We start from the raw sequence: 53,009 nt of genomic DNA on the forward strand, positions 1-53,009 counted from the left end.
ATGCGCTGGGCTCGATCCCGTTCGGCGTGCTGCTGACGCGGCTGGCAGGCGCGGGCGATCTCAGGACGATCGGCTCCGGCAATATCGGCGCGACCAATGTCCTTCGTACAGGCCGCAAGGGTTTGGCGGCGCTCACCCTGATCCTCGACGGGCTCAAGGGGACGGCCGCCGTGCTCATCGCGGCCGCGCTGTGGCCAGGCCACGAGCCGCTCGCCGCGGCCGGCGCGCTGTTCGGCCATCTTTATCCGGTCTGGCTGCGCTTCAGGGGCGGCAAGGGCGTCGCCACGATGTTCGGCGTGATGGCGGCTTTGCACTGGCCGTCCTCGCTCATCTACGCGGCAGTGTGGATCGGAACCCTGCTCATCGGCCGCTATTCGTCCGTCGCCGGCATCCTGGCCGCCCTGTCGGCGCCGGTCGCCGCGGCCCTGCTGGTGCGGTTCGACCTCGTTCTCATGTATCTGGCATTCGGGCTGCTGATCGCCTGGAAGCACCGCGCAAACATCGAGCGCCTGCTCGCCGGCACCGAGCCCAAGGTCGGCCGCGCCAAGGATGCTTGAGCTCTCGGCCAGCGAGGACCAGATCGCGCGGCTGCGCCTGATCCGTTCGGACAATATCGGGCCGGTCACCTATTTCCAGTTGCTCGCCCGCTTCGGCTCCGCCTCGGCGGCGCTCGCTGCGGTGCCGGATCTCGCCGCGCGCGGGGGAGGGCGGGCGCCCAGGCTCGCCTCCCGCGCCGCGATCGAGCGCGAGGTGGAGCAGGTCGCGAAGCTCGGCGCCCGCTACCTGTTCCTCGGCCAGGGGCTCTATCCACCACTGCTCGCCGAAATCGAGACGGCCCCGCCGGCGCTGATCGTGAAAGGCCACGTCTCGCTGCTCGACAAGCCGGTGATCGCGATGGTGGGCGCCCGCAACGCCTCCGCCGCCGCCTGCCGCTTCGCGCGGACGCTGGCGCAGGGGCTCGGCGCGGCCGGCACGGTCGTCGTCTCCGGCCTCGCCCGCGGCATCGACACGGCCGCGCATGACGGTGCGCTGGAGACCGGCACGATCGCAGTCATCGCCGGCGGCGTTGACATCTTCTACCCGCCCGAAAATGAGGAGCGGCAGCGTGCGATCGCCGAACGCGGCCTGCTGATCGCCGAGCAGCCGCCCGGCGTCGAGCCGCGGGCACGCCACTTCCCCTATCGCAACCGCATCATCGCCGGCCTCGCGCAGGGAACCGTCGTGGTGGAGGCGGCGCCCCGCTCCGGCTCGCTGATCACCGCCCGTTACGCAACCGAATTTGGCCGGGACGTGATGGCCGTGCCCGGCTCCCCGCTCGACCCGCGCGCCCAGGGCTGCAATTCCTTGATCCGGGAAGGCGCGATCCTGATCCAGAATGCTGACGACGTGCTGGAGACGATTCGCCCGTTCAGCCTCCGCCCGCTCGCCCAGAAGGGCCTCGACTACACCGCCCCGTCGGCCTCGCCGGACACGAGCGAGGCGGAGCGCCGCACCGTCTCCGACCTGCTCAGCCCCACCCCGGTCGGCGTGGACGAGATCATCCGCCAGTCCGGCCTCGCCCCGTCAGCGGTGCAGACGGTGTTGCTGGAGCTCGAATTGGCCGGGCGCTTGGAGCGGCACGCGGGCGGCAAGGTCAGCCTCGCCTGAGGCGCTACGGCGCACCCAGTCTTGCCCGCAGATAGTCGGCTTTCTGCAGCGCCAGGTAGATGCTGTCGCAAAGGCCGATATGCGTCGTCCAGGTACCGCTCGCCCGGCCGGTCTCGACGAAGCCGTGGCGCTTGATCAGGCGCAGCGACGCCTCGTTGCGCGGATCGATATCAACGGTAAGCCGCGGGATGTCTTCTCGGGTGAAAGCGTGGTCAAGGAACGCCGTCATTGCTTCTGAAGCGAGCCCGAGCCCCCAATGAGCCGGGGACAGGATGTAGCCGAAGTCGGGGAGGCGATAGGCGCCGATTTTGCCGATCGTCTCGCCGCGGAAGCTGATGATGAAATCCTCACTCTCCTCGGGCGTCGAGGTCATCATGCCGTGCAGCCATTCGCGCGTCTGCTCGATGTCGGCGTGCGGCGGGCTCGACCAATAGGTCATCGCCCGCTCGTCCGACAGCACCGCATGCAGGCCGGCCAGGTCGTCGGGCCGCGCGCGGCGGAGTAAAAGGCGAGGCGTTCTGAGCTCGGTCACGGCTTCGATCTAGGGAAAGCGCGCCACGCGGATCAACAGGCTTGACGGGCGGCGCAGCGGCTCACCACCCTACACGTGTACGCGTAAGGGAATTTTGAATGAAGCTTGTCGTCGTCGAATCGCCCGCCAAGGCGAAGACCATCGAAAAATATCTTGGCGGCGGCTACCGGGTGCTCGCCTCCTACGGACACGTCCGCGATCTGCCGCCCAAGGACGGCTCGGTCGATCCCGACGCCGGCTTCGCGATGGAGTGGGAGACCTATGCCGAAAAGGCGCGGCAGCTGAAGGCGATCACCGACGAGGCCAAGAAGGCGGATTCGCTGATTCTCGCCACCGACCCCGATCGCGAGGGGGAGGCGATCAGCTGGCATGTCCAGGAGGTGCTCCAGAAGCGGCGGGCGCTGCCCGCCCATGTCGAGCGGGTCACCTTCAACGCCATCACCAAGACCGCCGTCACCGAGGCGATGCAGCGCCCGCGCGAACTCGATCACGACCTGATCGACGCCTATCGCGCCCGCCGCGCACTCGACTATCTGGTCGGCTTCACGCTGTCGCCGGTGCTGTGGCGCAAGCTGCCGGGCGCCAAGTCGGCCGGGCGCGTGCAATCTGTGGCGTTGCGCCTGATCGTCGACCGCGAGCGCGAGATCGAGCTGTTCAAGGCCCAGGAATATTGGAGCGTCGCCGCCTTGATGGAGGCCGACGGCACCGAGTTCCTCGCCCGGCTCGTCCGCTTCAGGGGCGAGAAGATCGACCGCCTCTCCATCGGCGACAAGGGCACCGCCGATGCCGCCAAGGCCGCTGTCGAGGCGGGGCGCTTCACCGTCGCCTCCGTCGAGACCAAGCCCTTCACCCGCAACCCGCCGCCGCCTTTCACCACCTCGACGCTCCAGCAGGAGGCGGCGCGCAAGCTCGGCTTCTCGGCGAGTCACACCATGCGCGTCGCGCAGGGCCTCTATGAGGATGGCGCGATTACCTACATGCGGACCGACGGCGTCGACTTCGCGCCTGAGGCGATCTCCGCCGCCCGCAAGGCGATCGCGACGCGCTACGATGCCGGCTATGTCCCGGACAAGCCGCGCGTCTACACCTCGAAGCAGAAGAACGCCCAGGAAGCGCATGAGGCGATCCGCCCGACCGACTTCAGCCGCGATCGCATCGGCTCGGGCGATCATACCCGCCTCTACGACCTGATCTTCAAGCGCGCGCTGGCGAGCCAGATGGCCTCCGCTCGGCTCGAGCGCACCACCGCCGAGCTCGCCGACGGCACCGGCCAGACCGCGCTGCGAGCAACCGGCCAGGTCGTGCTCTTCCCCGGCTTCATGGCCCTCTACGAAGAAGGCCGCGACGATGAGGCCGACGAGGACAGCCGCCGCCTGCCGCGCCTTTCGGAAGGCGATGCGCCGGCCAAGAAGCGCGTCATCTCCGAGCAGCATTTCACCCAGCCGCCGCCGCGTTATTCCGAGGCGAGCCTGGTCAAGAAGATGGAGGAGCTCGGCATCGGGCGCCCCTCCACCTATGCGGCGACGCTCCAGACGCTGAAGGACCGCGACTATGTCCGGGTCGAGAAGAACCGCTTCTTCCCGGAGGAAAGCGGCCGCCTGCTGACCGCCTTCCTCGAGCGCTTCTTCGAACGCTACGTGTCGTTCGACTTCACCGCCCATCTCGAGGACGAGCTCGACGACATCTCCGGCGGCCGGGCCGAGTGGCAGAAGGTGCTCGAGGCATTCTGGCGCGACTTCAAGCCCAAGACCGCCGAGATCATGGAGCAGAAGCCGTCCGAGATCACGGTCGCGCTCGACGAGTTCCTCGCGCCCTACCTCTTCCCGGACAAGGGCAACGGCGCCGACGCGCGTCTCTGCCCGGCCTGCGGCGAGGGGCGGCTGGCGCTGCGCGGCGGCAAGTTCGGCGCCTTCGTCGCCTGCTCCAACTATCCGGAATGCAAGTTCACCCGCCGGTTCGGACAGGGCGGCGACGAAGCGGGCGAGGACAGCGGGCCGGAGATCCTGGGCAAGCATCCCGAGACCGGCCAGGACGTGCTGCGCAAGACGGGGCGCTTCGGCCCCTATGTCGAGATGGGCGACGGCAAGGAAGCGAAGCGCGCCTCCATCCCCAAGGATGCCGGGGAGCTCGACCTCGATCTCGCCGTGCGCCTGCTCTCCTTGCCGCGCACGATCGGAGCCCATCCGGAGACCGGTAACCCGATCACCGCCTCGATCGGTCGCTACGGCCCCTATCTCGCCCATGACGGCAAATATGCGAAGCTCGGCTCCACCGCCGACGTGTTCGAGACCGGCATGAACGCGGCGGTCGCCAAGCTTGCCGACGCGGCCAATGGCGGCGGCCGCGCCCGCGGATCGCGCGAGCCGCTGAAGGTGCTCGGCCCGCATCCGCGCACCGAGGCCGAGATTAAGCTGATGGAGGGGCGATTCGGTCCCTATGTGACCGACGGCACCACCAACGCCACCCTGCCGAAGAGCGTTACGCCGGACGCTTTGACGCTGGAGGAAGCGGCCCAGCTGATCGACGACCGCGCCGCCAAGGGCGCACCGACGAAGAAGGGCAGGGGTAGGAAGGCGCCCGCCAAGAAAGCTGCGGCCGAAAAGGCGCCGACGAGGAAGAAGGCGCCTGCGAAGAAGAAGGGCTGATGCTGCGCTGGTGGACGATCGGCAGGGCAACCGGCGTCGGCGTCACCGCCGGCCTCGCTGCCCTGATCCTGTGGCCGCTCTACGCCGCCTGGCAGGAGCGCGTCTTCTGGGTCTTCGTCGTCAGCCTCGGGGTGGCGGCGGCCTGCGGCCTGTCGCTCCTGCTCATCAGCTTGGCCGACGCCGTGCTGAAGCCGCGTGGCCGCAGTCTCCGGCCGATCCGCGCCTTCGATGTCGCTTTGGGGCTGCTCCTCGCCGTGCCAAGCTTGCTTCAGCTGGAAGCGATGTTCGCCTGAGAAAGGGAGCCGAAGGATGACCGCACGCACCGCCGCCTGCGCCTGCGGAGCGCTAACCGCGACCTGCCGGGGCGAACCGGCGCGCATCTCGGTATGCCACTGCCTCGACTGCCAGCGCCGGACCGGCAGCGCCTTCTCCTACAATGCGACCTATCCGGAGGGGCAGGTTGCCACCCAGGGCGAATATCGCAGCTTCAGGCGCAGCTCGGACGAGGGCTTCTGGGGCGAGCACAATTTCTGCCCGGAATGCGGCGGCACCGTTTTCTACCGGATCGAACGCCGGCCCGGCATGATCTCGATCCCGGTCGGCACCTTCGCGGACCCTAAATACCCGGAGCCGACCATCGAGGTCTATGCGGAGCGCCGCCACGCCTGGTGCGAGTTCCGCACCGCCCAGCCCATGGAGCGCTACTAACCGCTGCAGCCTTTGCAGGCAGGATCCTTCACGATCCGGATCGTCCGCAGCGCAGGTTTCAAGCCGTCGAAGACGTGGAGCTTGCCGGTCGGCTCCTCCCCGAACGGCACGATCTGGCGGATGGCCTCCAGCGCCGCCCAGCTCCCGGCGATGCCCACCATCGCGCCGAGCACGCCAAGCTCGGAGCAGCTGTCGCAATCCTCTGCGTCGAAGGCATCCCCGACGAAGCAGCGATAGCAAGGTCTGCCCGCCTCCCACCCGTGGAAGGTGCCTATCTGCGCCTGGAACTGGCCGATCGCTGCCGAAACCAGCGGGATGCGGGCCCGCGTGCAATAGTCCGAGACGATAAGCCGCGTCGCGAAATTGTCGCTCCCGTCCAGCACCACGTCGGCGCCCTCGAGCAAAGCCGCCACATTCCCCGCGCCGAGCCTGTTCTGCACGGGCTCGAAACGCACCTCCGGGTTCAGCCTCGTCACCGCTTCCTGTGCCACTTCAGCTTTCGGCCGCCCGACGTCGGCAGTCCCGAACAGGACCTGCCGTTGGAGATTGTCGAGCGTGACTTGGTCATCGTCGATGACTCGGAGCGTGCCGATGCCGGCCGCAGCGAGAAATTGGAGGGCGGGCGCGCCGATGCCGCCCGCGCCGATCAGCGCGACCCGGGCAGCGAGGAGCTTCCTTTGACCCTCGCCACCGATTTCCTTGAGGACGATCTGGCGCGCGTAACGGTCGAGCTGATCGTCCGAAAGCGTCACTGCAGGCTGAAGCTGAGCTCGCTCCGATACCAGCCGAGTTCGTTCTCGCCGGTTGGCCTATATTCGCCGGCGCGGGCGAGCTGCAGGATGACACCGCCCATGATGCTTTCCAGCTTGTCGCAGCCGAGCTTGCGCACGACCACCTGCTGCACCTCGCCGCTGGGTTTGAATTCCAGGACGAACGGCACAGTGAGGTCGATCTTGCGCTTGCTGAGTCCCGGCACCGCGCATTCGCCGCTCTTGGCCAGCTCCTCGATCATGTCCATCGACTCGGCGCTCATCCGGTGCATGCCCAGTGCGCGAATTTCGGGAACCCGGCTCCAGTCGCCGCCGGCGGACGAGACGGACTGCGCCGCCGCAGGAGCCGCCGTCAGAGCCATGGCAATCATCAGAAGACGCTTCATCGTCACCTCCCTGTAGACCCGAAACCGCCTACGCCGCGCACCGTCTCGTCGAGATCCTCGACCTCGACGAACCCGGCCCGCAGCACCGGCGCCGGGACGAGCTGGGCAATCCGCTCGCCACGCCGCACCTCGAACGGCTCGCCGCCGAGATTGGCGAGGATCACCTTTACCTCACCGCGATAGTCGCTGTCGATTGTGCCCGGCGTATTGAGGCAGGTGATGCCGTTCTTCAGCGCGAGACCGGAACGCGGCCGCACCTGCACCTCATAGCCGTCGGGAATGGCGATGGCGAAGCCGGTCGCCACCGCATGCCGCGCGCCTTGCGCCAAAGTCAGGCTCTCGGCCGCCACGACGTCGAGGCCGGCGGCATGCTCGGTTGCGTAGGAGGGAAGGGGGAGGCCTTCACCATGCGGGAGCCGCTTCACCTTGATGTCGATCATTCGTTCGCCGCCTCGCAATCGCTGCATCGAGCGAGTAGCGGCCGGCGCCCTGGGTTGCAAACAGCCCGCCGAGGAAGACGAGGATCAGCGCCGGCCACCAGCCGGAAAAATCCTGCGGCCAATGCACCATCCAGACCGCTACCATGAAGTTGAAGATCGTGATCAGCCCGAGCCACCGCGTCAGCAGCCCGAGCACGAAGCCGATGCCGGCGATGAACTGCCACCAGACCGACAGCGGCGCCATGAACTCGGGATAGACGAAGTTGAACTGGACCAGGAACTTGACGAACTCGTCCATGCGCGCGGCGCTGAAGATGTTGTCGTGGCTCTGGTAGATGAGGAAGGCGCCGGTCACGCAGCGCAGCGCCAGCAGCCCCAGGTCGCCGAGACCGGCCAGCGGCGTCAGCAAAAGCCAGTCAGTCCGCGTTTCCCTCGCCATCGTTCCCGCCCCCCAGTTCGGCCGCGATCCGGCGTGTCAGCCGGCGCGCGACCTCGGTCTTCGAGAGCGTCTCCCAGCTCTCCGTCCCTTCAGCCGTGATCAGGTGAACCGAGTTGGTCTCGCTCCCCATCACGTCTCCGGAGACGTCGTTCGCGACGATCCAGTCGCAGCCCTTGCGCTCGCGCTTGGCCTGCGCATTCTCGACCACGTCCTCCGTCTCCGCCGCGAAGCCGATCAGGAGCCGCGGCCGCCGTGCTGACGAGGCGAGTTCTGCAAGCAGGTCCGGATTTTCGACCAACGCCAGCTGAGGGGGCGCTCCGCCAGTCTTCTTGATCTTGCGCGGCGAGGAGTCTGCCCGCCAGTCCGACACCGCCGCCACCATCACCGCCGCGTCGGCGGGCAGCGCCGCGTCCAGCGCCCGCTGCATCTGCAGCGCCGTCTCCACGTCGACCCGATCGACGCCGGGCGGCGTCGGCAGACTGACAGGTCCCGCGACCAAGGTAACCCGCGCACCGGCTTCGGCGAGCGCACCCGCAACGGCGAAGCCCTGCTTGCCCGACGAGCGGTTGGCGAGCACCCGCACCGGATCGATCGGCTCGTGCGTCGGACCGGCGGTGACAATCACGTGCCGCCCCCTCAACCCCGCTCGCCCTGAGCCCGTCGAAGGGGCGTCCTTTCCTTTCGCCGCAGTGGAAAAGGACAGGACGTTGACCGGCTCAGCCCGAACGGCTGGGTGAGTGAGGATAGCCTGAAGAATTGCCTCCGGCTCGGGGAGCCGGCCGGGGCCATATTCCCCGCACGCCATCTCCCCTTCATCCGGCTCGAGCACCGTCACTCCGTCGCGGCGAAGCTGGGCGACGTTACGGACGGTCGCCTCGTGCTGCCACATGCGCACGTTCATCGCCGGCGCGGCGAGCACCGGCTTGTCGGTGGCGAGCAGCAAGGTGGTCGCAAGGTCGTCGGCAATGCCCGCCACCATCTTCGCCATCAGATCGGCGGTCGCCGGGCACACCACGACAAGGTCCGATTGGCGAGAGAGCTGGATATGCCCCATCTCGACCTCGTTCTTGAGGTCCCAGAGGCTGGTATAGACCTCATTCTCCGACAGCGCCGCCAGCGTCATCGGCGTCACGAACTGCGCGCCGCCTTTGGTGAGAACGCAGGTGACAGATGCCCCCGCCTTGCGCAGCAGCCGAATGAGCTCGCAGCTCTTGTATGCCGCAATCCCGCCGCCGACGATCAGGAGTATGCGCTTGCCCTGCATCAGCCTAAGTTAGGAGCAGCACCGCCGCTGCGCCAGCCGCAGCCGAAACGATCGCCGTACCGATGTAGCGCGCCCAGCGAACGGGCTGCACCACGACCACGTCAGGCAATGGCGGAGCCGGAGGTGCCGCACCCGGTGGCGGGTAATAATGATCGATACGGCGGATCAGCTCGGGGATCTTGCGCAGGGTGCGCCAGTTCATGATCAACTCGTCGGCCAGCTTAGCCTCCGGGCCGAGCTCGCTCCGCAGCCATTCGCGCAGGAACGGCTCGCCCGTCTCCCACATGTTGATGTCCGGATCGAGCGCGGTGGCGACGCCTTCCTCCATCACCATCGTTTTTTGGAGCAGCAGCAGGTGGGGCTGCGTCGGCATGTCGAAGTCGCGGGTAATCGTGAACAGGCCGTCGAGCATCTGCGCGACCGAGATGTCCTTGACCGGCAGCCCGCGGATCGGCTCGCCGACGGCACGGAGCGCGGTCGCGAACTCCTCGACGCTGTGATGCGCCGGCACATATTGCGCCTCGAAGTGGATCTCCGCGACGCGTCGGTAATTGCCGGTGATGAGACCGTAGAGGATCTCGGCCAGCCACATCCGCGCCTGCCGGTCGACGCGGCCCATAATGCCGAAGTCGATGGCGGCGAGGCGGCCGTCGGCGAGGGCGAAGAGATTGCCTTGGTGGAGATCGGCGTGGAAGAATCCGTCCACCACAGCCTGACGGAGGAAGGCCCGCACCAGAGTCGCGGCCAGCTTCTTGAGGTCGTGCCCGGCCTCGATCAGCGCGTCGCGGTCGGTGAGCTTGATGCCCTCGATCCACTCAAGCGTCATCACGCGGCGGGCGCTGCGGCTCCAGTCGATCTGCGGCACGTAGAAGCCGCTCTCCGCCTCCATGCCCTCGCGCAGCTCGGAGGCCGAGGCGGCCTCCCGGCGAAGGTCCAGCTCGCGCGTCGTCCATTGGCGAAAATGGGCGATGACGAGGCGGGGCCGCAGCCGTGCCGCCTCGCCGCCCATGCTCTCCACCTGCGCCGCCGCCCATTCGTAGGTCTCCAGCGCGCGGGCGAAATCCTCCTCGATGTTCGGCCGCAGCACCTTGACCGCGACCTGGCGCCCGTCGGTCGTCACCGCCCGGTGGACCTGCGCGATCGAGGCGGCGCCGACCGGCTCCGGATCGAATTCGGAGAAGAATTTCTCCAGCGGCCCCTCCAGCGACTGTTCGACCGATGCCCGGATCTGCTCGAACGGGGCAGGCGGCAAACTGTCCTGCAGGTGCGAGAGGTTCCGCGCCGCCTCCTCGCCGACGAGGTCGGGCCGCGTCGCCAGCGCTTGGCCGAGCTTGATCGCGGCCGGGCCGATCTCGAGGAAGGCGTCGGCATAGGTCGGGACCCGCGGGATGCGCGCGCCGAAGCGGGCGATCCGCGCAAGCCTTCGCACCGGCGGCGGCGTATTCGGATCGCGCTCGATACCGCGCAGCGCGCCATGCCGCGCCAGCACCCGGCCCCATTTTAGGAGGCGCCAGACGTGAACGGCCGGTTTGGTCAAATCTTCCAGCCGCTGTGGATTGCGACCGCGCCGCCGAGGATCGGCTCGACCCGCACCTGCGCGAAGCCGGCACGTTCGATCATCGCCTTGAACTCGGGCATGGAAGGGAAGCGGCGGATCGACTCGATGAGATAGCGATAGCTCGCCTCGTCCTGCGCCACCGCCTTGCCGATCTTCGGCACGACATGGTGCGAATAAGCGTCATAGGCCTCGCGGAAGCCCGGCCAGGTGCTGGTCGAGAATTCCAGGCAGAAGAAGCGCCCACCGATCCGCAGCATGCGGTGCGCCTCGGCGAGCGCACGGTCGATATGGGTCACGTTCCGGATGCCGAAGGCAATCGTGTAGGCGTCGAAGGTGAGGTCCGGGAACGTCAGCGCCTCCGCATTCTCCTCGGCCCAGACCAGCCCCTCGATGCCACGCTGGCGGGCGCGTGCGATCCCCACCTTCAGCATCTCGGGGTTGATGTCGGCGACCGTCACCTGTGCGCCGCTCTCCGCAATCCGAAAGGCGATGTCGCCAGTGCCGCCGGCCATGTCGAGGATCGTCTCATTCCTGCGCGGCTTTAGCCGGCGCACGAACTGGTTCTTCCAATGCCGGTGCATGCCGCCCGACATGACGTCGTTCATCAGGTCGTAGCGCGAGGCGACGCGCGAGAAGACGCCGCCGACCCGCCGTGTCTTCTCCTGCGGATCGACGCTCTCATAGCCGAAAGAAACCTTGTCCATCGGCGGCGCCTCTAGCAGGGGAGGGCGGCCATGTGCAGGTGGATAAGCAGATGAGACGCAATGCCTGAGCTGCCCGAAGTCGAGACGACGGTACGCGGCCTTGCTCCGGTGCTCGAAGGGCGGCGGCTGGTCTCCGTCGAGGCGCGGCGGGCGGACCTCAGGCGCGCTTTCCCGCCGGACCTGCGCCAGCGGCTGACCGGGGCCACCGTGACCTCGCTGGGCAGGCGCGCCAAATATGGCCTGATCGATACCGACCGGGGCGATACGCTCGTCTTCCATCTCGGCATGTCCGGGCGGTGGCGGATCGATCCGGCGGAGCTCGGTGCCCACGATCATTTCCTGCTGGAGACCGATGCAGGGCGGCGGCTCGCGCTCAACGATCCGCGCCGGTTCGGCTCGCTCGATCTGGTGCGGAGCGACGCGTTGGCTGAGCATGAGCCGTTCCTCAGGATGGGTCCCGAGCCCCTGAGCGACAACTTCTCCGCCCGGTATCTGGCAACGGCGCTGGAGGGCCGATCGGCGCCGATCAAGGCGCTGCTGCTCGACCAGAGGATCGTCGCCGGCCTCGGCAATATCTACGTCTGCGAGGCGCTGCACATGGCCGGCATCGCACCGGGTCGGGCAGGGGGCCGGATCGCGCTGGCGCGCCTGGAGCGGCTGGTGGATGCTGTGAAGGCGGTGTTGCTCTCCGCCATTGAGGCCGGCGGCTCGACGCTCCGGGATTTCGCGCAGCCGGATGGCGAGCTCGGCTATTTCTCGAAGCAGTTCCTGGCTTACGGGCGCGAAGGCGATGCCTGCGGCTGCGGCAGCCCGATCCGCCGCCGCGTCGACGGCGGTCGCTCAACCTTTTACTGCGCACGCTGCCAGCGCTAGAAATGGTTGACCCGCGCTCCTCGACACCTTAGATGGCGCCGCTGAGCGGGTGCGGTCTTTAGCCGCGCCCTTTTCATTTCATCGTTACGAGGCATTCCAATGGCGAACACGCCGCAGGCAAAGAAACGCATCCGTCGCAACGACCGCCGCGCCGAGATCAACGGCGCGCGCGTCAGCCGCATCCGGACCTTCGTGAAGCAGGTCGAGGCTGCGCTCGCCAGCGGCGACAAGGCGACTGCCGAGGCAGCGATTCGCCGGGTCCAGCCGGAGCTGATGCGTGGCGTTTCAAAGGGCGTCGTCCACAAGAACACTGCCGCCCGCAAGATCTCGCGTCTTTCCAAGCGGATCGCCGCCCTCGGCTGAGCCCCGCTGCTCCCAAAGGACAATCAAGAGCCCGTCGGTTTTCCGGCGGGCTTTTTCATGGGCTCTGGAGCGGCCTGAACCTCTTCTCAGCTTTTCCGCCGATTCGCGTGTTTGTTACGAGTGCGTTACAGCTCCTGCAGCCTTGAAAAGGGCGTAAATCCGGCGGTTCGCGCGGTTTCGGCGCTTTTCCGTGTCAACGAGAAATATTTCACCTAAGTGAAATTTTAACCGTTGATCATGCGCCCCCCGGGCCTCAAAAAAGCCTCCTCCCTGCGGGCGAATCTCTCGGAGGGGGTAAAACACAGCAAGACGAACGTTCGACTTCGGCGACACCGGGGGGTGTTCCGCCGTGCGGGGGAGAGTTTGCTTAAAAAGCCGCTGTTGCGGCATTTGGATGAGGGGGGTGCGTGCGTGAGCCAGACGCCGGCCAGTGGTGTAGCTTTGCTTACCGAAGACAGGGTTTCCGAGCCGCTTACCGCCGCTTGGGAGATGATCCGGACAAACCTTCGGCGTGACTGCGGGCCCCGTACTTTCGACGGCTGGCTGCGGCCGGTCGCGCTCGGCGCCTTCGATCCCGAGTCCGGCACGCTGCGGCTGGAGCTGCCGTCGCAGTTCATGGCCGACTGGGTGCAGACCCACTTTGCCGACCGTCTCGCCCTTGCCTGGCGCACCGCCGTGCCCGCAGTCAGGAATGTTCTGATCCGTGCCGGAGCCGACGCGCCGCGGACCGCGGCGACGGTCCAGATCCCGGCCGCCGAGCCTGAGGAAGCCCCGGCCGAGGACCAGGGCGGTCTCTATGCGCCGCAGCTCGAGCCGCGGTACCGCTTCGAGACCTTCGTCGTGGGCAAGGCGAACGAGGTCGCGTTCAACGCCGCGCGTACGCTCGCCACCGCCGACAACGTCGCCTTCAACCCGCTCTTCATCCATGGCGGCACCGGCCGCGGCAAGACTCACCTCCTTCACGCCATCGGCCACCAGTTCCGCGCCCGTCGTCCGGGCGCCAAGATCATCTACATGTCGGCCGAGAAGTTCATGGTCGAGTTCGTGGCGGCCCTCCGCGCCAACGAGACGATCAAGTTCAAGCAGCAGCTGCGTTCCGCCGACCTGCTGATGATCGACGACGTCCAGTTCATCGCCGGCAAGGAATCGACCCAGGAAGAATTCTTCCACACGATGAACGAGATCATCTCGGCCGGCCGCCGCCTGGTGATCAGCTCCGACCGCGCGCCGCAGGATCTCGACGGCATCGAGCCGCGCATCCTCTCGCGCCTCAGCTGGGGCCTCGTCGCCGATGTCAACCAGGCGGACCTGGAGCTTCGGCTCAACATCATCATCAAGAAGCTCGAGGCGCTGCCCGAGGTGAAGGTGCCGCAGGACGTGGTGATGTTCCTCGCCAAGAGGATCAGCTCCAACGTCCGCGAGCTGGAAGGCGCGCTCAACCGCATCGCTGCTTATGCGATGATGAGCGGCCGCATCATCGACCTCGACTTCTGCAACGAGGTGCTGGCCAACGTGCTGCGCGCCAACCAGCGCCGCATCTCGATCGATGAGATCCAGTCCAAGGTCTCCGACCATTACCGCATCCGCAAGGCAGAGATGACCTCCGCCCGTCGCGCCCGCGAAGTAGCCCGGCCGCGCCAGGTCGCCATGTATCTCTCCAAGCAGCTGACGCCGCGTTCGCTGCCGGAGATCGGCCGCCGCTTCGGCGGGCGCGACCACACCACCGTCATCCACGCCGTGCGCCAGATCGAGAAGCTCCGCGCCGCCGACGCGGAGCTCGACGCCGACATTCGCCTGCTGACGAGACAGCTCGAAAGCTAGGGCGGGACGCAGTCGTTGTATTGGCTGCCGGGAAAGGGAAGGGGAGAGCGACTTCCGACGCTCTCCCTTTTTCTGTTTGGCCCGTCCGGATCGGAGCCTAAGCGGCGTTCATGAACCCCGGACTTGCTCTCGCCATCGCCGGCGCGCTGCTCAGCGGCGTCTTCGCCGCCCTCCAGGCGCCCACCAATGCCATGCTCGCCCGCGCCGTGAACTCACCGGTCAACGCGGCGCTCATCTCCTTCCTGGTCGGAACGGTCGCCCTCGTCATCGTGGCGCTCGGCCTCGGCGTGCGGCCCGATGCGGCCGCGGCGCGCGCGCTCCCCTGGTATGCCTGGATCGGTGGCCTCTACGGCGCCTTTTTCGTCGTCGCCGCGGCTTTCGCGACACCACGCATGGGCGTGGCCTTCTTCATTGGCGCGCTGATCGGCGGCCAGCTGCTAGCGGCGCTTGTCCTGGACCATCTCGGCGCCTTCGGCCTGGCGCGGGAGCCGATCAACGTGACCCGCCTCGGCGGCGTGCTCCTGATCTTCGCCGGTGTGCTGCTGGTGCGCAGATAAGAAAAGGGAGAGCTGGTTGCCCGGCTCTCCCTCCTTGGTGATCGCTTTTCCGTTTAGCGCCGCGGCGGGTTGGGAACGGTGATCCGCACCGTCTCGCCCGATCGGCCCGGGAAGTTGGTGAACATCGCCTCGACCAGGTTCGGCACCAGCACCTGCAGCTCGTCGGTGCGCGAGCGCGCCCGCGCCGTGCCTTCGAACAGCGACTGGCCGTCAGCCGTGCGCTTGATGTCCATGTCGAGGAAGCTGGTATATTCGGTGTAGCTCCTCACCTCGGGATAATCGAAGGGGCCCCAGAACGGGTCGTTCCAACCATAATAGAAGGGGTGGTAGCCGCGGCCGAAATAGCCGAACCGCGAATAATAGGGCCGGTAGAAGCCGCCGCCGAAGCCGCGGTTGAAGCCGGTGCCCGGATAGGTGACGACCTTCTCGCGGCCGCGGTCGACGCCGTAATCCAGCGTCACCACGAAAGTGGCGGCGGCGGGCGAGGGCGCCTCGTTATAGCCCTGGGCGATCAGGTTCTGACGCACGAGATCGGCATAGCGGGAGAATTCTAAGCCGCCGCGATCCCGGGGATCGGCGGGCTGGACGACGAAGGTCTGGCCGACCGGCGCCGGCATCGCCTGGAAGCGCGACACTTGGGTGGGGAGGCCGGTCGCGCAGGCGGACAGCGCCAGCAGCGCGGCGGGCGCCGTCAGCGCCAGCAGTTTCTTGGACAATTGCATGATAACGTGCCCTTTCTCGAGCAGATCAGGTTCGGAATATAGGATGACGCGCGCGTAACACCAAGCCGCTGAACGGTTGCTGAAGCGCGATGAGCCGACAGGCCCTGAAAAAAAGCTGAGAGTGAAGGCGCTTAGCGCCGAAGCCCCACCGCCCGGTAGGCGCCCTGCAGCGTGGGCTCCGCCATCGCCCGCGCCTTCTCGGCACCGCGCGCGAGGATGCGGTCGAGCTCGGCTGGATCGGAGCGGAACTGGTCAAGCCGGGCCTTGATCGGCCGCAGCGTCTCGACCAGCAGGTCGGCCAATGCCGGCTTGAAGGCGCCGAAGCCCTGTCCGGCAAAGCGGGAGAGCACCGCCTGCGGCGCCTCGTCGCTCAGCGCCGCGTGGATCAGCACCAGGTTCTTCGCCTCCGGCCGTCCGTCGAGTCCGTTCATTGCCTCGGGCAGCGGTTCCGGGTCCGTCTTCGCCTTGCGGATCTTCTGCGCGACCGTGTCGGCGTCGTCGGTGAGGTTCACCCTGCTCATGTCCGAGGGGTCCGACTTGGACATCTTCGCATTGCCGTCGCGCAAGGACATGATCCGCGCCGCCGTCTCGCCGATCAGCGGATCGGGCGCGGTGAACAGCTCGACGTCATGGTCGGTGTTGAACTTGAGCGCGATGTCCCGCATCAGCTCGACATGCTGCTTCTGGTCCTCGCCGACCGGAACGTGCGTCGCCTGGTAGAGCAGAACGTCCGCCGCCTGCAGCACCGGATAGTCGAACAGGCCGACGCTGACGCCTTCGCGGTTCTTTCCGGATTTCTCCTTGAACTGCGTCATGCGGTTTAGCCAGCCCATGCGGGCGGTGCAGTTGAGGATCCAGGCCAGTTCCGGATGGGCGGGCACGGCAGAATGGGCGAAGAGGGTGGAGCGCTCCGGATCGATCCCGCAGGCGATCAGGGCCGCGGCCATCTCGCGCACGTTGGCGGCAAGCTCGGCCGGATCATTGTAGACGGTGATGGCATGGAGGTCGGCGAGGAAGAACAGGCATTCCCCCTGGTCCTGCATCGCCGCCCAGCGCTTGATGGCGCCGAGATAATTGCCGAGGTGCAGGTTGCCCGTCGGCTGGATGCCCGAGACCACCTTCATGCCTAGACTTTCTTCTTCCTGAGGAGGATCAGCACGTCCTCCCGGTTCATCGCGCCGATCACCCAAGCGACGGCGAAATAGACCGCGCCGCCGACACTGACGAGCGCCGCGACGCCGATCAGCCGCCGCCCTGTCGAGCCGGCGAAGAAATGGTCGAGCTGCTCGCGGACCAGATAGAGCGCGCCCGCCATCACCGCCGCGGCGATGACCTGGCGGATGATCCGGCTCCACAGCCAGCCTTCGATCTGGAAATGGCCGCGCCGGGCGAGGATGACGTAGAGCAGGAGCGCGTTGAGCCAGGCCGACAGCGCCGTGGTGAAGGCGAGTGCGCCGATGCCCATCACCGGCACCAGCACGAAGTTGAGGCCGACGCCCACCGCCAGCATTGCCGCGGCGATGATGATCGGCGTCTTCATGTCCTTGCGCGCGTAGAAGCCCGGCGCCAGCACCTTGATCAGCACATAGGCCGGGAGCCCGGCGACGATAATCGACAGCACCAAAGCGGTGGTCTCGGCATCCTCGGCCGTGAACCGGCCGCCCTGGAACAGCGCCGACACGATCGGCTCTGCCGTCACTGCCAGCGCCACCGCCGCGGGCAGCGTGAGCAGCATTGCCAGCTCGATCGCCTGGCTCTGCACACGCGCGGCGGCGCCCTTGTCCACATCCATCACCGCCCGGCTGAGCGCCGGCAGGATCGCGGTGCCGAGCGCCGAGCCGATGATCGCCAGCGGCAGCTGATTGAGGCGGTCGGCGAAGCCGAGATAGACCAGTGAGCCTTGGGGCAGGCTCGTCGCGAAGAAGGCGTAGAAGGCCTGGCTGATATAATAGATGCCGCCGCCCAGGGTCGCCGGCAGGATCAGGATCACCAGCTCCTTCACGCCCGGCGTCAGGCGCGGCCGCCTCAGCCGGAGCTTGATGCCGGCCGCATGGGCGCTCGCCCAGCACAAGGCGAGCTGCAGCACGCCGCCGGCCACCACGCCCCAGGCCATCGCGCGCGCGGTCGCCGGTCCGCCGGTCGGCACCAGCAGGAGCGCGCCGATCAAGGCGATGTTGAGCAGGGACGGGGCAAAGGCCGCGGCCGTGAAGCGCGACAGCGAGTTGAGCACGCCCGAGAAGAGCGACACCAAGCAGATGAACACCAGGTACGGCATGGTGATCCGGGTCAGGTCCACTGCCAGGGCGAACTTGACCGGCTCGTCCCGCCAGCCGGCGCCGATCAGGGCGATGAATGCCGGCATGAACACCATGAAGATAACGGTGATGATCATCAGCACCGGCAGGAACACCGCCAGCACTTCCTCGGCGAAACGCCGCGCCTCCTCGTTGCCCTCGCCCTTCATGCGCTGGCTGAACAGCGGCACGAAGCCCTGGCTGAACGCGCCCTCGCCGAACAGGCGGCGGAACAGGTTGGGGATCAGGAAGGCGAGCGCGAATGCGTCCGCCGCCATGCCCGCGCCGAGCACCCGCGCGAAGATCATCTCGCGCGCAAAGCCGAGCACGCGGCTGACCATCGTCAGCCCGCCGATCGTGCCGGTCGCCTTCCAGAGGTTCATCGGATCCTATCCGTCATCCCGGCGAAGGCCGGGATCTCAGGCCGCTTCATACACTGAGCCTCTCACCCGCTGAGACCCCGGCGGTCGCCGGGGTGACGATGGAATTCAAGCCTGCCCGGTGATCTCGCCGGCCGGCATGCCCGTGCCTTCGGACTCCATCTGCGCGGCGCGCTGCATGTAGAGGGCGGCGAAGTCGATCGGGTCGAGCATCAGCGGCGGGAAGCCGCCGTCGCGGACCGCATCGGCGATGACGCGGCGCGCGAACGGGAAGAGCAGCCGCGGCGCCTCGGCCAGCATGAACGGCTGGAGCTGCTCGGCCGGCACGTTCCTGAGCGCGAACAGGCCGGCATAGACGAGCTCGACCTGGAACGCGGTCTTGCCGTCCGCCTTGGCGCCGATCTCGACCTTCAGCGACACTTCGTGCAGCTCGTCGTTGAGCTGCTGCGCGCCGATGTTGAACTGGACGTCGATCTGCGGCTGACTCTGCCACTGGTAGACGCCCGGCGCGTTCGGATTTTCGAACGACAGGTCCTTCACATATTGCGAGATCAGGCCGACCTGCGGCGCAGTGTCCTCGCCATTGCCCGGCTGCTCGCCCAAGCCAAACATGCCTTCGTCTTCGGCCATTCTACCTTACCTTCGTGGAAACGTGGAAAGTCACGGCGCGAAGGCCGCTCTCATCGGGTCCGGCGGGTAGCAGGCGCGGCCCGGCCACGCAACATCGCGGGCCCACAGGCGTTGGTCTCAAGCATCATTTGAATCGCGGCCCCTTCGCGCTTATGTAGACCGTTCGAGTTTTCGGAGACGCCGGGTGAATATCGAGATTGTCCTGCTGGCGATGGTCGCCCTCTTCGTGGGGTTGCGCCTCTACGCCGTTCTCGGCCGGCGCACCGGCCATGAACAGCAGCCGGTCACTCGTCCCGACGCCGTTCCGGGCACCGAGACCGCGGCTCCGGTCGCGGACGTGGCGCCGGAGCGCAGCGAAGGCGGCGGCCTGGTCTACGAGGACAATGCGGCCGCCGGCATCCGCGCGATCGTCGCTGCGGACGGCAATTTCGACGTCGCCCGCTTCCTCGACGGCGCCCAATCGGCCTACCGGATGATCCTCGACGCCTATTGGAAGGGCGACAAGCAGGAGCTCGGCTTCCTCGTCGGCGGCGACGTGCTCGCTGCGTTCGAGGGCGCGATCGATGCTCGCGAGGCTGCCGGCCACAAGCTCGACAACCGCCTCGTCTCCATCGAGCGCGCCGTGATCGAGGATGCCCGGCTCGACGGCCGCGACGCCAGCATCACCGTCCGCTTCGACGCCGACATCGCCGCCATCACCCGCAACGCGGAAGGGGAGGTAGTCGCCGGCTCGCTTGAGGACGCCGTCGCCACCCACGACGTCTGGACCTTCCGCCGCACCCTCGGCAGCCAGGATCCGAACTGGCTTCTCGTCGACACCGACGAGGCCTGATTCCTGCACGACTGTGGGGTTCGGGATCCGAATTGGATTCGATCCCCGCTTGTCGCTTCTGACAGCTAACCGCCCTTAGCGGACGCCGCATCTCGCTCGCTCGACCGTGAAAGCTGCCCTTGCCTTGCGACGGGTCGACCGAAGCGGTAAAGTTTTCGGGGGAGGGCCGAGGATGAAACGCGTCCGTCGTTATGTCCTTGAGACTTGGCTGGTAATAACAGTCATGGCGATCAGCGTCCTGGGTTTCTGGGACATCTATTTCGGGGCTGATGCAGGTGCCCAGCCTCATCATCACCTTCATATCGCCACCGCTTTCGTCTGGATGGGCCTGGTCCTGACCCAGCTGAACCTGATCGAGAGCGGCAGCTACCAGATGCACAGGAAGGTGGGCTTGGCAGTCCTCGTCGCCGGCCCGCTGCTGTTCGCGACGACGGCGACGCTGTCGGTCCATTCAGCGCACCAGGGTCTGGTATCAGGGGAGGGGGACTTCCTGATCATCCAGAACGTGATGGTCACGCTCGAGACGGGCCTGTTCATCGTCCTGGCCTTCCTGCTGAAATATCGCAGGAAATTGCATGGCTCCCTGCTCCTCAGCACGACCATATTGTTCATGGGCATCGCGCTGTTCTTCGCCCTGATCAGCTTCGTGCCCCAATTCAGGATCGAAGGTCCGGAGACATTCTACCGGTTTCAGACCGCTGCCATGACGGGACAGATCATCTGTCTTGCCGTAGGGGCTCTGTTCTTCATCAGAGATCGGAAAAACGGTTGGCCCTATCTGGCCGCGGCCCTTTGTTTCTTACTGAACGAAGCGATCCGCGCCTTGCTGACGAGTGCCGGTCTCATTGATCCGCTGACCGAAGTCGTCGGGTCGATGAGCCAGCCGCTCACCTTCATCGCCAGTTTCGTGCTTCTGTTCTCGCTGCTGGCGGTGACGACATTGCCGACCGTGCGACAAGCTCGGCCGGTTTGATCACGGGGGAGACCCGCATGAGAATGGCAGCTTTGTCTCTGCTGGCTTTCGCTTTGCAGCCGCACGCGGTCGCAGCGGAGACGTTGCGCACCAACGGCGTAGAGATCGAATATCGGATCACCGGTCAGGGCGAGCCGCTCCTGCTCCTTCACGGCTTCGGCTCCTGCATCGATCACAGCTGGGGCTCGATCATCCCCGAGCTGGCGAAATCCTACCGCGTCATCGCCGTGAATCAGCGCGGTCATGGCCGTTCCACCAATCCGTCGGGCGCCTTCACGCACGCCGAGTCTGCCGCCGACATCCGGAACCTCATGGACGCACTCGGCATCAGGAGCGCACGAGCGATCGGCTATAGCAGCGGCGGGATGACGCTGCTTCATCTCGCCACGGGTCACCCGGAGCGGCTATCGAAGCTGGTGCTGGTCGGCGCCACCAGTCATTTTGGAGAGCAGGCCAGACGCGTCATGCGGGCCGTCGCGTCCGACGGGCTGCCGCCGCCGGTACAAGCGCAGTTCGTCCGGTGTGCGGCGCGAGGAGAAGCTCAGGCGTCCGAGCTGGCGCGGCAGTTCGGCGCCTTCAAGGACAGCCACAGAGACATGAACTTCAAGGCGCCGGACCTTGCCAGGATCAGCGCCAGCACGCTGATCGTGCATGGCGACCGGGACGATTTCTTTCCGGTGGCGATCCCGGTCAGCATGTATGCCGCCATCCCGAAGTCGCAGCTCTGGATCGTCCCCGGCGGCGACCACTCGCCGACCGCAGGCGCGCCGCTGCAGACCTTTGTCGACACGGTCAAAGATTTCCTTGCGAAGTAAGACGCAAGCGGCAGGACCCAATCCATGGCAGTACGCGTGCATTTGCCATCGCGATTGGAGAAGAAGTCATCATGACGTCCGACCTACGCAACGATCCGGCCCCGAAACCAAGAACATAGCTTTCCTACGGAGCGCTCCTCGGCTTATGTTGCGCGTGTGGGGGTCGAGTCAGTCAGCGTATCCATGCCCGCCAAGGGCGTTGCCAGGGGCAGCCGGGCGTCTGCGGGCGGAAGCGCCTTCGCGAACTTGCGTCCACATAGTGAGCTTCGTGAACTTCGCTATCGTGCCTGGCTCGTGACGGCAGGAAGCCTCGCGCTGGCAAGCTGCATTCCCACGATCCGGCAGGCGCCGCCTACGCCCACGCCGCCGCCTGTGGTGACGCCGACGCCGGTTCCTCACAACGCAGTCTCCTCGGGTGTGAAGCCGGGTCCGGGCATCCCGGCGTCTCTCGTCGGACCCAAGGCCGCGGCGGCGCTGGCGGCGTTCCGGATCAGCTGCCCGTCGCTGATGCGCCGCGACGATGCGTCGGGGCTGACGCGGCCGAGCGACTGGTGGCCCGCCTGCGACGCCGCCGCTAACTGGCCGGACGCCGACGCGGCGGGCTTCTTCGCCGCGCATTTCGAGCCGGTCGAGGTCGGTGGCGGCAGCAGCTTCATCACCGGCTATTTCGAACCGGAGATTGCCGGCTCGCGCACGCGTCTCCCCGGCTTCGACGTGCCGGTCTATCGCAAGCCTGCCGACCTCGTGGAGCAGGATGCCGCCACTGCCGAGGCGACCGGCACGCCGCGCCGCGGGCGCCTCGTCGGCGGCGTGATCGTGCCCTATCATGAGCGCTCCGAAATCGTAAACGGCGCGCTCGCCGGTCGCGGGCTCGAGATCGGCTGGGCGGCCGACGAGATCGACTTCTTCTTCCTCCAGATCCAGGGCTCGGGGCGGCTGCGGGCGCCGGACGGCACCGTGATGCGGATCGGCTATGCGGGGCAGAATGGCCGCGAATATGTCGGCATTGGCAAGCTGATGAAGGATCGCGGCTTGATCACCGACGGCTCGATGCAAGGGATCGTCGCCTATCTGCGCGCCAATCCCGAGGAGGGCCGCGCGATCATGAACGAGAATAAGAGCTACATCTTCTTCCAGGAGCTGACTGGGGCCGGGCCGCTCGGATCGCTTGGGCGGCCGGTCACCGGCGAGGTCACGGTCGCCGCCGATCCCGCTTTCGTGCCGCTCGGCGCACCGGTGCTGCTGGACGTCGACCGGCCGGAGGTGAACGGCCTCTGGGTCGCCCAGGATACCGGCGGAGCGATCAAGGGCGCCAATCGGTTCGACACCTTCTGGGGCGCAGGCGAATACGCCAAGACCACAGCCGGCGGCATGCTGGCACGCGGCAAAGCCTGGATCCTCTTGCCCAAGGGAAGCCTCGCGCGGCTCGGAGCGGAAGCTGCAACGTCCGCTCAGCGCTGAGGAACGCGCGCTCTGGGCGCGCGTCATCGCGACCGTCCGCCCGCTCCACGGCCAGCCCGATCCGATGCCGCCCGCGGAGCCTGCTGCGGCGCCCGAGCGGCCCAAGGCGAAGGCGCCACCGCCTGCTCCCAAGGCTCCGGCTCCCGCCGCCAAGGTGAAACCGGGCGAAACGCTCGACGCCAGCTGGGATCGGCGCCTCGGCCGCGGCATCGTCCAGCCTGACGTTACCGTCGATCTTCACGGCCACAGCCTCGCCGGAGCTTATGCTCTGCTTGATAACCGGCTGGAGCAGGCGATCGGCATCGGCGCCCGCGTCCTCCTGCTCATCACGGGCAAGCCGCCGAAGGGCGAGCCGCCCATCGCCCGGGGCCGCATCCGCGCCGCCGTAGGCGACTGGCTCGCCGCCTCGCGTCATGCGGGCAGCATCGCCGCCGTCCGCATCGCGCACCCGCGCCATGGCGGCGCCGGCGCGCTCTACATCGTCCTGCGGCGCCGTAAACCGGTGCAAACCAATCTTTAAGCGGCGGAAACTATGCTGACGGGAAGGCATGATCGGGGGGTCGTGCACTTTGCGTTCCGGGGAGCGAGTTCGGCGGCTGCATGCGGGTTTCGTGGACACGGTTCGGAAACATCCTGACGTCCGCCTGCGCGGGCGTGGCCTCGTTCCTGTTCACTCTCACCGCTTTCCTGATGCTGCGCGACTTTGGCGAGCAGATCATGGCGTCCGTCACGATGGGCCTGTTCGCCCTCTCGATCGTCTGGCTCGCCTATGAGAAGCCGAACAGCGGACAGGCCCGCGCCATCTCGGCTCTTGTCGACCGCCTGCTCGCCGTGAAATCGGGGGATCTGACCTCCCCGGCGCCCGCCACGCTCCAGCACGAAATGCCGGCGCTCGCGGCCGCGGTGGACGGCCTGTTCGAGCAGGTCCGCTCCAATCTCGACAATGTCAGCGCAATGGCGCTCTACGATCCGGTCACGTCGCTCCCCAACCGCATCCATTTCCGCCGCGAGGCGGAGCTGATGCTGCACGGCGACACAGGCGAGTGCCGGCTGGCGATGCTGTTCATCGATCTGGACGGCTTCAAGGAGGTCAATGACAGCCTCGGCCACGCCGCCGGCGACCAGGTCCTCGTCATGGTCGCCAACCGCTTGCGCGGGGTCGCCAAGGCCGAAGCCAAGGCCCGCAGCCTCACTCCGCCCTTGCTGGCCCGCTTGGCCGGCGACGAGTTCACCATGCTGTTCCCGGACGTGCGCGACTCGCGCGAAGCCGAGCGGATCGCCCGCCGCGCGCTCGCCGCGCTGAACTCGCCGTTCGAGATCTCCGACCAGGTGATCGACATGGGCGCCTCGATCGGCGTCGCCCTATGCCCTCGCCATGGAACCGAGCTGACTGGCCTGATGAAGGCAGCCGACATCGCCATGTATCACGCCAAGGCGAGCGGCCGCTCCCAATACTGCCTCTACCATCCCCGCCTCGCCGCCGCCTTCGAGAAGAAGTCGCAGACCGAGAAGGCGCTGCGCGACGCGCTTGCCAACGACGAATTCGAGCTCGCCTTCCAGCCGCAGCTCTGTGCCCGCACCGGGGCCGTTCTCGCGGGCGAGGCCTTGATCCGCTGGAACCATCCGTCGGGCGAGGTCCGCCTGGCCGAAACCTTCATCGGCGTCGCCGAGGAGAGCAGCCTCATCGTCGATATTGGCGAATGGGTGATCGAGTCGGTCGCTGCCGCGCTCAAGCGCTGGCACGACGAGGGCATGAGCCAGCGCCTTTCCTTCAACATCAGCGCCCGCCACTTCAATCGACCCGATTTCTTCAAGCGTCTCCGCGCCGCGGTCAACGCCTCCGGAGCCCCGGCGTGGCTGCTCGAGCTCGAATTCACCGAAGGCGTGGCGATGAAATGCTCGCCCGCCACGATCGCCGAGCTCGTCGCCCTGCGCGCCGAAGGCGTGTCGATCGCGCTCGACGATTTCGGCACCGGTCTTTCCAACCTGCGCCGCCTCAAGGACATGCCGCTCGACCGGGTGAAGCTGGACGAGAGCCTCATCCGCGAGATCGACACGTCCGACAGCTCGCGCACCATCGTCGCGGCGCTCATCCATCTCATCCACGGCCTCGGTTACCAGGTGGTGGGCGAGGGGGTCGAACGGCAGGAGCAGTTCGAAGTGCTGCGCGCGATCGGCTGCGACGCCGTCCAGGGCTATGTCTTCGCCGAAGCCATGCTCGAGCCTGACTTCCTAGAATGGGTCCGCAGCCGGCTGAAGCGGCTACAGACGATTTCAGCCTAGGCTGCCATTCCGAGTGCCCGCCTGACGATCCGGGCGTAGATCGCCTGCAGCATCCGCAGGTCCTCGACCGCCGCCGCTTCGTCGAGTTTGTGCATGGTGGCGTTCGGAAGTCCGAAGTCCACCACCGGACACAGCCGGGTCAGGAAACGACCGTCGGACGTGCCACCGCTTGTGCTGAGCTCCGGCGCGATGCCGGTCTCCGCCTCGATCGCCTCGCGGACGATGTCGTAGATCGGCCCCGGCGGGGTCAGGAAGGCCTCGCCGGAAATGCGCGCCTCGACCTTGGCTCCAGGTGCCGCCGCTTCGGCCGTCCGCCGCACCAGTTCGACCAGTTCCTCGCCTCGGTGCAAATTGTTGAAGCGGATGTTGAGCTGGGCCGTGGCCGTGCCCGGGATGATGTTCGTCGCGCGCGTCGGCGTGCCGACGGCGGTGAATTCCAGGTTCGAGGCCTGGAACGCCTCCGTGCCGTCGTCGAGATGCAGCGCGTCCAGCGCGGCGAGGACGCGCGCCAGCTTCGGGATCGGATTGTCAGCGCGGTGGGGATAGGCGACATGTCCCTGATTGCCGGGGACGGTGATCCACATGTTGACGGTGCCGCGCCGACCGATCTTCACCGTGTCGCCGAGCCGATCCACCGAGGTCGGTTCGCCGATCAAGATCATGTCGGGCCTAATTCCGCGCTCGGCCATCCAGTCCATCAGCGCGACGGTGCCGCAGGTCGCGGGGCCTTCCTCGTCGCCTGTGATGATCAGGCTGATCGTGCCGGGATGCTCCGCCAGCTCGGCCGCGGCGGCGACGAAGGCGGCGATGCCGCCCTTCATGTCCACCGCCCCGCGTCCATGCAGAAGGCCGCCGCGGATCTCCGGTGCAAACGCGTCGCTCGTCCAGCCCTCGCCGGGCGGCACGACGTCAAGATGGCCGGCAAAGCCGAAATGCGGCCCGCCGCTGCCGCGGCTCGCGAACAGATTCTCGACTGGGCCGTCCGGCGCCGATCCGCTCAGGAAGCGATGAACCGTGAAGCCGATCCCTTCGAGCGCCTCCTCCAGCACGTCGAACACGGCGCCCGTGGCCGGTGTCACGCTGGGACAGGCGATCAGGCGGGCGGCGAGGTCGACCGGGTCGATGGGCTGTGTCATGCTCGCGCGCCTAGCAACGCTGCAACGGAACGGCCATGCCCAAGCTGGACCTCGACGCCATCGAACAGATCAACCGCACCGGCTACCCGGGACCTTATGCGGCCGAGATGGACAGGCGCTGGTATCGCCGCCTCGCGCCGGCGGCCGGGCTCGCGGACTTCGGCGCCAGCCATGTCGTGCTCAAGCCGGGCGGCATCTCCAGCCAGCGCCATTGGCACGTCGACGAGGACGAACTCGTCGTCATGATCTCGGGCGAGGCCGTGCTGATCGAGGATGAGGGCGAGACGCTGATGAGGGCAGGGGATGTCGCCGCCTTCCCCAAGGGGAACGCCAATGGCCACCATCTGGTTAACCGCAGCGATGTCGACTGCATCTTTGTGGCGATCGGTAAGCCCTCGGCGAGCGATTGCCACTATCCCGACATCGACCTGCACCTGGACGGCGAAACCAGCCGCTTCACCCATAAGGACGGAACGCCTTACGCGACCGGCGCCTCGTAACGCTCGATTACCCAAGGCTCTTCCTGGGCGGCCTCGATCCACTGCTGCATCCAGGGATGACCGAGGATCGCTTCCATATAGGCGGCGGCGAACCGCGGCACCGGGATCGAATAGGTGACGAAGCGGGTGACCACGGGTGCGAACATGATGTCGACGGCGCCGAAGTCGCCGAACAGGTAGGGGCCGCCGCTGCCGTGCCGGGCCCGCGCCTCCGCCCAGAGCTCGAGGATGCGGATCACTTCCGCCCGCACCACGTCGGACAGCTCGTTGGGCGGGAACTGCTTGCGAAGGTTCATCGAGCATTCGCGACGCAGATTCTCGTAGCTGGAATGCATCTCCGCCGCCATCGAACGCGCCATGCCGCGGGCATCGTCCTCCCTTGGCCAGTAACGCGCTCGGTCGGTCTTGTCCGCGAGCCATTCGACAATGGCGAGGCTGTCCCAGATCACCGCCTTGTCGTCCCAGAGGATCGGCACCTTGCCGCCCGATGGGGCGAATTCGTCGCCCTCGCGGCGCTTGTCCCAATCCTGATCGAACATCGGCACCGTGATCTCCTCGAACGGGAGACCCGACTGCTTCACTGCCAGCCAGCCGCGCAGCGACCAAGAAGAATAGGCCTTGTTGCCGATGATGAGCTTGAGCAAATTTCCCTCCCGCGAGGGGTGCGATCTAGCCGATCGCCTCCACCACTGCGCGCCTCAACCGTTCGATCCCCATTCCGGTTTCACTCGACGTGGAGATCACGTCCGGATGTGCCGCGGGTCGCTTCGCCGCCTCCTCGGCGGTGCGCCTCTCGACGTCGGCAAGCTCGCTCGCCTTGATCTTGTCGGCCTTGGTGAGGACAAGGTGGTAGCTGACCGCGGCGTCGTCGAGCATCTTCATCACCTCGCGGTCGATGTCCTTCAGGCCGTGGCGGCTGTCGACCAGCACCAGCGCGCGCTTCAGCGCCTGCCGGCCGCGCAGATAGTCGTTGACGAGGAAGCGCCACTTCCTTGCCACGTCCTTGGGCGCCTTGGCGAAGCCGTAGCCGGGCATGTCGACCAGCCGAAAGCGCAGCGGCTCGCCGACGTCGAAGAAGTTGAGCTCCTGCGTGCGACCAGGGGTATTGGAAGTGCGGGCGAGGTCGCGGCGGTTCGTCAGCGCATTGAGCAAGGACGACTTGCCGACGTTGGAGCGGCCGGCGAAGGCGACCTCGTCGACCTCCGCCGCCGGCAGGAACTGCAGGCTCGGCGCGGACTTCAGGAAAGCAATTCGACCGGAGAAGAGCTTCCGGGCCGTCTCCTCAAGCTCTGTAACCGCCGCGTCCTCGCTCATTTCGCTTCCGACGTCGCCGCCTTCATGCCGGGATAGCGGCTGTAGAGCCACTTCTGCTGCAGGATCGTGAGAATGTTGGAGACGGCCCAATAGAGCTGGAGGCCGGCGGCGAACGGCGCCATTACCACCACCAGCACCCAAGGCATGATGCTGAACACCTGCTGCTGGACCGGGTCCATCGGTTGCGGGTTCAGTTTGAACTGCAGCCACATGGTCACTCCCACGATGATCGGCAGGACGCCGATCAGCAGGAAGCCCGGCGGGGTGAAAGGCAGGAAGCCGAACAGGTTGATCGGCGTCAGCGGATCGGGCGCGGAGAGATCCCGTATCCAGCCGGCGAAGGGCTGGTGGCGCATTTCCACGGCGAGCAGCAGCACCTTGTAGAGCGCATACCAGATCGGGATCTGGATGACGATCGGCAGGCAGCCCGCCAGCGGGTTCACCTTCTCCTCCTGGTAGAGCTTCAGCATCTCCTGCTGCAGGCGCGGCTTGTCGTCCTTGTAGCGTTCCTGGAGCGCCTTCATCTTCGGCTGGAGCACCCGCATCGCCGCCATCGACTTGAACTGGCGCTGCGCGATCGGGAACATCAGCCCGCGCATGATGATGGTGAGGCAGATGATCGCCACGCCGAAATTGCCGATCGCCGTGAACAGCCAGTTCAGCAGGTAGAAGATCGGCTTCATGAACCAGTAGAACCAGCCCCAATCGATCGCCTTGTCGAACTGGCGGATGCCGAGATCGTCCTCGTAGCGGTCGAGCAATTCGACCTCCTTGGCGCCTGCGAAGAAGCGCGACTGGAAGTTGGCGACGCGGCCGGAGGCGACGATCGTCGGCGCGGCCGCGAAGTCGGCCTGGAAGCCGCCGTTCGGGCTCCTGCGAAACGAGGCGTCCACGCTCGCCCGCTGGTCGGGCACGAGTGCGGTCAGCCAATATTTGTCGCCGAAGCCGAGCCAGCCGCCGGTGCTCGAGAAGCGCCGCTCGCCCACCTCGGCCAGGTCGTCGAAGCCGGTGTCGTAATCTGCGGCGCCGTTGAACACGGCGACGGGGCCGATGTGGACCGTCCAGCTGTCGGGATCGGGCGAGGCATTGGCGCGGCTGACCAGCGAATATGGTCGCACCGCGACCGCACCGGCGCCGGCATTGGCGACGCTTTGACGAGCGGTGAACATGTAATTGGCGTCGACCGCCAGCTCGATGGCGAAGCGCTGACCCTGGCCGTTGTCCCAACTGAGCGTGACCGGAGAGCCGGGCGCCAGGCGCGTGCCGCTGGCCTGCCAGACGGTGTTCGCGCTCGGGAGAGGCAGGCCTTCGCCGGTCCATCCGAAGCCGGCGAAATAGGCGTCGCGAGCGCCTGCGGGCGAAAGCAGCCGGACCGGCGGCGAGTCGCTGCGGAGGCTTTGGCTGTGGCGCTTCAGCACCAGATCGTCGATCCGGGCGCCCTGGAGGTTGATGGAGCCGCTGAGCGAGGGCGTGTCGATGAGGACGCGCGGCGTTTCCCGCAGCACGATTTCACGGTTCCGAATGGCGCGCGGGGCGTCCGCGGTGGGGTCGGCGCCCGGCTTTGGCAGCGCGACCTGCTTGCCCTCCACCACCTTCGTCGACGGCTCGTTCGCGGTCGGAAACCAGCGCTCGGTGGCGAAGCTCCAGCCGAACAGGACGATCGCCGAGAGGACGATCGCAAGGATCATGTTGCGGTGGTCGCTCACCTAAATTCCTTCATGGTACCGGGTCATGGCCAGAGCCCCCCCAGGGATGGCAGCGCGAGAGGCGTTTGGCCGCAAGCCAGCTCCCGCGCGCCGCCCCATAGCGGGAGAGCGCCTCGATTGCATAGGCCGAGCAGCTTGGGCTGAAGCGGCAGCTCGGCGGCAGGACCAGCGAAGGGCCGTATTGCCAGCCTTTCGCGATCAGGATGAGCAGCTTCGCGATCACCGCCGCACCTTGGCCAGCGCTTTGCCGAGCTCCCAGCGGAGCTCGTCGAAAGGCCGCTCTACGCCTCCGGCACGCCCGATCAGGACGTGATCGGCGCCGGCCACACCCGTTTCCGGCAGAACCTCGCGGGCAAGGGCACGAAATCGCCGCTTCATGCGATTGCGTACTACCGCATTGCCGATCTTCTTGGTGACGGTGATGCCGAGCCGCATCACGGGGTCGCCGTCGCCGCGGTCGCGGACGAGCAGCACGAAGCCCGGCATCGCCGAGCGTCGTCCCTGATTCGCCGCGAGGAAATCCGCGCGACGGGTAAGTGTCGTCAGGCCGAGAGCTGCTTGCGGCCGCGGGCGCGGCGCGCCGCCAGGACCTTGCGTCCGCCGACGGTCGCCTTGCGGGCCCGGAAGCCGTGACGCCGCTTGCGCACAAGATTGCTCGGCTGGAAGGTGCGCTTCATCGCTCATCCTCGAAAATATCAATGAAAAAGGGCCGCCAAACGGGAGGCGGCCTCGTTGCAGGCGCGGATAGGCGAGGGGGGCGCCAAAGTCAATCAAGCTCGTTCCAGTTCGTCGAGCCCGTTCGCGCGTGCGGCTTCGAAATCGGCATAGAGGCCGGAGAAGCCGACCGCGGCCCAATAGACTTCGTGCTCGAACGGGCCGCTGGGCGTGAACCGACGCTCGATGAAATAGCCTATGCCGACGTCGTGGCGGACCAGCACGAGCTTGGCCTCGCCGTCCTCGCGTTCGAGCCGCGCGAGCTCGCGGCGGCGTGCCGCTTCGGCAGCGCGCTTCGCTTCGAGACGCTTGCGCCGCTCCTCGCGCCGTTTCGCGCTCGGGCGGCGGAGGCCCCAGTCGGCCCAGGCGATCTTCCTCGGGTGCTTCTTCCTGAAGCGAGCATATTGGCGCTTCGCCCACTCGCTATATTTCAGGACCAAAGCGGCGCCGGCGCCGAACGTGATGATCCCGCCGGGCCCCGGCAGCACGCCGATGAAGGGCGTCACCAGCAGCAGCAGGCAGCCGAGGAGAAACAGAGCCGTTCGGATTGCGGGCACCCGGCCCAACGCACGCCACCTCTCCGCAATCGTCATAACGCCTCATCTGGGGACAGTGTGTTGCTCATGCAAGACGCCGGGCAACACTCGACTTCCATCAACGCTCTGTCCAAAGTGGAGGTTTCTGGGGGAGGGGCATCTCATAGATGGTCGCGCATGTCGCCACGGTCGCGTTCCTGGGTCTCGAGGCACGCGCCGTGGAGGTGCAGGTCCAGATCGCCAGCGGGCTGCCCAAGTTCCTCGTCGTCGGGCTGCCAGACAAGGCGGTGGGCGAGAGCCGGGAGCGGGTGCATGCGGCACTGGCCGCGATCGGCCTGTCGCTCCCGCCCAAGCGCATCACCGTCAATCTCTCGCCGGCCGATCTCCCGAAGGAAGGTTCGCACTACGATCTGCCAATCGCGCTCGGGCTGCTCGCGGCGATGGGGGCGATCGATGCTGAGACGCTCGCCGGCTATGTGGTGGTGGGCGAACTCGGGCTCGACGGGCGGGTGCAGCCTTCGCCGGGCGTGCTGCTCGCCGCCATCCATGCTTCGTCGCGCGAGCTGGGGCTGATCTGTCCCGCCGCGCAGGGCTCCGAAGCGGCCTGGGCCGGCGATATAGAAGTGCTGCCGGCGCCGGACCTGATCGCCCTGCTGAACCATTTCCGCGGCAGCTCCACCCTCTCGCCGCCCAAGCCGGGTGAGGCCGACCCGCCGGGGATCGGGCCCGACCTGAACCAGGTGAAGGGGCAGGAGACCGCCAAGCGCGCGCTAGAGATCGCCGCCGCGGGCGGGCACAATCTCTTGATGAGCGGCCCGCCGGGCGCCGGCAAGTCGCTGCTCGCCGCCTGCCTGCCCGGCATCCTGCCTGATCTGACACCCGCCGAGGCGCTCGAAGTCTCCATGGTCGCGAGCGTCGCCGGCACGCTTGCCGAGGGGAGGTTGATCCGCACCCGCCCTTTTCGCAGCCCCCATCATAGCGCCTCGATGCCGGCGCTGGTCGGCGGCGGCCTCAAGGTGCGGCCGGGCGAGGTCAGCTTGGCGCATCTCGGAGTTCTGTTCCTCGACGAACTGCCGGAATTCCAGCGCAGCGTCCTCGATTCGCTCCGCCAGCCGCTCGAGACCGGCACCGTCAGCGTCGCCCGTGCGAACGCCCACGTCACCTTCCCGGCGCGGGTCCAGTTGATCGCCGCGATGAACCCGTGCCGCTGCGGCCATCTCGGCGATCCGGCGCTCGCCTGCGCACGGGCACCGCGCTGCGCCGCCGATTACCAGGCCAAGGTGTCAGGGCCCTTGCTCGACCGCATCGACCTGCATGTCGACGTCGCCGCGGTCTCGGCCGCCGATCTCGTCCTGCCGCCTCCGGCCGAAGGATCTGCCGAGGTGGCGGCGCGAGTGAAGGCAGCGCGCGACGTGCAGACGCGGCGCTATGAGGGGCAGGGGGTCCGCACCAACGCCGAAGCCGACGGCGAACTGCTCGACAGAGTGGCGACGCCCGACGAACCCGGTCGCCGCCTGCTCGCCCAGGCGGCCGAGGCGATGCGGCTCTCGGCGCGGGGCTACCACCGCGTCCTCCGCGTCGCCCGCACGATCGCCGATCTCGCCGGCAGCGAAGGCGTCGGCCGCGTCCATGTCGCCGAGGCGCTCAGCTATCGCAGGCAGGCCCCGCGCAACTGATCCGCGGCAGCTTGGTCGCAAATCCAACGCTTCTCGTCACTTAGCGGCAGCACTTGATCCCGGCATCCTAAAGGTTGACGCTTGTGAAGTCGCCGAAGGAGTCGGCGGCCGAGAAGGGGGAAAGACTATGGAATGGGCAACTCTTCCGCTGAAGAAGTTCATGCAGATCGACGGCCGTTCGCGCCGCAAGGAATATTGGTCCTTCGCGCTGCTGATGATTGCCGTCTACTTCGTAGCGGGCATGATCGACGGCATTCTCGGCATGGGCGGCCTGATCGGCGGCATCTATGGTCCGCTGATGCTCTTGGCCGCGCTCTTCTTCATCATTCCCAGCTTCACCGTCGGCATCCGGCGCCTGCATGACACCGACCGTTCCGGATGGTGGCTCCTGATCGCCTTCATCCCGTTCATCGGCGGCCTGATCCTGCTCTACTTCTTCATCCTCGAAGGGACACGCGGACCGAACAAGTTCGGCGCGGACCCGAAGGCCGGCGAAGCCGCCGCTCCGAGCGCCATCTGAAGCGCGCGCGCTGCTTGGCCGTTGCTCCCGCGCGGAGCCTCGTCTAGGCAGCGCCGGCGTGCCCCTGTGGCGGAATTGGTAGACGCGCTCGACTCAAAATCGAGTTCCGCAAGGAGTGTCGGTTCGACTCCGACCGGGGGCACCAATCCTATCGCGCGACCGCGCGGAAGCTGAGCTTGCCGGTCGCGCCGGCGGCGATCGCCTCGCGGATGCTCCAGCGGACATGGGTGACGTCGCCGGGCTCGGCCGGCCGGGTCGAGCCGTCCCGGCGCTTCACCGTTTGCGACGAGAGCGGCCCCCAGCTCCGCCCCCAGTCGACCGACACGTCGGGCTCGGTGCCGTCGGCGCCCGCAAAGGCCACCGCGTCCGGCACCGGATTGGTGACGACGAAGTCGGTCGCCGGCTCGGCGCCGCGATTGCGATAGGACAGCACGAACAGCAGCCGGTCCCCTGGCGCCACCGCCTTGGGCGGCTCCAGCACGGTGGTCGCACGGCCGTTCGCGTCGCGCTCCACCCGTTCGACAAAGACATCGCTCGCGAGCGTCACCTGGCTCGCCAGCGCCACCATCGAAAGAAGAATGCTCATGCCGTCGCGCTCCTCCGTCTGGTCAGCGCGCGCATATGCGGGCATTCTCGATAAAAATCGGTTACGCTCGGGCTCCTGAAGGAGCGGATCGGGCGAGGAGCAGGCTTGGAGCAGATGAAGAGGTTGCGCGGCACGGAAGCCACCGGCGAGTCGCAGGGGCCGGAGCCGGCGGCCGAGGGTCCGGCTGCCGAGGCGGAGCTGATCGCCTATCGCCGCGACCGCCTGCTCGCCTCGCTGACCCTGATCGCCGGCATCGGGCTTGCCGTCGCCATGCCGTTCGCGCTGCGGGCGGGCGCGGAATTCTTCCTCCCCGTCACTGCCGCCCTGGTCATCGCAATCGCCCTGGTGCCCTTGCTCGAATGGTTCGAGCGGCGCCGGGTGCCGTCGGGCCTTGCCGCTCTGATTTGCGTGGTCCTGTTCATTGCCGTTGCCAACATGGCGGTGGCCGCCATCGTGCTGCCGGCGACCGAATGGGTGCGCCTGCTGCCCGAGCGGATCGGCCGCATCCGCGAGACGCTCGACCCTTTGCTCGACGTCTATGCGAGCCTCGAGAAGTTCATCGACGACGTGGTGGGCGAGTTCGGCGCGAGCGGCGGACCGGCCGAACGGACCGTGGCGGTCGAGACGCCCAATTCGATGCTGGACCTGATCGCGACCTCGGCCCCGCATGCGGCGATCCAGCTCTTCTTCGCTATCCTAGTGATCTTCTTCTTCCTTGCCGGATGGACGCGGATGAGGAAGCGCACGATCACCACCCGCGCCAGCTTCGACGGGGCGATGACCACCGCGCGCGTCATCCAGCAGGTGGTCGATGCGACCTCCACATATCTCGGCACGATCACGCTGGTGAACCTGTCGATGGGCGCGGTGGTGGCGTTCCTGCTTTGGCTGATCGACATGCCGACGCCTTTGATGTGGGGCGGCATTGTCGCGGTGCTGAACTACATCCCCTATCTCGGGCCGATCGCGTCGGTGCTGCTGCTCGCGCTGGGCGGTCTGATGGTGTTCGTCGATCCCTGGTATGCCCTGCTCCCGGCGGTCGCCTTCGCCGGCATCCACATGGTCGAGGCAAACATCATCACGCCGGCGCTGGTCGGGCGGCGACTGACCATAAATCCATTGCTCATCCTCGTCGCCTTGAGCTTCTGGGCGTGGGTCTGGGGCACGACCGGGGCGCTGCTCGCGGTGCCGCTGCTCATCATCATGAAGACCGTGCTCGACGCCGCCGGCAAGCCTGACATTGCCGGTTTCCTGTTCGAAGAGGGCACCCTCACCAGCCACGGCCATGACGACGACGACGAGCGATAGCCGCTCTCAATGCTGTTTTGCGATCCAGGCGAGCAGGCTTGTTGACAGCCCCAAGGCGTCTCACTAGGTCGCGCTCTCACATCCACGCGGGTGTAGCTCAGTTGGTTAGAGCGCCGGCCTGTCACGCCGGAGGTCGCGGGTTCGAGCCCCGTCACTCGCGCCATTCCTCATCGCAGACATGATCTGAACGACTGAGGATAACTACCTCTTCTAGCTGTTGAACTGTCGGATCAGTCGCGCCAGCGGCCGAGTTCCATCCAGCGAAGCAGGCGCTTCATCGGCAGCAGCCAGAGCCAGGCGAACCCCCCGGCGACGAAGGCGATGGCAGCGGCCCAGCCCGGCAGGCCCAGCGCCTCCACCAGCATCACCACTGCCACCGCCCAGAGGGCGATCAGCAGCAGCAGCAGGAATATACCCGCCGGCTTGCGCCAGCTCGGTTCCGAAGGGTTCACCGGCACTGGATCCACTCGCGCGGTGTGGCGATCGCGTCCAGGGGCACGTCCCATGGGTCGGCGGGAATCGGGTCTTCGCTGATCTGCGTTTCCCAAGCGATGCCGATGGTGAAGACGCTGCCGCTCTCGCGCAGGTGCGACAGGGCGCGGTCGTAATGGCCTTTGCCGTGGCCGATGCGGCTGCCGCGACGGTCGCCCAACACCAGGGGAACGAGCACCAGGTCGGGCGCAACGACTTCGGCATCACCGGAGGGTTGCAGGACGCCCCAAGGGCCCGGCTCGACGGCAGGCGCCTTGCGAAACATCATTCTCGCATCGCGGCCGCCGAACCAGGGGAGGGCTGCAATCTGCCCGTCCGCAAGCTGCTCCAGCACGGAATAGGGGCTGATCTCGTCCTTCATCGGATGATAGCCGGCCACCGCGCGGGCGCCGATCAGATGCGGGAGCACGAGGTCGGCGAGCTTCGCCTCCAGCTCCGCCCTGAGCTCAGGAGAAAGACTGCGCGCATAGGTCCGCCGCTTCGCCAGGGCGTCGACGCGCATGGCCGGCTTCGAGTTATCTGACATTGGTGGGTGACGGGACCGCCATGGCCGTTTGCTGGAATATCCTCTGACGCCTCAACGTCAGGTGGGGACCATGTGCGTCGGACCAGGATCCGGGCAGGGACAGCCCCCGAGGATGTCTTATCGCCTCAGGGATGTTCTCAAAAGCTCGTACCGGGCAGTACCCGTCAACGACCAATCTAGTGGGTCGCGGGGCCGCTCTCAAGTCTGTCGGCGAGACTTTCGATCCGCTCGGCGAGGCGTTCCAGCGCATCGGCGACCGCAGGATCCATGTCGGCCGCGGGCGAGGCGGTGCCCGAGCGCTGTTCCTTGAGCTCGTCCGCCACCAGCAGCGAGGCGAACAGAAGCTGCCGCGCCTCGGTCATGTTGCCGAGCGCGGCGCCGGCATCGCGGGCCTTCTTGTCGACGATGGCGGCGACCGAGCGCAGATGCGCTTCCTCGCCGTCGCGGCAGGCGAGCTGATATTTCCGGGACGCGATTTCGACCTCTACCGACGCCATCACATCCCTCCGTTGGCGAGCAGGCGGTCGATCTGGGCGATCGCCCCTTCGACATGGCCGCGCAGCGCCTGGTGCGCCTCGCGCAGCTGCTGCAGTTCGCCGTCGTCACGCGAGCCGGGGCGCGGCGCGGCGGCGGCCGCCTCGATCCTGGCGATCGCGCGCTCGATACGCTCCATGGCCTGCACTGCACGTTCCGAAGTCATGACGTTGGAATAAGCGCGCAACGAGGCGGCGGCAAGGGTCGCGACGGGACCCCGAGGTTGACGCGAACGCCGCCGCGCTTAAAGGAGCGGCGGGCGAACGGACGAGTCCGTTGCCTTCCTCGCCATGGGCATTCCTCATCTTAGGGAAGCTTGATTGTCCGCCGATCCGAGACTGCTCGCCAACGCGATCCGCGCCCTTTCCATGGATGCGGTCCAGGCGGCCAATAGCGGCCATCCGGGCATGCCGATGGGGATGGCCGACGCGGCGACGATCCTCTTCACGGAATATCTGAAGTTCGATCCGCAAGATCCTGACTGGCATGATCGCGACCGGTTCGTGCTGTCGGCGGGCCACGGCTCGATGCTGATCTACTCGCTGCTCCACCTGACGGGTTACGCCAACCCGACGATGGAGGAGATCAGAAACTTCCGGCAATTGAACTCGCCCTGCGCCGGCCATCCCGAGAACTTCATGTTGAAGGGGGTCGAGGCCACTACCGGCCCGTTGGGCCAGGGGTTCGCCATGGCAGTCGGCATGGCGGTCGCCGAGCGCCACCTCAATTCCGTGTTCGGCGACCTTGTCGATCACCGCACCTGGGTGATTGCCGGTGACGGCTGCCTGATGGAAGGCATCAATCACGAGGCGGTCGGCCTTGCCGGTCACCTCCAGCTCGGCCGGCTCAACGTCCTCTGGGACAACAACAAGATCACGATCGACGGCTCGACCGACCTCTCCACGTCGGAGGACATTCCGGCCCGCTACCGCGCGTCCGGCTGGCACGTCGTTCCCTGCGACGGCCACGATTTCGACAGCATCCGCCGCGCATTCGACGAGGCGCTGGCCGATCCGCGGCCGAGCCTGATCGACTGCCGGACGATCATCGGCTGGGGCGCGCCCAACAAGCAGGGCACCAGTGCCACCCACGGTTCCGCCCTCGGTGCCGATGAAGTCGCGGCGGCGAGGTTGCAGCTCGTCTGGGACAGCGAGCCATTCGACCTGCCCGAACCGATCCTCTCCGCCTGGCGCCGTGCCGGCGCGCGCGGGCGGCCCGTCCACGAGGAGTGGCGCGCGCGGCTCGCCGCAAGCCCGCAGCGGGAGGAATTCGTTCGCCGTATGGAGGGCCGGCTGCCGGCGGGCGACGAGATCGGTCGCCGGATGGCTGAACTCTGCGCTGAGCCGCGCACCCTGGCGACCCGCAAGTCCTCCGAAGAGGTGCTGAACGTGCTCGCGGCGGGCCTGCCGGAGATGATCGGCGGCTCCGCCGATCTCACCGGCTCCAACAACACCAAGGCCAAGGGGCAGGCGCCGCTCACCGCCGCGGATTATGGCGGGCGCTACCTCTACTACGGCATTCGCGAGTTCGGCATGGCCGCGGCGATGAACGGCATGGCGCTGCACGGCGGCGTGCTGCCGTACGGCGGCACCTTCCTGGTCTTCTCCGATTATTGCCGGCCCGCCATCCGCCTCTCGGCACTTCAGGGTGCACGCGTCGTCTATGTGATGACCCATGACTCGATCGGCCTCGGCGAGGACGGGCCGACGCATCAGCCGGTCGAGCATCTCACCACCCTGCGCCTCATCCCCAACCTCCACGTCTTCCGGCCCGCCGATCTGGTCGAGACGGCCGAATGTTGGCAGCTCGCCATCGAACGCACCGACGGGCCGTCGCTGCTCGCGCTCACCCGGCAGAACCTGCCTGCCGTGAGGCATGGCCCGCAAGGTGAGAATCTCTCCGCCCGCGGCGCCTATCGTCTGCGTGCCGCCTCTGCGGCCCGGCGGGTGGTGCTGATCGCGACCGGCTCGGAGGTCGAGGTGGCGCTGAAGACCGCCGATGCGCTCGAAGGGCAGGGGATCGGCGCCGACGTCGTCTCCATGCCTTCCTGGAACCTGTTCGACGCGCAGGACGCCGCCTACCGCGCCGACCTGCTGCCGGAGAACATCCTTAGGGTGTCAATCGAGGCGGGGACGACGCTCGGCTGGGAACGCTATATCGGCCCGCGCGGTCTTGCGATCGGGCTCGACCGGTTCGGCGCCTCGGCACCGGCCGAGGACCTTTTCAAACGCTTCGGCTTCACCGCCGAAGCGATCGTGCCGCAGATCCTTGCGGCGCTCGAAACACAAGGAGATCAATAAGATGGCGACCAGAGTTGCAATCAACGGCTTCGGACGCATCGGCCGCCTCGTGGCCCGTGCGATCCTCGAAAAGCAGGATAGCGGCCTGGAGCTCGTCGCGATCAACGATCTCGCCGACGCCAAGTCGAACGCGCTCCTGTTCAAGCGCGACAGCGTCCACGGCCCCTATCCGGGCGAGGTGTCGGCGGACGGCAATGACCTGATCATCGACGGCCGTCGCGTGAAGGTCACCGCGGAGCGGGACCCGTCGAAGCTGCCGCATGGCGAGAACGGGATCGACATCGCCCTCGAATGCACCGGCTTCTTCACCGATCGTGAGAAGGCTTCGGCGCATCTCACTGCAGGCGCGAAGAAAGTCCTTATTTCCGCGCCCGCAAAGGGCGTCGATCTCACCGTCGTCTACGGCGTCAATCACGACAAGCTGACGGCCGAGCACGTGATCGTCTCCAATGCCTCCTGCACCACCAACTGCCTCGCGCCGGTGGCCAAGGTGTTGAACGACAGCATCGGGATCGAGCGGGGGCTGATGACCACCGTCCACGCCTATACGAACGACCAGAAGATCCTGGATCAGATCCACTCCGACATGCGCCGCGCGCGCGCCGCCGCCATGTCGATCATCCCGACCACGACTGGCGCGGCCCGTGCCGTCGGCGAGGTGCTTCCGGAGCTGAAGGGCAAGCTGGACGGCTCGGCTATCCGCGTGCCGACGCCCAATGTCAGCCTCGTCGACCTCACCTTCACGCCCAAGCGCGACACCAGCCTCGATGAGGTGAACGGCATCCTGAAGGCCGCATCCGAGAGCGGCCCGCTGAAGGGCATCCTCGCCTACACCGACGAGCCTTTGGTCTCGATCGACCTCAACCACAATCCGGCATCGTCCACCGTCGATAGCCTCGAGACGGCGGTGCTGGAGGGCAAGCTCGTCCGCGTCGTCTCCTGGTATGACAATGAATGGGGCTTCTCGAATCGCATGGTCGATACCGCCGGCGCGATGGCACGGCTGATCTGACGCCATGCCGTCCTTCCGCACGCTCGATGATCTTGGGGATGTGGCCGGCAAGCGCGTGCTGGTCCGCGTCGACCTCAATGTGCCGATGGCCGATGGGGCGGTGACCGACGACACGCGCTTCCGGGCGACGCTGCCGACGGTGACCGAGCTGGCGGACAAGGGCGCGATCGTTCTGCTCCTCGCCCATTTCGGCCGTCCAAAGGTGCCGGCCCCCGAGCATTCGCTGTCGCTGGTCACGAAGCCCTATGAGACGGTGCTCGGGCGTCCCGTTCGCTATGTCGACTGGGAGGTTGCGGAAGAGAATGTCGCGATGCTTCGCCCCGGCGACGTCGCGATCCTCGAGAACACCCGCTTCTTCGGCGGCGAGGAGAAGAACGACCCTGCGGTTGTCGACCGTTTCGCGCGGCTCGGCGATTTCTACGTCAACGACGCCTTCTCCGCGGCTCACCGCGCCCACGCCTCCACTGAGGGCTTGGCCCACCGGCTCCCGGCTTATGCCGGCCGGGCGATGCAGGCGGAGCTGGAGGCGCTGGAAAAGGCGCTCGGCAATCCCGAACGACCGGTGGCGGCGGTGGTCGGCGGCGCCAAGGTCTCGACCAAGCTCGAAGTGCTCCGCCACTTGGTACGTAAAGTCGACCACCTGATCATCGGCGGCGGCATGGCCAACACCTTCCTCGCCGCGCGCGGCGTCGCCGTCGGCAAGTCGCTCTGCGAGCATGACCTCAGCGACACCGCTCTTGCCATCCTCGATGCCGCCGACCGGGCGAACTGCACCGTGCATCTGCCCTATGACGTGGTGGTCGCGAAGGAGTTCGCGCCCAATCCGCCGTCGTTGCGCACGTGCAACGTCCACGAGGTCGCGGGCGACGAGATGATCCTCGACGTCGGGCCGGCCGCCGTCGAAGCGCTCGCCGACGCGCTCAAGACGTGCCGCACGCTGGTCTGGAACGGGCCACTCGGTGCGTTCGAGACGCCGCCCTTCGATCGCGCCACTGTTCAGCTCGCTCAGACCGCGGCAGCACTTACCCAAAGCGGCGCGCTCGTCTCCGTTGCAGGCGGCGGCGACACGGTTGCCGCGCTCAATCATGCGGGCGTGGCCGACAGCTTCACGTTCGTTTCCACTGCCGGCGGCGCCTTCCTCGAGTGGATGGAGGGCAAGGAACTGCCCGGCGTCGCGGCTTTGATGACCAACAACTGATCGACGAGGATTTATGGCTGACAGCAGCATGATGGAGAAGATGGCGCGCGGGAACGGCTTCATCGCCGCGCTCGACCAGAGCGGCGGGTCGACCCCCAAGGCGCTCAAGGGCTACGGCATCGAAGAGAGCGCCTATTCGAACGACGAGGAGATGTTCGGCCTCATCCACCAGATGCGCTCGCGGATCATCACCTCGCCCGCCTTCAGCGGCGACAAGGTGATCGGCGCGATCCTGTTCGAACGCACCATGGACGGCGACATCGACGGCAAGCCGGTCCCGCAGGTGCTGAAGGAACGCGGCGTCATCCCCTTCATCAAGATCGACAAGGGTCTCGAGAACGAAGCGAACGGCGTCCAGCTGATGAAGCCGATGCCCGAGCTCGACGCTTTGCTCAGCCGCGCCCGCGGTCTCGGCGTGTTCGGCACCAAAGAGCGCTCCGTGATCAACCTGGCCAACCGCGAGGGGATTGCCGCAGTTGTTCGCCAGCAGTTCGAGGTGGCGCGGCAGGTGCTCGCCGCCGGGCTGGTCCCGATCATCGAGCCCGAGGTCAACATCAAGAGCCCGGAGCGGGCCGAGGCGGACCGCATCCTGCTCGACGAGATCCTCAAGGCGCTTGATGCGCTGCCGGGCGACGACCGGGTGATGCTCAAGCTTTCGATCCCGGCCGAGGCGGGGCTGTTCCAGCCGCTGGTCGATCATCCGCGGGTGCTGCGCGTGGTGGCGCTGTCGGGCGGCTTCTCCCGTCAGGACGCATGCCGCGAGCTCGCGAAGAATCCGGGTATGATCGCCAGCTTCTCCCGCGCCTTGCTGGAGGACCTCCGTCACCAGATGAGCGACGACGAATTCGACCGCGCGCTGGGCGAGGCGATCGACGAGATCTACCGCGCCTCCGCCGAAAAGGTGGCGGCGTAACGCTCCGCCGCTTCCTCACCCGCCAGTTTGCGCATCCGAGCGGCCTTGCCGGCCGCTGGCTGATCGCGCCGATCCTCAACCGCACCGGCCGGGCGATGAACCGGCTGGTGCTCGAGCAGGTCGATGTGCGACCCGGCGAGCGGGTGCTGGAGGTCGGGTTCGGCGGCGGCGATCTCCTCGCATCGCTGCTGAACTCGCCGGCGCAAGAGATTGTCGGGATTGATATTTCCGATGAGATGGTGAAGCGCGCGCGGCGGCGGTTCAGGCGTGATCTGGCGGATGGTCGCTTGCGGCTCCTGACCGCTTCTGCCGAAGCCCTCCCGCGCCGCGAGGGCGGTTTCGACAAGGTCTGCAGCGTCAACACCATCTATTTCTGGAAGCGGCCCGCGGCCGTCCTCTCCGAACTCGCCCGCGTCACCCGCGCCGGCGGCCGGCTCCTGCTCGCCTTCCAAACGCCGGAGAGCGTGCGGCGCTGGCCGGGCCACGTCCACGGCTTCCACGCCTATGGCGCGGACGAGATCGCGGGCCTAATGGAAGCGGCCGGCTTCGATCCGCCGAAGACGACGTCCGGCAGCGACGAGCAAGTAGGCGATTTCCTGTGTCTGACGAGCGAGCGGAAGTGACGGACGACGAACTGGTGCTCGACCCGGACTTTGCTGCCCGGTTCGACAGGGAAGAGCGCGGTGCCTGCCAGCTCTACCTGATCTCGCCCGAGCGCCTGGATCCGGGCTTTGCCGACAGGCTCGAAGCGGCCCTGGAGGGCGGACCGGTGGCGGCCTTCCAGCTTCGTCTGAAGGGTGCGCCGGATGACGAGATCCTGCGCGCGGCCGAGCGGCTGATGCCGATCTGCGCGGCGCAGGACGTCGGCTTCATCCTCAACGACCGCATGGATCTCGCCAAGGCTTGCGGGGCCGACGGCGTCCATCTCGGCCAGGGCGACGGCGATCCCCGAGAGGCGAGGCGCCTGCTCGGCGCGTCCGCGCAGGTCGGCGTCACCTGCCACGACAGCCGGCACCTCGCCATGGAAGCCGGCGAGGCGGGCGCCGACTATGTCGCCTTCGGCGCTTTCTTCCCGACCGGAACGAAGGAGACGATCCACCGCCCCGATCCCTCGATCCTCGGCTGGTGGTCGACCTTGTTCGAAATACCCTGCGTGGCGATCGGCGGCATTACGCCCGCCAATGCCCGGCCGCTCGTCGAAGCCGGTGCCGACTTCCTGGCGGTCTGCAACAGCGTCTGGGCCCATGCGGACGGTCCAGCGGCGGCCGTCGCCGCCTTCGAGAAGGCGATGTCCCGCTAGCGCGCCGCCTGCGCCACCATCGATCTGAGCGTGAGTGCGTCGTCGATGGCGTGGGCGTGGATGTCGTTGTTGAAATAGCACCAGACGTCGCGGCCGAGCCGCGATTGTTCTACGATCCAGTCGGTCCATGAGAGCAGCCGCTCGTCGGAATAGCGGCCCCAATATTTGCCCTCGCCGCCATGGAAGCGGACATAGCCGATCGGACCTGCCGCCCAGCGCGGCGTCGCTGAGCCCGGCATGTCATGGGCGCAGAAGGAGACGCCCCGCGCGTCGAGCAGTGCCAGCACCTCCTCCGTCAGCCAGCTCTTCTCCCGGAACTCGAAGACGTGGGTGAGGTCGCGCGGAAGGAGGTCGATAAATTCGGAAAGGCGCTCCAGGTTGATCCGGAAGCGCGGCGGGAGCTGGTAGAGGATCGGCCCGAGTGTGCTCCCAAGGTGCCGCATCGGCGTCAGCATGCGCTCGAGCGGCGCGGCGCAATCCTTGAGCTTCTTGGCCTGGGTGAGAAAGCGGTTCGCCTTCACGGCATAGCAGAAGCCGGGCGGCGCCTGCTCGCGCCATTTGTCGAAGGTCTCCGCCTTCGGCAGCATGTAGAAGCTGTTGTTGATCTCGACCGTATCGAAGGTCGCCGCATAATGGTCGAACCAGCGCTTCACCGGCAGGCCCTTCGGATAGAAGTCCTCCCGCCAATGCTTGTAGTTCCAGCCCGAGCAGCCGATCCGGATCGTCCCGAAGGTCTTCATCGCCCGACTTCAAGCGCGAGGCGTGGAAATAAGTTTCGCCTGCCGCGTTGGAGGCACGAACCCCAAGTAGCTTTGTGGAGCGTAGCCCCGTGCAGAAGTCCCATCTCGTCAATACTTTCCTTCTCAGCACGATGGCGATCGCCGTCGCCGGCGCTGCGGTTGCGCAAAATCCAGAGGAGCGCGCGAAGGCGAACCAGGCCGAGCAGCAAAAGCCGCAGCAGGCCGCGTCGGCGGCTGACGACAAGTTCGACGGCACCGTCTTCCATGCCCAGGTGCTGCTGGATCGCGCGGGCTTCTCTCCCGGCGTGATCGACGGCATGGCCGGCATTTCCTTCGAGGCGGCGCTGAAGGGCTTCCAGCAGGCGCGCGGGCTTCAGGAAACGGGGCAGCTCGACCAGGCGACGCGTGCCGCATTGCTCCGCGATCGGGCGCCTTCGACTCGCCGGCTCCGCATCGACGAGAGTGATGCGCGCGGTCCCTTCGGTCCCGTCCCCAAGGAGCCGGAGCAGCAGGCGAAGCTCGAGCGGCTCACCTATCGCAACCTGCTCGAGAAGATCGCCGAGAAGTTCCACACCACGCCGCAGACCATCATCGCGCTCAACAGCCCCGACACGCGGCTCGGCGCCGGTTCCGTGCTCCGCCTGCCCAACGTGCTGCCGTCCTCGCGCAGCTATCAGAATGTGAAGCCCGACGTCGCCCAGCTGCTGAGCGACCTCAACGTCAGCGCCGATCAGCCGAAGGCGGCGCGCGTCGTCGTCGACAAGTCGGACAAGGTCGTCCACGTCTATGGCGAGAATGGCCGCATGATCGCACAATTCCCGGCGACGATGGGCAGCGAGAGGGACCCGCTGCCGCTCGGCAATTGGAAGGTGAACACGGTCGCGTTCAACCCGCCGTTCAAATACCAGCCCCAGCTCTTCTGGGACGTGAAGGACGACGAGCCGGAGCAGATGCTCCCGCCGGGGCCTAACGGCCCGGTCGGTGTGGTCTGGATCGACCTCAACCGGGAGCATATCGGCATCCACGGCACCAACAGCCCGGAAACGATCAAGCGAGCCGAGAGCCATGGCTGCGTCCGCCTCACCAACTGGGACGCCGCACGGCTCACCCAGATGATCGAGGACGGCATGCCGGTGGTCTTCCAGGCCTAACCTGGATAAGCTTTCCGGATGGGGAAGCTGAAGCTCATTCTTTCGAACCTGGTCACGGCCGTCATCGTGGCGGCCGCGACCAGCGCATTCTGGATCTACGCCTACGGCAATCGTGGCACGCGGCAGCAGAAGGCCGAGCCGCCGCAGGAGGTGGCGGAGAAGAAAGCCTCGACCGCCGAGGCGGCAGGCGAGGTCAATGTCGGCCCGTCCGGTCTCGCCATTCCGGTGGCCGGCATCCAGGTCGCCCAGCTCGTCGACACCTACACTCAGTCACGCGGCGGCGGCCGCTCGCATGATGCGATTGACATCATGGCCGATCATGGCACGCCCGTCGTCGCAGCCGCGCCCGGCAAGCTCGAGAAGCTGTTCTTCAGCGACGGCGGCGGCGGGATCACCGCCTATGTCCGCTCCGGCGACGGGCAGTGGATCTATTACTACGCCCATCTTCAGGACTACGCCCCCGGCCTCAAGGAAGGGCAGGTGATCCGGCGAGGCGATCCGATCGGGCGCGTCGGGGTTACCGGCAACTCCAATCCAGATGGGCCGCACCTGCATTTTGCCATTCACCGCATGAAGCCTGGCGAGCGCTGGCATCAGGGCACGCCGGTCAATCCCTATCCGCTCCTTGCCGGGCGCGGGGCCGCTCGCTAAAGCGCCGCTTTCCCGAATTCAGCGAGCATCGGCATGAAGATCAGCGGCGTGGACATCCGTCCCGGCAACATCATCGAATATGAAGGCGGCATCTGGCGCGCGGTCAAGATCCAGCACACGCAGCCGGGCAAGGGCGGCGCCTATATGCAGGTCGAGATGAAGAACCTCATCGACGGCCGCAAGAACAACGTCCGCTTCCGCTCGGCCGAGACGGTCGAGCGCGTTCGGCTCGACACCAAGGACTTTCAGTTCCTCTATGCCGAAGGCGACGATCTCGTTTTCATGGACAAGGAGAATTACGAGCAGGTCCAGCTCCCGAAGGACCTGATCGGCGAGCCCGCCGCCTTCCTGCAGGACGGCATGGACGTGGTGATGGAGCTCTACAACGAGCGGCCGATCAGCGTGCAGCTCCCCGACCAGATCGAGGCGACGATCGTCGAGGCCGACGCGGTGGTGAAGGGGCAGACCGCCTCGTCCAGCTACAAGCCTGCGATCCTCGACAATGGCGTGCGGGTCATGGTGCCGCCGCATATTTCGAGCGGAACCCGGATCGTCGTCGACGTTTACGAACAGACCTACATCCGCAGGGCGGATTAATTCGGCGAGGTGATCGGTGAGGTCGGCAATCCTCTTGAGCGCTGCTTTCCTCGCTCAGGCATGTGGTGAACCTGAATCAACCGTTGAAGAACGGCTCCGACAGGATCTTCAATACCAGTCTTCTCGTATCGATGACCTTGCCAACAAAGTAGACACGTTAGAGAGGGCTGCGCCCTATCTCGACGACGTTCGTAAGAACGCTGAGCGGGAGAAGGCTGAAGCCGAACGGGCGGCAGCTCGGCTAGAATCGCTGAAAGCTGGTCAAAGGCAAGTCGAACAAAGCCAAAAGCTGCTTTGTGATGCTACGCAGGACTGCTGATCTTAAGTCTAAGGAATAAGCGTGGTATCTCATTCCGGCCTCATCACCGTCATGCAGCGTGCCGCCCGTAAGGCGGCGCCGCGTATCCGGCGCGATTTCGGCGAGGTCGAGCAGCTCCAGGTCAGCCGCAAGGGGCCGGCCGACTTCGTGTCGATGGCTGACAAGCGGGCCGAGCAGACGCTGGTCGAGGAGCTCCGTCATGGGCGCCCGGACTGGGGCTTCCACCTCGAGGAAGGCGGCATTATAGAGGGCGATCCCGCCATGCCGCGCTGGGTGATCGACCCGATCGACGGCACTTCCAATTTCCTCCACGGCATCCCGCATTTCGCCATGTCGATCGCGGTCCAGGAGCCGAAGCTCGGCGGCGGCTGGGGCGACATCACTCAAGGGCTGGTCTACCAGCCGCTCACCGACGAAAGCTTCTGGGCGGAAAAGGGCAGGGGCGCCTGGCTCAACGAGCGGCGCCTGCGGGTGTCGTCGCGGCGCGATCTCGCCGACACCCTGATCGCCACCGGCATTCCCTATTTCGGCCACGGCGATCTCGATCGCTTCAACCGCATCCTAGAAGGCGTCTCGCCGGAAGTGGCGGGGATCCGCCGCTTCGGCTCGGCTGCGCTCGATCTCGCCTGGGTGGCGGCGGGACGGTACGATGGCTTCTGGGAAGAAAGCCTGAAGATGTGGGACATCGCCGCCGGCATCCTGCTGGTCCGGGAGGCGGGCGGCTTCGTCACCGACTTCAGGGGCGCCGACAAGGCGCTCGACACCGGCCAGGTGCTCGCAGCCAACGACCAGATCCATTCCAAGCTGCACAAGCTCGTCGCGCGCGCACTGCGCGGCTAGAGCATTCGCTTCGACGCAGTGGTTGGCTCGTCCATCGCAACCGGCGGAACGGATCCCCTCTGGAACTCGCTTTTCGGCCATGCCGAGAAGAACCCGGACATCGCCGAGCCGCCTCAGGCGGTTGAAGGCGCTTCGCCGCCTCAGGCTCAGGCGCCGGCACGTGCGGGCGGCGCTGATGGCGACCACGCCGACCGCGGCCCTGCTCGGCTTCGGTGGCATGGCGATCCCCAAAATGGCCGTGCCGGTGACGGTTGCGGCGACGGCGTTGCCCACCGCAGCCGAGGCGGCCGACATCGAAACTGAAGCTGAGTCTCAGGATTTGCCACCCTTGGCTCACGACGCGAAGGTTGTGGAAGCCAGCTATTATGGCGACGACTTTGCCGGCCGGCCGACCGCCAGCGGCGAGATTTTCGATCCCGAGCTGCTCACCGCCGCCCACAAGACGCTGCCGCTCGGCACCATCGTGCAGGTGACCGAGGCGCTGAGCGGCAAGAGCGTCACGGTTCGGATCAACGACCGCGGTCCCTTCCACGGCGACCGCGCGATCGACCTTTCCGAAGCGGCCGCGCGCCGGATTGGTATGCTCGCCAGCGGCACCGGCAAAGTGGCGCTTCGCGTCCTTGCAAACGCCTGATCTTCCGGGCTTCCGCTAGCGGTTGCGGTGGCGGGTCCGCTGGCCTAGAAGCCGCGCCAAGCATCCTCCTGGAGACTCTCGATGGCGTCCACCGCCGCCGAATATCTGCCTATCCTGTTGTTCCTCGGCGTGGCGCTCGGCCTGTCGACCTCGTTCGTGTTCCTGCCGATGATGGTCGCCAAGCTGACCGGGGCGTCCAACCCCTATCCGGACAAGCTCGCCGAATATGAATGCGGCTTCCCGGCCTTCGAGGACAGCCGCTCGCAGTTCGACGTCCGCTTCTACCTGGTCGCGATCCTGTTCATCATCTTCGACCTCGAAGCCGCCTTCCTCTTCCCCTGGGCGGTGTCGCTGGGGACGATCGGCATTGCCGGCTGGGCCGCGATGATGATCTTCCTGGTCGAGCTCACCCTCGGCTTCGTCTACGCCTGGAAGAAGGGAGCGCTCGAATGGGAGTGATCCTCGATCCGCGCCACGAGAACCAGCGCCCGGCCGACCTCCAACAGCCGGATCCGGAATATTTCAACCAGCTCCAGTCCGAAGTCGCGGACAAGGGCTTTCTGGTCACGTCCACCGAAGACCTGTTCCAGTGGGCCCGGACCGGCTCGCTCTGGTGGATGACCTTCGGCCTCGCCTGCTGCGCGGTCGAGATGATCCATGTGAACATGCCGCGCTATGACCTTGAAAGATTTGGCGTCGCGCCCCGCGCGTCACCGCGCCAGTCGGACGTGATGATCGTCGCGGGCACGCTCTGCAACAAGATGGCGCCGGCGCTGCGCCGGGTTTACGACCAGATGTCGGAGCCGCGCTACGTCATCTCGATGGGCAGCTGCGCCAATGGCGGCGGCTATTATCATTACAGCTACAGCGTCGTGCGCGGCTGCGACCGGATCGTCCCGGTCGACATCTACGTCCCGGGCTGTCCGCCGACCGCCGAGGCCCTGCTCTACGGCATTATGCAGCTGCAGCGGAAAATCCGCCGCGTCGGCACGATTGAGCGTTGATGGGCTCGCGCTGAACCATGCCACGCACGTCCGCCCCCCGCATCGCTCGTCGCGACGGCATCATCGATGAAGTGAAGGCCGCGCTCGGCGACGCCTTCGTCGAGGCCAAGCACGAGGCGTTCGAGGACAGCATCACCGTCCGGCGCGAGAGCATCGTCGAGGTCTGCCGCACCTTGCGCGACCGCTTCGAATATCAGCAGCTGATGGAGATTGCCGGCGTCGATTATCCGCAGCGGGCTGAGCGGTTCGACGTCGTCTACCATCTCCTGTCCGTGACGAAGAACCACCGCATCCGCGTCCGCGTCATGACCGACGAGGAGAATCCGGTCCCGTCCGTCACCGGCCTGTGGCCCGTCGCCGGTTGGCTGGAGCGCGAGGTCTTCGACCTGTTCGGCGTCCTGTTCGAAGGCAATCAGGACCTCCGTCGCATCCTCACCGACTATGGCTTTCGCGGTCATCCCTTCCGCAAGGATTTCCCGCTCACCGGCTATGTCGAGATGCGCTATTCCGAGGAGCAGAAGCGCGTGGTCTACGAGCCCGTGAAGCTCGCCCAGGACTTCCGCAGCTTCGACTTCCTCAGCCCTTGGGAAGGCGCCGAATATATCCTGCCCGGCGACGAGAAGGTGCAAGGGCAGGCGCCCGGCGCGCCGACCCCCGCCAACGCGGCCGGCGAGGTGAAGAAATGAGCACCAGCGCGACCGAGATCTGGACCGAGGAGGAGGCCGCCGCCACCGGCGCCACCCAGTCCGAGATCGCCAATTACACGATCAATTTCGGCCCGCAGCATCCGGCCGCCCACGGCGTGCTCCGGCTGGTGCTCGAACTCGACGGCGAAATCGTCGAGCGCGTCGATCCCCATGTCGGCCTGCTCCACCGCGGCACCGAGAAGCTCTGCGAGCACAAGACCTATCTCCAGGCGCTCCCCTATATGGACCGCCTCGACTACGTCTCGCCGATGTCGATGGAGCACAGTTATGTGCTCGCCGTCGAGAAATTGCTCGACCTCGAAGTGCCGCTCCGCGCTCAATATCTCCGGGTCTTCTTTGCCGAGTTGACCCGCATCTCCAACCACCTGCTCAACATCGGCAGCCACGTCATGGACGTCGGCGCGATGACGCCGAACCTGTGGCTGTTCGAGCTGCGCGAAGACCTGATGAACTTCTACGAGCGCGCGTCCGGCGCTCGCATGCATGCCGCTTATTTCCGTCCTGGCGGCGTCCATCAGGACGTGCCGCTGAAGCTCCTCACCGACATTGCCGACTGGCTCGACAATCGTCTGCCGGAGCTGTTCGAGGACGCGCTCAGCCTCGTCGTGGACAACCGCATCTTCAAGCAGCGCAACGTCGACATCGCCGTCGTTTCGAAGGAGGATGCGCTCGCCTGGGGCTTCTCCGGCCCGATGATCCGCGCCGCCGGCATCCCCTGGGACATCCGCAAGTCGCAGCCCTACGACGTCTACGACCGGATGGAGTTCGACATTCCCGTCGGCACCAAGGGCGATTGCTACGACCGTATGATGGTGCGGGTCGAGGAGGTCCGCCAGTCCGCGCGGATCATGAAGCAGTGCCTCCAGCAGATGCCGGAAGGCCCGGTGCTGTCGCTGGACCGCAAGGTCGCCCCGCCCAAGCGCGGCGAGATGAAGCAGTCGATGGAAGCGCTCATCCACCACTTCAAGCTCTACACCGAGGGTTTCCACGTTCCCGCCGGCGAGGTCTACGTGGCAACCGAGAGCCCCAAGGGCGAGTTCGGCATCTACATCGTCTCGGACGGCACCAATAAGCCCTATCGCGTGAAGATCCGCCCGACCGCCTTCAGCCACCTCCAGGCGATGGACTTCATGACCAAGGGCCACATGCTCGCCGACGCCACCGCGATCCTAGGCGCGATGGACATCGTCTTCGGGGAGTGCGACCGGTGACCGAGTTTACAGGGCCTTTCCTGACCATGTTCCTCAATGTGGGGCTGGCGGCGCTCATCGCGCATTTTTTCGTGAAGCATCTCACCATGTTGCCAGCGAAGCCGATCGCCTTCGCTGTCGCCATCGGCCTCTACATAGGTCGGGGTCACGGGGCGGAGGCGCTCGGCGATTTCGGAGCCGCCGGTTACGGTGCAGGAGGCTTGGTGGCTCTGGCGGTGCTTTGGTTCTTCTGGTTCAAGAAATCCTCCAGCGAGACTGTCGATGGCTGACATCCTCCCCAACAGCATCGACATGAAGGAAGTGCGCGCCCGCTGGGGCGGCTTCACCTGGACGCCGGAGAATGAGCGGCAGTCGCGGGTGATCGTCGGCCGCTATCCGCCGGGGCGGCAGCAGAGCGCGATCATCCCCTTGCTCGATCTCGCCCAGCGTCAGGTCGGCGCGGAGACGGAGACGCAAGGCTGGCTGCCGGTGCCGGTGATCGAATATGTCGCCGCCTATCTCGGCATGCCCTACATGCGCGCCTATGAGGTCGCGACCTTCTACACCATGTTCAACCTGTGCCCGGTCGGCCGCTACCATGTCCAGGTCTGCGGCACGACGCCCTGCATGCTGCGCGGCTCGGACGATGTGCTCGACGCCTGCTACGCAAAGGGGTTGAAGAAGGGGCAGACGACGCCGGACGGCCTCTTCACCCTTACCGAGGTCGAATGCCTCGGCGCCTGCGCCAATGCGCCGATGGTGCAGATCAACGACGATAATTACGAGGATCTCACCTTCGAGAGCACCATTGCGGTGCTCGAAGCGCTGGCGGCAGGTCGGATGCCGAAGCCGGGTCCGCAAATCCCTCGCCAGACCAGCGCGCCGGAGGGCGGGCCGACCTCGCTTGCCGAGATGGTGAGCGAGAACCACGATTATCGGGGGCAGTGGAAATGAGCCTCTATCAACGCCTTGCCGGCTCGCAGTTGGGATCGTCCGCCGTGTTCGGCAGCGCCTTCCTAACACTCGGTCTCCTGGACGGAAGCTTCGCTCAGGCGGCCGCCACCGGCGCCGTTGCGGCTGCTTCCTGGCTCGCAATCCTGCCAGCCCTGAAGCGCATCGTGGGAGCCGCCGCCCGTGCTTGAGGATAGGGATCGCATTTTCACCAACGTCTACGGCTACCAGCATTGGGGGCTGAAGGCGGCACAGAAGCGCGGCGACTGGGACAATACCAAGGGCCTGATGACGCTCGGCCAGGACGCGATCATCGACGAGATCAAGAATTCGGGCCTGCGCGGCCGCGGCGGCGCAGGTTTCCCGACCGGCATGAAGTGGAGCTTCATGCCCAAGGAGCCGACGCCCACGCGTCCGAACTTCCTCGTCATCAACGCCGACGAGTCCGAGCCCGGCTCGTGCAAGGACCGCGAGATCATCCGCCACGATCCGCACAAGCTGATCGAAGGCGCGCTGATCGCCGGCTTCGCGATGCGCGCCCGCGCCGCCTACATCTACATACGCGGCGAATTCATCCGCGAGGCGGAAGTGCTCTTCGCCGCCGTGCAGGAGGCCTATGATTACGGCCTGCTCGGCAAGAATGCGGCCAAGTCGGGCTACGATTTCGACGTCTTCGTCCACCGCGGCGCCGGCGCCTACATTTGCGGCGAAGAAACGGCGCTGCTCGAAAGCCTCGAGGGCAAGCGCGGCATGCCCCGCCTCAAGCCGCCTTTCCCGGCGGGCGCCGGCCTCTACGGCTGCCCGACGACGGTCAACAATGTCGAGAGCATCGCGGTCGTCCCAACCATCCTCCGCCG

General features: G+C 66.6%; 64 protein-coding genes, 2 tRNA genes and 1 pseudogene (2 of these 67 only partly in view). 41 read left to right on the plus strand and 26 right to left on the minus strand.

What is annotated here, in order from left to right:
- Together plsY and dprA are read left to right on the plus strand one after the other, a co-directional pair.
- Positions 1-557 carry the 3' portion of a glycerol-3-phosphate 1-O-acyltransferase PlsY gene (gene plsY / locus AC5JBD_RS09905; protein WP_495721630.1) on the plus strand. Its footprint begins 52 nt before the window's first position, so the window shows 557 of its 609 coding nt (coding positions 53-609); its start codon lies off the left edge, out of view; it ends in the stop codon at positions 555-557.
- Entirely contained in the window at positions 550-1,647 is a 1,098-nt protein-coding gene (gene dprA / locus AC5JBD_RS09910; protein ID WP_495721631.1) for a DNA-processing protein DprA, read from the plus strand. The genes plsY and dprA overlap by 8 nt, the downstream gene beginning before the upstream one ends.
- A gap of 4 nt (positions 1,648-1,651) precedes the next feature.
- Here the strand turns inward: dprA and AC5JBD_RS09915 are convergent, their stop codons facing one another.
- Positions 1,652-2,179 (minus strand): GNAT family N-acetyltransferase, encoded by a 528-nt coding sequence (locus AC5JBD_RS09915; RefSeq protein ID WP_495721632.1) that lies wholly within the window; start codon positions 2,177-2,179, stop codon positions 1,652-1,654.
- Between the two features lie 98 nt (positions 2,180-2,277).
- Between AC5JBD_RS09915 and topA the strand changes: the two genes are divergently transcribed.
- Genes topA through AC5JBD_RS09930 form a run of 3 tightly spaced genes read left to right on the plus strand, consistent with a single transcriptional unit; the run spans position 2,278 to position 5,532 of the window.
- Positions 2,278-4,824, plus strand: coding sequence for a type I DNA topoisomerase (gene topA, locus AC5JBD_RS09920; RefSeq protein WP_495721633.1), 2,547 nt, complete (start codon positions 2,278-2,280; stop codon positions 4,822-4,824).
- On the plus strand, positions 4,824-5,117 hold the full coding sequence (locus AC5JBD_RS09925) for a hypothetical protein (RefSeq protein ID WP_495721634.1): 294 nt from the start codon (positions 4,824-4,826) through the stop codon (positions 5,115-5,117). The genes topA and AC5JBD_RS09925 overlap by 1 nt, the downstream gene beginning before the upstream one ends.
- A gap of 16 nt (positions 5,118-5,133) precedes the next feature.
- The gene (locus AC5JBD_RS09930; RefSeq protein WP_495721635.1) at positions 5,134-5,532 is read left to right on the plus strand and encodes a GFA family protein; all 399 of its coding nucleotides are present in this window, start codon (positions 5,134-5,136) and stop codon (positions 5,530-5,532) included.
- Here AC5JBD_RS09930 and AC5JBD_RS09935 read toward each other — a convergent pair.
- The 7 genes from AC5JBD_RS09935 to AC5JBD_RS09965 are packed head-to-tail and all read right to left on the minus strand — an operon-like array spanning position 5,529 to position 11,093.
- Positions 5,529-6,284: a HesA/MoeB/ThiF family protein gene (locus AC5JBD_RS09935; RefSeq protein ID WP_495721636.1), complete on the minus strand. Its 756-nt coding sequence runs from the start codon at positions 6,282-6,284 to the stop codon at positions 5,529-5,531. The two genes, AC5JBD_RS09930 and AC5JBD_RS09935, sit on opposite strands and share 4 nt — an antisense overlap.
- Positions 6,281-6,688 carry a hypothetical protein gene (locus AC5JBD_RS09940; protein WP_495721637.1) on the minus strand — a complete coding sequence of 136 codons (408 nt, stop codon included), beginning with the start codon at positions 6,686-6,688 and terminating at the stop codon, positions 6,281-6,283. Before AC5JBD_RS09940 ends, AC5JBD_RS09935 begins: the two co-directional genes overlap by 4 nt.
- Positions 6,689-6,690: 2 nt before the next feature.
- Positions 6,691-7,128, minus strand: coding sequence for a dUTP diphosphatase (gene dut, locus AC5JBD_RS09945; protein WP_495721638.1), 438 nt, complete (start codon positions 7,126-7,128; stop codon positions 6,691-6,693).
- The gene (locus tag AC5JBD_RS09950; RefSeq protein ID WP_495721639.1) at positions 7,091-7,567 is read right to left on the minus strand and encodes a DoxX family protein; all 477 of its coding nucleotides are present in this window, start codon (positions 7,565-7,567) and stop codon (positions 7,091-7,093) included. Before AC5JBD_RS09950 ends, dut begins: the two co-directional genes overlap by 38 nt.
- Positions 7,545-8,831, minus strand: a complete 1,287-nt coding sequence (locus AC5JBD_RS09955; RefSeq protein ID WP_495721640.1) for a bifunctional phosphopantothenoylcysteine decarboxylase/phosphopantothenate synthase — start codon at positions 8,829-8,831, stop codon at positions 7,545-7,547. Before AC5JBD_RS09955 ends, AC5JBD_RS09950 begins: the two co-directional genes overlap by 23 nt.
- 4 nt (positions 8,832-8,835) lie before the next feature.
- Positions 8,836-10,368, minus strand: coding sequence for a 2-polyprenylphenol 6-hydroxylase (gene ubiB, locus AC5JBD_RS09960; RefSeq protein ID WP_495721641.1), 1,533 nt, complete (start codon positions 10,366-10,368; stop codon positions 8,836-8,838).
- A complete protein-coding gene (locus AC5JBD_RS09965) occupies positions 10,365-11,093 on the minus strand; it encodes a class I SAM-dependent methyltransferase (protein WP_495721642.1) in 729 nt (242 codons plus the stop codon). Before AC5JBD_RS09965 ends, ubiB begins: the two co-directional genes overlap by 4 nt.
- A gap of 60 nt (positions 11,094-11,153) precedes the next feature.
- Between AC5JBD_RS09965 and mutM the strand changes: the two genes are divergently transcribed.
- From mutM to AC5JBD_RS09985, 4 genes are all read left to right on the plus strand, one after another.
- The gene (gene mutM / locus AC5JBD_RS09970) at positions 11,154-11,966 is read left to right on the plus strand and encodes a bifunctional DNA-formamidopyrimidine glycosylase/DNA-(apurinic or apyrimidinic site) lyase (RefSeq protein WP_495721643.1); all 813 of its coding nucleotides are present in this window, start codon (positions 11,154-11,156) and stop codon (positions 11,964-11,966) included.
- Between the two features lie 99 nt (positions 11,967-12,065).
- Positions 12,066-12,329, plus strand: a complete 264-nt coding sequence (gene rpsT, locus AC5JBD_RS09975; protein WP_495721644.1) for a 30S ribosomal protein S20 — start codon at positions 12,066-12,068, stop codon at positions 12,327-12,329.
- 489 nt (positions 12,330-12,818) lie between these two features.
- Positions 12,819-14,150, plus strand: a complete 1,332-nt coding sequence (gene dnaA, locus AC5JBD_RS09980) for a chromosomal replication initiator protein DnaA (RefSeq protein ID WP_495721645.1) — start codon at positions 12,819-12,821, stop codon at positions 14,148-14,150.
- Positions 14,151-14,260: 110 nt separating this feature from the next.
- Positions 14,261-14,707, plus strand: coding sequence for a DMT family transporter (locus tag AC5JBD_RS09985; RefSeq protein WP_495721646.1), 447 nt, complete (start codon positions 14,261-14,263; stop codon positions 14,705-14,707).
- Positions 14,708-14,760: 53 nt separating this feature from the next.
- Here AC5JBD_RS09985 and AC5JBD_RS09990 read toward each other — a convergent pair whose 3' ends face one another.
- From AC5JBD_RS09990 to secB, 4 genes are all read right to left on the minus strand, one after another.
- Positions 14,761-15,429, minus strand: coding sequence for a DUF4136 domain-containing protein (locus AC5JBD_RS09990; protein WP_495721647.1), 669 nt, complete (start codon positions 15,427-15,429; stop codon positions 14,761-14,763).
- A gap of 131 nt (positions 15,430-15,560) precedes the next feature.
- Positions 15,561-16,553 carry a tryptophan--tRNA ligase gene (gene trpS / locus AC5JBD_RS09995; RefSeq protein ID WP_495721648.1) on the minus strand — a complete coding sequence of 331 codons (993 nt, stop codon included), beginning with the start codon at positions 16,551-16,553 and terminating at the stop codon, positions 15,561-15,563.
- A 2-nt stretch (positions 16,554-16,555) separates the two neighbouring features.
- A complete protein-coding gene (murJ, locus tag AC5JBD_RS10000) occupies positions 16,556-18,106 on the minus strand; it encodes a murein biosynthesis integral membrane protein MurJ (protein ID WP_495721649.1) in 1,551 nt (516 codons plus the stop codon).
- 105 nt (positions 18,107-18,211) lie between these two features.
- Positions 18,212-18,733, minus strand: coding sequence for a protein-export chaperone SecB (secB, locus tag AC5JBD_RS10005; RefSeq protein ID WP_495721650.1), 522 nt, complete (start codon positions 18,731-18,733; stop codon positions 18,212-18,214).
- 211 nt (positions 18,734-18,944) lie between these two features.
- Here secB and AC5JBD_RS10010 point away from each other — a divergent pair, with 211 nt between their 5' ends.
- From AC5JBD_RS10010 to AC5JBD_RS10035, 6 genes are all read left to right on the plus strand, one after another.
- Positions 18,945-19,565 (plus strand): Tim44/TimA family putative adaptor protein, encoded by a 621-nt coding sequence (locus AC5JBD_RS10010; RefSeq protein ID WP_495721996.1) that lies wholly within the window; start codon positions 18,945-18,947, stop codon positions 19,563-19,565.
- A gap of 223 nt (positions 19,566-19,788) precedes the next feature.
- Complete coding sequence (locus AC5JBD_RS10015) at positions 19,789-20,538, plus strand: hypothetical protein (RefSeq protein ID WP_495721651.1); 750 nt, start codon at positions 19,789-19,791, stop codon at positions 20,536-20,538.
- Between the two features lie 23 nt (positions 20,539-20,561).
- A complete protein-coding gene (locus AC5JBD_RS10020) occupies positions 20,562-21,353 on the plus strand; it encodes an alpha/beta fold hydrolase (RefSeq protein ID WP_495721652.1) in 792 nt (263 codons plus the stop codon).
- 183 nt (positions 21,354-21,536) lie between these two features.
- A complete protein-coding gene (gene mltA, locus AC5JBD_RS10025) occupies positions 21,537-22,814 on the plus strand; it encodes a murein transglycosylase A (RefSeq protein WP_495721653.1) in 1,278 nt (425 codons plus the stop codon).
- A gap of 64 nt (positions 22,815-22,878) precedes the next feature.
- The gene (locus AC5JBD_RS10030) at positions 22,879-23,334 is read left to right on the plus strand and encodes a Smr/MutS family protein (RefSeq protein ID WP_495721654.1); all 456 of its coding nucleotides are present in this window, start codon (positions 22,879-22,881) and stop codon (positions 23,332-23,334) included.
- Positions 23,335-23,414: 80 nt separating this feature from the next.
- Complete coding sequence (locus tag AC5JBD_RS10035) at positions 23,415-25,097, plus strand: putative bifunctional diguanylate cyclase/phosphodiesterase (RefSeq protein ID WP_495721655.1); 1,683 nt, start codon at positions 23,415-23,417, stop codon at positions 25,095-25,097.
- On the opposite strand, the gene dapE is transcribed toward AC5JBD_RS10035, so the two are convergent.
- Positions 25,094-26,233, minus strand: coding sequence for a succinyl-diaminopimelate desuccinylase (gene dapE / locus AC5JBD_RS10040; RefSeq protein WP_495721656.1), 1,140 nt, complete (start codon positions 26,231-26,233; stop codon positions 25,094-25,096). The two genes, AC5JBD_RS10035 and dapE, sit on opposite strands and share 4 nt — an antisense overlap.
- A gap of 35 nt (positions 26,234-26,268) precedes the next feature.
- Here dapE and AC5JBD_RS10045 point away from each other — a divergent pair, with 35 nt between their 5' ends.
- On the plus strand, positions 26,269-26,733 hold the full coding sequence (locus AC5JBD_RS10045; protein ID WP_495721657.1) for a cupin domain-containing protein: 465 nt from the start codon (positions 26,269-26,271) through the stop codon (positions 26,731-26,733).
- Here AC5JBD_RS10045 and AC5JBD_RS10050 read toward each other — a convergent pair.
- From AC5JBD_RS10050 to AC5JBD_RS10080, 7 genes are all read right to left on the minus strand, one after another.
- Entirely contained in the window at positions 26,712-27,377 is a 666-nt protein-coding gene (locus AC5JBD_RS10050; RefSeq protein ID WP_495721658.1) for a glutathione S-transferase family protein, read from the minus strand. The genes AC5JBD_RS10045 and AC5JBD_RS10050 overlap by 22 nt on opposite strands.
- Before the next feature lie 25 nt (positions 27,378-27,402).
- Positions 27,403-28,047, minus strand: coding sequence for a ribosome biogenesis GTP-binding protein YihA/YsxC (gene yihA / locus AC5JBD_RS10055; RefSeq protein WP_495721659.1), 645 nt, complete (start codon positions 28,045-28,047; stop codon positions 27,403-27,405).
- The gene (yidC, locus tag AC5JBD_RS10060; RefSeq protein ID WP_495721660.1) at positions 28,044-29,753 is read right to left on the minus strand and encodes a membrane protein insertase YidC; all 1,710 of its coding nucleotides are present in this window, start codon (positions 29,751-29,753) and stop codon (positions 28,044-28,046) included. The genes yihA and yidC overlap by 4 nt, the downstream gene beginning before the upstream one ends.
- 10 nt (positions 29,754-29,763) lie before the next feature.
- Entirely contained in the window at positions 29,764-29,976 is a 213-nt protein-coding gene (gene yidD / locus AC5JBD_RS10065; RefSeq protein WP_495721661.1) for a membrane protein insertion efficiency factor YidD, read from the minus strand.
- A complete protein-coding gene (gene rnpA, locus AC5JBD_RS10070) occupies positions 29,973-30,299 on the minus strand; it encodes a ribonuclease P protein component (RefSeq protein WP_495721997.1) in 327 nt (108 codons plus the stop codon). Before rnpA ends, yidD begins: the two co-directional genes overlap by 4 nt.
- The gene (rpmH, locus tag AC5JBD_RS10075) at positions 30,296-30,430 is read right to left on the minus strand and encodes a 50S ribosomal protein L34 (RefSeq protein ID WP_495721998.1); all 135 of its coding nucleotides are present in this window, start codon (positions 30,428-30,430) and stop codon (positions 30,296-30,298) included. The genes rnpA and rpmH overlap by 4 nt, the downstream gene beginning before the upstream one ends.
- 93 nt (positions 30,431-30,523) lie before the next feature.
- Positions 30,524-31,024, minus strand: a complete 501-nt coding sequence (locus AC5JBD_RS10080) for a hypothetical protein (protein ID WP_495721662.1) — start codon at positions 31,022-31,024, stop codon at positions 30,524-30,526.
- A gap of 146 nt (positions 31,025-31,170) precedes the next feature.
- Here AC5JBD_RS10080 and AC5JBD_RS10085 point away from each other — a divergent pair, with 146 nt between their 5' ends.
- From AC5JBD_RS10085 to AC5JBD_RS10095, 3 genes are all read left to right on the plus strand, one after another.
- A complete protein-coding gene (locus AC5JBD_RS10085; protein ID WP_495721663.1) occupies positions 31,171-32,679 on the plus strand; it encodes a YifB family Mg chelatase-like AAA ATPase in 1,509 nt (502 codons plus the stop codon).
- A gap of 127 nt (positions 32,680-32,806) precedes the next feature.
- Entirely contained in the window at positions 32,807-33,199 is a 393-nt protein-coding gene (locus AC5JBD_RS10090; protein ID WP_495721664.1) for a DUF805 domain-containing protein, read from the plus strand.
- 60 nt (positions 33,200-33,259) lie between these two features.
- A tRNA-Leu gene (locus tag AC5JBD_RS10095) sits at positions 33,260-33,344 on the plus strand.
- Between the two features lie 3 nt (positions 33,345-33,347).
- Here AC5JBD_RS10095 and AC5JBD_RS10100 read toward each other — a convergent pair.
- Entirely contained in the window at positions 33,348-33,830 is a 483-nt protein-coding gene (locus tag AC5JBD_RS10100) for a hypothetical protein (protein ID WP_495721665.1), read from the minus strand.
- A 69-nt stretch (positions 33,831-33,899) separates the two neighbouring features.
- Between AC5JBD_RS10100 and AC5JBD_RS10105 the strand changes: the two genes are divergently transcribed.
- Both AC5JBD_RS10105 and AC5JBD_RS10110 read left to right on the plus strand, forming a co-directional pair.
- Positions 33,900-35,093: an AI-2E family transporter gene (locus AC5JBD_RS10105; RefSeq protein WP_495721666.1), complete on the plus strand. Its 1,194-nt coding sequence runs from the start codon at positions 33,900-33,902 to the stop codon at positions 35,091-35,093.
- A gap of 86 nt (positions 35,094-35,179) precedes the next feature.
- Positions 35,180-35,256, plus strand: a tRNA-Asp gene (locus AC5JBD_RS10110).
- Between the two features lie 67 nt (positions 35,257-35,323).
- On the opposite strand, the gene AC5JBD_RS10115 is transcribed toward AC5JBD_RS10110, so the two are convergent.
- From AC5JBD_RS10115 to AC5JBD_RS10130, 4 genes are all read right to left on the minus strand, one after another.
- Complete coding sequence (locus tag AC5JBD_RS10115; RefSeq protein WP_495721667.1) at positions 35,324-35,545, minus strand: DUF2842 domain-containing protein; 222 nt, start codon at positions 35,543-35,545, stop codon at positions 35,324-35,326.
- On the minus strand, positions 35,542-36,111 hold the full coding sequence (locus tag AC5JBD_RS10120; protein WP_495721668.1) for a 5-formyltetrahydrofolate cyclo-ligase: 570 nt from the start codon (positions 36,109-36,111) through the stop codon (positions 35,542-35,544). The genes AC5JBD_RS10115 and AC5JBD_RS10120 overlap by 4 nt, the downstream gene beginning before the upstream one ends.
- Before the next feature lie 176 nt (positions 36,112-36,287).
- Positions 36,288-36,608 carry a cell division protein ZapA gene (locus tag AC5JBD_RS10125; protein WP_495721669.1) on the minus strand — a complete coding sequence of 107 codons (321 nt, stop codon included), beginning with the start codon at positions 36,606-36,608 and terminating at the stop codon, positions 36,288-36,290.
- Positions 36,608-36,811: a hypothetical protein gene (locus tag AC5JBD_RS10130; RefSeq protein ID WP_495721670.1), complete on the minus strand. Its 204-nt coding sequence runs from the start codon at positions 36,809-36,811 to the stop codon at positions 36,608-36,610. Before AC5JBD_RS10130 ends, AC5JBD_RS10125 begins: the two co-directional genes overlap by 1 nt.
- A 154-nt stretch (positions 36,812-36,965) precedes the next feature.
- Here AC5JBD_RS10130 and tkt point away from each other — a divergent pair, with 154 nt between their 5' ends.
- From tkt to thiE, 6 genes are all read left to right on the plus strand, one after another.
- Complete coding sequence (gene tkt / locus AC5JBD_RS10135; protein WP_495721671.1) at positions 36,966-38,945, plus strand: transketolase; 1,980 nt, start codon at positions 36,966-36,968, stop codon at positions 38,943-38,945.
- Between the two features lies 1 nt (position 38,946).
- The gene (gap, locus tag AC5JBD_RS10140; protein WP_495721672.1) at positions 38,947-39,957 is read left to right on the plus strand and encodes a type I glyceraldehyde-3-phosphate dehydrogenase; all 1,011 of its coding nucleotides are present in this window, start codon (positions 38,947-38,949) and stop codon (positions 39,955-39,957) included.
- A 4-nt stretch (positions 39,958-39,961) separates the two neighbouring features.
- The gene (locus AC5JBD_RS10145) at positions 39,962-41,155 is read left to right on the plus strand and encodes a phosphoglycerate kinase (RefSeq protein WP_495721673.1); all 1,194 of its coding nucleotides are present in this window, start codon (positions 39,962-39,964) and stop codon (positions 41,153-41,155) included.
- Between the two features lie 13 nt (positions 41,156-41,168).
- The gene (locus tag AC5JBD_RS10150) at positions 41,169-42,068 is read left to right on the plus strand and encodes a fructose bisphosphate aldolase (protein WP_495721674.1); all 900 of its coding nucleotides are present in this window, start codon (positions 41,169-41,171) and stop codon (positions 42,066-42,068) included.
- A 95-nt stretch (positions 42,069-42,163) separates the two neighbouring features.
- A complete protein-coding gene (locus tag AC5JBD_RS10155) occupies positions 42,164-42,691 on the plus strand; it encodes a class I SAM-dependent methyltransferase (RefSeq protein ID WP_495721675.1) in 528 nt (175 codons plus the stop codon).
- Positions 42,667-43,368: a thiamine phosphate synthase gene (gene thiE / locus AC5JBD_RS10160; protein ID WP_495721676.1), complete on the plus strand. Its 702-nt coding sequence runs from the start codon at positions 42,667-42,669 to the stop codon at positions 43,366-43,368. The genes AC5JBD_RS10155 and thiE overlap by 25 nt, the downstream gene beginning before the upstream one ends.
- On the opposite strand, the gene AC5JBD_RS10165 is transcribed toward thiE, so the two are convergent.
- On the minus strand, positions 43,365-44,108 hold the full coding sequence (locus AC5JBD_RS10165; protein WP_495721677.1) for a DUF72 domain-containing protein: 744 nt from the start codon (positions 44,106-44,108) through the stop codon (positions 43,365-43,367). The genes thiE and AC5JBD_RS10165 overlap by 4 nt on opposite strands.
- An 89-nt stretch (positions 44,109-44,197) precedes the next feature.
- Here AC5JBD_RS10165 and AC5JBD_RS10170 point away from each other — a divergent pair, with 89 nt between their 5' ends.
- The 14 genes and pseudogenes from AC5JBD_RS10170 to nuoF all read left to right on the plus strand — a co-directional run.
- Positions 44,198-45,259 carry a L,D-transpeptidase family protein gene (locus AC5JBD_RS10170; protein ID WP_495721678.1) on the plus strand — a complete coding sequence of 354 codons (1,062 nt, stop codon included), beginning with the start codon at positions 44,198-44,200 and terminating at the stop codon, positions 45,257-45,259.
- Positions 45,260-45,277: 18 nt separating this feature from the next.
- On the plus strand, positions 45,278-45,910 hold the full coding sequence (locus AC5JBD_RS10175; RefSeq protein ID WP_495721679.1) for a M23 family metallopeptidase: 633 nt from the start codon (positions 45,278-45,280) through the stop codon (positions 45,908-45,910).
- Positions 45,911-45,943: 33 nt separating this feature from the next.
- Complete coding sequence (efp, locus tag AC5JBD_RS10180) at positions 45,944-46,507, plus strand: elongation factor P (RefSeq protein WP_495721680.1); 564 nt, start codon at positions 45,944-45,946, stop codon at positions 46,505-46,507.
- A gap of 34 nt (positions 46,508-46,541) precedes the next feature.
- Entirely contained in the window at positions 46,542-46,826 is a 285-nt protein-coding gene (locus AC5JBD_RS10185; protein ID WP_495721681.1) for a hypothetical protein, read from the plus strand.
- Between the two features lie 21 nt (positions 46,827-46,847).
- Positions 46,848-47,666 (plus strand): inositol monophosphatase family protein, encoded by an 819-nt coding sequence (locus AC5JBD_RS10190; protein ID WP_495721682.1) that lies wholly within the window; start codon positions 46,848-46,850, stop codon positions 47,664-47,666.
- A gap of 175 nt (positions 47,667-47,841) precedes the next feature.
- The gene (locus AC5JBD_RS10195; RefSeq protein WP_495721683.1) at positions 47,842-48,300 is read left to right on the plus strand and encodes a septal ring lytic transglycosylase RlpA family protein; all 459 of its coding nucleotides are present in this window, start codon (positions 47,842-47,844) and stop codon (positions 48,298-48,300) included.
- 81 nt (positions 48,301-48,381) lie between these two features.
- Positions 48,382-48,759 carry an NADH-quinone oxidoreductase subunit A gene (ndhC, locus tag AC5JBD_RS10200; protein WP_495721684.1) on the plus strand — a complete coding sequence of 126 codons (378 nt, stop codon included), beginning with the start codon at positions 48,382-48,384 and terminating at the stop codon, positions 48,757-48,759.
- Entirely contained in the window at positions 48,750-49,304 is a 555-nt protein-coding gene (locus AC5JBD_RS10205; protein WP_495721685.1) for a NuoB/complex I 20 kDa subunit family protein, read from the plus strand. The genes ndhC and AC5JBD_RS10205 overlap by 10 nt, the downstream gene beginning before the upstream one ends.
- Before the next feature lie 17 nt (positions 49,305-49,321).
- Positions 49,322-49,969, plus strand: a pseudogene (locus AC5JBD_RS10210) (NADH-quinone oxidoreductase subunit C); the annotation flags it as partial.
- Between the two features lie 17 nt (positions 49,970-49,986).
- On the plus strand, positions 49,987-51,222 hold the full coding sequence (locus tag AC5JBD_RS10215; RefSeq protein ID WP_495721686.1) for an NADH-quinone oxidoreductase subunit D: 1,236 nt from the start codon (positions 49,987-49,989) through the stop codon (positions 51,220-51,222).
- A complete protein-coding gene (locus AC5JBD_RS10220; protein ID WP_495721687.1) occupies positions 51,219-51,491 on the plus strand; it encodes a hypothetical protein in 273 nt (90 codons plus the stop codon). Before AC5JBD_RS10215 ends, AC5JBD_RS10220 begins: the two co-directional genes overlap by 4 nt.
- The gene (locus AC5JBD_RS10225; protein ID WP_495721688.1) at positions 51,484-52,155 is read left to right on the plus strand and encodes a complex I 24 kDa subunit family protein; all 672 of its coding nucleotides are present in this window, start codon (positions 51,484-51,486) and stop codon (positions 52,153-52,155) included. The genes AC5JBD_RS10220 and AC5JBD_RS10225 overlap by 8 nt, the downstream gene beginning before the upstream one ends.
- The gene (locus tag AC5JBD_RS10230; RefSeq protein ID WP_495721689.1) at positions 52,152-52,343 is read left to right on the plus strand and encodes a hypothetical protein; all 192 of its coding nucleotides are present in this window, start codon (positions 52,152-52,154) and stop codon (positions 52,341-52,343) included. The genes AC5JBD_RS10225 and AC5JBD_RS10230 overlap by 4 nt, the downstream gene beginning before the upstream one ends.
- On the plus strand, positions 52,336-53,009 hold the 5' portion of the coding sequence (nuoF, locus tag AC5JBD_RS10235) for an NADH-quinone oxidoreductase subunit NuoF (protein WP_495721690.1). Its footprint extends 619 nt past the window's final position; only the first 674 of its 1,293 coding nucleotides appear in the window; the start codon lies at positions 52,336-52,338; its stop codon lies off the right edge, out of view. The genes AC5JBD_RS10230 and nuoF overlap by 8 nt, the downstream gene beginning before the upstream one ends.

The sequence above is a fragment of the Allosphingosinicella sp. genome (assembly GCF_059502505.1).

What these genes read in the sequence shown, in the direction of transcription:
- AC5JBD_RS10230 (WP_495721689.1), top strand. Translation starts at nt 52,152, where the DNA reads ATGAGCCTCTATCAACGCCTTGCCGGCTCGCAGTTGGGATCGTCCGCC.
- gap (WP_495721672.1), top strand. Translation starts at nt 38,947, where the DNA reads ATGGCGACCAGAGTTGCAATCAACGGCTTCGGACGCATCGGCCGCCTC.
- dut (WP_495721638.1), bottom strand. Translation starts at nt 7,128, where the DNA reads ATGATCGACATCAAGGTGAAGCGGCTCCCGCATGGTGAAGGCCTCCCC.
- AC5JBD_RS09955 (WP_495721640.1), bottom strand. Translation starts at nt 8,831, where the DNA reads ATGCAGGGCAAGCGCATACTCCTGATCGTCGGCGGCGGGATTGCGGCA.
- AC5JBD_RS10020 (WP_495721652.1), top strand. Translation starts at nt 20,562, where the DNA reads ATGGCAGCTTTGTCTCTGCTGGCTTTCGCTTTGCAGCCGCACGCGGTC.
- AC5JBD_RS09925 (WP_495721634.1), top strand. Translation starts at nt 4,824, where the DNA reads ATGCTGCGCTGGTGGACGATCGGCAGGGCAACCGGCGTCGGCGTCACC.
- AC5JBD_RS10215 (WP_495721686.1), top strand. Translation starts at nt 49,987, where the DNA reads ATGAGCACCAGCGCGACCGAGATCTGGACCGAGGAGGAGGCCGCCGCC.
- mltA (WP_495721653.1), top strand. Translation starts at nt 21,537, where the DNA reads ATGCCCGCCAAGGGCGTTGCCAGGGGCAGCCGGGCGTCTGCGGGCGGA.
- AC5JBD_RS10100 (WP_495721665.1), bottom strand. Translation starts at nt 33,830, where the DNA reads ATGCCCGCATATGCGCGCGCTGACCAGACGGAGGAGCGCGACGGCATG.
- mutM (WP_495721643.1), top strand. Translation starts at nt 11,154, where the DNA reads ATGCCTGAGCTGCCCGAAGTCGAGACGACGGTACGCGGCCTTGCTCCG.
- dapE (WP_495721656.1), bottom strand. Translation starts at nt 26,233, where the DNA reads ATGACACAGCCCATCGACCCGGTCGACCTCGCCGCCCGCCTGATCGCC.
- murJ (WP_495721649.1), bottom strand. Translation starts at nt 18,106, where the DNA reads ATGAACCTCTGGAAGGCGACCGGCACGATCGGCGGGCTGACGATGGTC.
- AC5JBD_RS10030 (WP_495721654.1), top strand. Translation starts at nt 22,879, where the DNA reads ATGCCGCCCGCGGAGCCTGCTGCGGCGCCCGAGCGGCCCAAGGCGAAG.
- AC5JBD_RS09985 (WP_495721646.1), top strand. Translation starts at nt 14,261, where the DNA reads ATGAACCCCGGACTTGCTCTCGCCATCGCCGGCGCGCTGCTCAGCGGC.
- AC5JBD_RS10175 (WP_495721679.1), top strand. Translation starts at nt 45,278, where the DNA reads ATGGGGAAGCTGAAGCTCATTCTTTCGAACCTGGTCACGGCCGTCATC.
- secB (WP_495721650.1), bottom strand. Translation starts at nt 18,733, where the DNA reads ATGGCCGAAGACGAAGGCATGTTTGGCTTGGGCGAGCAGCCGGGCAAT.
- AC5JBD_RS09930 (WP_495721635.1), top strand. Translation starts at nt 5,134, where the DNA reads ATGACCGCACGCACCGCCGCCTGCGCCTGCGGAGCGCTAACCGCGACC.
- AC5JBD_RS10120 (WP_495721668.1), bottom strand. Translation starts at nt 36,111, where the DNA reads ATGTCAGATAACTCGAAGCCGGCCATGCGCGTCGACGCCCTGGCGAAG.
- AC5JBD_RS10090 (WP_495721664.1), top strand. Translation starts at nt 32,807, where the DNA reads ATGGAATGGGCAACTCTTCCGCTGAAGAAGTTCATGCAGATCGACGGC.
- dnaA (WP_495721645.1), top strand. Translation starts at nt 12,819, where the DNA reads ATGATCCGGACAAACCTTCGGCGTGACTGCGGGCCCCGTACTTTCGAC.
- AC5JBD_RS10105 (WP_495721666.1), top strand. Translation starts at nt 33,900, where the DNA reads ATGAAGAGGTTGCGCGGCACGGAAGCCACCGGCGAGTCGCAGGGGCCG.
- ndhC (WP_495721684.1), top strand. Translation starts at nt 48,382, where the DNA reads ATGGCGTCCACCGCCGCCGAATATCTGCCTATCCTGTTGTTCCTCGGC.
- AC5JBD_RS10035 (WP_495721655.1), top strand. Translation starts at nt 23,415, where the DNA reads ATGCGGGTTTCGTGGACACGGTTCGGAAACATCCTGACGTCCGCCTGC.
- rpmH (WP_495721998.1), bottom strand. Translation starts at nt 30,430, where the DNA reads ATGAAGCGCACCTTCCAGCCGAGCAATCTTGTGCGCAAGCGGCGTCAC.
- AC5JBD_RS10010 (WP_495721996.1), top strand. Translation starts at nt 18,945, where the DNA reads ATGGTCGCCCTCTTCGTGGGGTTGCGCCTCTACGCCGTTCTCGGCCGG.
- rpsT (WP_495721644.1), top strand. Translation starts at nt 12,066, where the DNA reads ATGGCGAACACGCCGCAGGCAAAGAAACGCATCCGTCGCAACGACCGC.
- AC5JBD_RS10205 (WP_495721685.1), top strand. Translation starts at nt 48,750, where the DNA reads ATGGGAGTGATCCTCGATCCGCGCCACGAGAACCAGCGCCCGGCCGAC.
- AC5JBD_RS10155 (WP_495721675.1), top strand. Translation starts at nt 42,164, where the DNA reads ATGAACCGGCTGGTGCTCGAGCAGGTCGATGTGCGACCCGGCGAGCGG.
- dprA (WP_495721631.1), top strand. Translation starts at nt 550, where the DNA reads ATGCTTGAGCTCTCGGCCAGCGAGGACCAGATCGCGCGGCTGCGCCTG.
- AC5JBD_RS10130 (WP_495721670.1), bottom strand. Translation starts at nt 36,811, where the DNA reads ATGACTTCGGAACGTGCAGTGCAGGCCATGGAGCGTATCGAGCGCGCG.
- yihA (WP_495721659.1), bottom strand. Translation starts at nt 28,047, where the DNA reads ATGAGCGAGGACGCGGCGGTTACAGAGCTTGAGGAGACGGCCCGGAAG.
- AC5JBD_RS09940 (WP_495721637.1), bottom strand. Translation starts at nt 6,688, where the DNA reads ATGAAGCGTCTTCTGATGATTGCCATGGCTCTGACGGCGGCTCCTGCG.
- AC5JBD_RS09950 (WP_495721639.1), bottom strand. Translation starts at nt 7,567, where the DNA reads ATGGCGAGGGAAACGCGGACTGACTGGCTTTTGCTGACGCCGCTGGCC.
- AC5JBD_RS10045 (WP_495721657.1), top strand. Translation starts at nt 26,269, where the DNA reads ATGCCCAAGCTGGACCTCGACGCCATCGAACAGATCAACCGCACCGGC.
- AC5JBD_RS10145 (WP_495721673.1), top strand. Translation starts at nt 39,962, where the DNA reads ATGCCGTCCTTCCGCACGCTCGATGATCTTGGGGATGTGGCCGGCAAG.
- AC5JBD_RS10015 (WP_495721651.1), top strand. Translation starts at nt 19,789, where the DNA reads ATGGCGATCAGCGTCCTGGGTTTCTGGGACATCTATTTCGGGGCTGAT.
- AC5JBD_RS10225 (WP_495721688.1), top strand. Translation starts at nt 51,484, where the DNA reads ATGGCTGACATCCTCCCCAACAGCATCGACATGAAGGAAGTGCGCGCC.
- AC5JBD_RS09990 (WP_495721647.1), bottom strand. Translation starts at nt 15,429, where the DNA reads ATGCAATTGTCCAAGAAACTGCTGGCGCTGACGGCGCCCGCCGCGCTG.
- AC5JBD_RS10165 (WP_495721677.1), bottom strand. Translation starts at nt 44,108, where the DNA reads ATGAAGACCTTCGGGACGATCCGGATCGGCTGCTCGGGCTGGAACTAC.
- AC5JBD_RS10125 (WP_495721669.1), bottom strand. Translation starts at nt 36,608, where the DNA reads ATGGCGTCGGTAGAGGTCGAAATCGCGTCCCGGAAATATCAGCTCGCC.
- AC5JBD_RS09965 (WP_495721642.1), bottom strand. Translation starts at nt 11,093, where the DNA reads ATGGACAAGGTTTCTTTCGGCTATGAGAGCGTCGATCCGCAGGAGAAG.
- AC5JBD_RS10150 (WP_495721674.1), top strand. Translation starts at nt 41,169, where the DNA reads ATGGCTGACAGCAGCATGATGGAGAAGATGGCGCGCGGGAACGGCTTC.
- topA (WP_495721633.1), top strand. Translation starts at nt 2,278, where the DNA reads ATGAAGCTTGTCGTCGTCGAATCGCCCGCCAAGGCGAAGACCATCGAA.
- trpS (WP_495721648.1), bottom strand. Translation starts at nt 16,553, where the DNA reads ATGAAGGTGGTCTCGGGCATCCAGCCGACGGGCAACCTGCACCTCGGC.
- AC5JBD_RS10195 (WP_495721683.1), top strand. Translation starts at nt 47,842, where the DNA reads ATGGCGACCACGCCGACCGCGGCCCTGCTCGGCTTCGGTGGCATGGCG.
- AC5JBD_RS10085 (WP_495721663.1), top strand. Translation starts at nt 31,171, where the DNA reads ATGGTCGCGCATGTCGCCACGGTCGCGTTCCTGGGTCTCGAGGCACGC.
- efp (WP_495721680.1), top strand. Translation starts at nt 45,944, where the DNA reads ATGAAGATCAGCGGCGTGGACATCCGTCCCGGCAACATCATCGAATAT.